Annotated in this window: 48 protein-coding genes (2 of these 48 running past the window's edge); 16 read left to right on the top strand and 32 right to left on the bottom strand. The window is 73.9% G+C overall.

The window, feature by feature from the left end; genetic code table 11:
• From A8711_RS30950 to A8711_RS32570, 3 genes are all read left to right on the top strand, one after another.
• Window positions 1-826 carry the 3' portion of a nitroreductase gene (locus A8711_RS30950; protein WP_069090147.1) on the top strand. 170 nt of this gene lie to the left of the window's left edge, so the window shows 826 of its 996 coding nt (coding positions 171-996); the start codon falls outside the window, past its left edge; the stop codon is at window positions 824-826.
• A 31-nt stretch (window positions 827-857) separates the two neighbouring features.
• The gene (locus tag A8711_RS30945; protein ID WP_233607700.1) at window positions 858-1,127 is read left to right on the top strand and encodes a hypothetical protein; all 270 of its coding nucleotides are present in this window, start codon (window positions 858-860) and stop codon (window positions 1,125-1,127) included.
• A gap of 449 nt (window positions 1,128-1,576) precedes the next feature.
• Window positions 1,577-1,747: a hypothetical protein gene (locus A8711_RS32570; RefSeq protein ID WP_013285860.1), complete on the top strand. Its 171-nt coding sequence runs from the start codon at window positions 1,577-1,579 to the stop codon at window positions 1,745-1,747.
• A 67-nt stretch (window positions 1,748-1,814) separates the two neighbouring features.
• Here the strand turns inward: A8711_RS32570 and A8711_RS30940 are convergent, their stop codons facing one another.
• Both A8711_RS30940 and A8711_RS30935 read right to left on the bottom strand, forming a co-directional pair.
• Entirely contained in the window at window positions 1,815-2,138 is a 324-nt protein-coding gene (locus tag A8711_RS30940; protein WP_233607701.1) for a hypothetical protein, read from the bottom strand.
• Window positions 2,111-3,895 carry an N-acetylglutaminylglutamine amidotransferase gene (locus A8711_RS30935; protein ID WP_069090146.1) on the bottom strand — a complete coding sequence of 595 codons (1,785 nt, stop codon included), beginning with the start codon at window positions 3,893-3,895 and terminating at the stop codon, window positions 2,111-2,113. The genes A8711_RS30940 and A8711_RS30935 overlap by 28 nt, the downstream gene beginning before the upstream one ends.
• A 234-nt stretch (window positions 3,896-4,129) precedes the next feature.
• Here A8711_RS30935 and glnA point away from each other — a divergent pair, with 234 nt between their 5' ends.
• Together glnA and A8711_RS30925 are read left to right on the top strand one after the other, a co-directional pair.
• Window positions 4,130-5,554 (top strand): type I glutamate--ammonia ligase, encoded by a 1,425-nt coding sequence (glnA, locus tag A8711_RS30930; protein WP_069090145.1) that lies wholly within the window; start codon window positions 4,130-4,132, stop codon window positions 5,552-5,554.
• A 155-nt stretch (window positions 5,555-5,709) separates the two neighbouring features.
• A complete protein-coding gene (locus A8711_RS30925) occupies window positions 5,710-6,855 on the top strand; it encodes a glutamate--cysteine ligase (RefSeq protein WP_069090201.1) in 1,146 nt (381 codons plus the stop codon).
• A gap of 34 nt (window positions 6,856-6,889) precedes the next feature.
• Here A8711_RS30925 and A8711_RS30920 read toward each other — a convergent pair whose 3' ends face one another.
• Window positions 6,890-7,717, bottom strand: a complete 828-nt coding sequence (locus tag A8711_RS30920) for a PIG-L family deacetylase (RefSeq protein ID WP_069090144.1) — start codon at window positions 7,715-7,717, stop codon at window positions 6,890-6,892.
• Between the two features lie 73 nt (window positions 7,718-7,790).
• Here A8711_RS30920 and A8711_RS30915 point away from each other — a divergent pair, with 73 nt between their 5' ends.
• Window positions 7,791-8,504, top strand: a complete 714-nt coding sequence (locus tag A8711_RS30915; protein ID WP_043324727.1) for a hypothetical protein — start codon at window positions 7,791-7,793, stop codon at window positions 8,502-8,504.
• A gap of 52 nt (window positions 8,505-8,556) precedes the next feature.
• Here A8711_RS30915 and A8711_RS30910 read toward each other — a convergent pair whose 3' ends face one another.
• The 5 genes from A8711_RS30910 to A8711_RS30890 form a co-directional block, all read right to left on the bottom strand.
• The gene (locus A8711_RS30910) at window positions 8,557-11,373 is read right to left on the bottom strand and encodes a glycoside hydrolase N-terminal domain-containing protein (RefSeq protein WP_069090143.1); all 2,817 of its coding nucleotides are present in this window, start codon (window positions 11,371-11,373) and stop codon (window positions 8,557-8,559) included.
• Between the two features lie 156 nt (window positions 11,374-11,529).
• Window positions 11,530-12,546 carry a nitroreductase gene (locus A8711_RS30905; protein ID WP_069090142.1) on the bottom strand — a complete coding sequence of 339 codons (1,017 nt, stop codon included), beginning with the start codon at window positions 12,544-12,546 and terminating at the stop codon, window positions 11,530-11,532.
• A gap of 2 nt (window positions 12,547-12,548) precedes the next feature.
• Window positions 12,549-13,631, bottom strand: a complete 1,083-nt coding sequence (locus A8711_RS30900) for a hypothetical protein (protein WP_069090141.1) — start codon at window positions 13,629-13,631, stop codon at window positions 12,549-12,551.
• Window positions 13,628-14,068, bottom strand: coding sequence for a hypothetical protein (locus A8711_RS30895; protein ID WP_043324733.1), 441 nt, complete (start codon window positions 14,066-14,068; stop codon window positions 13,628-13,630). The genes A8711_RS30900 and A8711_RS30895 overlap by 4 nt, the downstream gene beginning before the upstream one ends.
• Before the next feature lie 3 nt (window positions 14,069-14,071).
• Entirely contained in the window at window positions 14,072-15,634 is a 1,563-nt protein-coding gene (locus A8711_RS30890; RefSeq protein ID WP_069090140.1) for a phenylacetate--CoA ligase family protein, read from the bottom strand.
• Window positions 15,635-15,796: 162 nt separating this feature from the next.
• Here A8711_RS30890 and A8711_RS30885 point away from each other — a divergent pair, with 162 nt between their 5' ends.
• Together A8711_RS30885 and A8711_RS30880 are read left to right on the top strand one after the other, a co-directional pair.
• The gene (locus tag A8711_RS30885) at window positions 15,797-16,207 is read left to right on the top strand and encodes a hypothetical protein (protein ID WP_069090139.1); all 411 of its coding nucleotides are present in this window, start codon (window positions 15,797-15,799) and stop codon (window positions 16,205-16,207) included.
• Window positions 16,208-16,214: 7 nt separating this feature from the next.
• Complete coding sequence (locus tag A8711_RS30880; RefSeq protein ID WP_069090138.1) at window positions 16,215-17,258, top strand: polyprenyl synthetase family protein; 1,044 nt, start codon at window positions 16,215-16,217, stop codon at window positions 17,256-17,258.
• On the opposite strand, the gene A8711_RS30875 is transcribed toward A8711_RS30880, so the two are convergent.
• From A8711_RS30875 to A8711_RS30840, 8 genes are all read right to left on the bottom strand, one after another.
• A complete protein-coding gene (locus tag A8711_RS30875; RefSeq protein WP_069090137.1) occupies window positions 17,255-18,226 on the bottom strand; it encodes an acetylxylan esterase in 972 nt (323 codons plus the stop codon). The genes A8711_RS30880 and A8711_RS30875 overlap by 4 nt on opposite strands.
• Window positions 18,217-18,906, bottom strand: a complete 690-nt coding sequence (locus A8711_RS30870; RefSeq protein ID WP_043324740.1) for an N-acetylmannosamine-6-phosphate 2-epimerase — start codon at window positions 18,904-18,906, stop codon at window positions 18,217-18,219. The genes A8711_RS30875 and A8711_RS30870 overlap by 10 nt, the downstream gene beginning before the upstream one ends.
• Window positions 18,903-19,832, bottom strand: coding sequence for an ROK family protein (locus A8711_RS30865; RefSeq protein ID WP_069090136.1), 930 nt, complete (start codon window positions 19,830-19,832; stop codon window positions 18,903-18,905). The genes A8711_RS30870 and A8711_RS30865 overlap by 4 nt, the downstream gene beginning before the upstream one ends.
• A 2-nt stretch (window positions 19,833-19,834) precedes the next feature.
• On the bottom strand, window positions 19,835-20,773 hold the full coding sequence (locus A8711_RS30860; RefSeq protein WP_069090135.1) for a dihydrodipicolinate synthase family protein: 939 nt from the start codon (window positions 20,771-20,773) through the stop codon (window positions 19,835-19,837).
• Entirely contained in the window at window positions 20,770-21,837 is a 1,068-nt protein-coding gene (locus A8711_RS30855; RefSeq protein WP_069090134.1) for an ABC transporter ATP-binding protein, read from the bottom strand. Before A8711_RS30855 ends, A8711_RS30860 begins: the two co-directional genes overlap by 4 nt.
• Complete coding sequence (locus A8711_RS30850; RefSeq protein ID WP_069090133.1) at window positions 21,834-23,792, bottom strand: dipeptide/oligopeptide/nickel ABC transporter permease/ATP-binding protein; 1,959 nt, start codon at window positions 23,790-23,792, stop codon at window positions 21,834-21,836. Before A8711_RS30850 ends, A8711_RS30855 begins: the two co-directional genes overlap by 4 nt.
• The gene (locus A8711_RS30845; RefSeq protein ID WP_064446265.1) at window positions 23,792-24,748 is read right to left on the bottom strand and encodes an ABC transporter permease; all 957 of its coding nucleotides are present in this window, start codon (window positions 24,746-24,748) and stop codon (window positions 23,792-23,794) included. The genes A8711_RS30850 and A8711_RS30845 overlap by 1 nt, the downstream gene beginning before the upstream one ends.
• 101 nt (window positions 24,749-24,849) lie before the next feature.
• Entirely contained in the window at window positions 24,850-26,472 is a 1,623-nt protein-coding gene (locus A8711_RS30840) for an ABC transporter substrate-binding protein (protein WP_043324748.1), read from the bottom strand.
• A gap of 137 nt (window positions 26,473-26,609) precedes the next feature.
• Here A8711_RS30840 and A8711_RS30835 point away from each other — a divergent pair, with 137 nt between their 5' ends.
• Together A8711_RS30835 and A8711_RS30830 are read left to right on the top strand one after the other, a co-directional pair.
• Entirely contained in the window at window positions 26,610-27,341 is a 732-nt protein-coding gene (locus A8711_RS30835) for a FadR/GntR family transcriptional regulator (RefSeq protein WP_043324750.1), read from the top strand.
• A 187-nt stretch (window positions 27,342-27,528) separates the two neighbouring features.
• On the top strand, window positions 27,529-29,280 hold the full coding sequence (locus A8711_RS30830; RefSeq protein ID WP_141707698.1) for an exo-alpha-sialidase: 1,752 nt from the start codon (window positions 27,529-27,531) through the stop codon (window positions 29,278-29,280).
• A gap of 43 nt (window positions 29,281-29,323) precedes the next feature.
• On the opposite strand, the gene A8711_RS30825 is transcribed toward A8711_RS30830, so the two are convergent.
• Genes A8711_RS30825 through A8711_RS30795 form a run of 7 tightly spaced genes read right to left on the bottom strand, consistent with a single transcriptional unit; the run spans window position 29,324 to window position 37,068 of the window.
• On the bottom strand, window positions 29,324-30,916 hold the full coding sequence (locus A8711_RS30825; RefSeq protein WP_069090131.1) for an amidohydrolase: 1,593 nt from the start codon (window positions 30,914-30,916) through the stop codon (window positions 29,324-29,326).
• Window positions 30,917-30,947: 31 nt separating this feature from the next.
• Complete coding sequence (gene mnhG / locus A8711_RS30820; protein WP_069090130.1) at window positions 30,948-31,346, bottom strand: monovalent cation/H(+) antiporter subunit G; 399 nt, start codon at window positions 31,344-31,346, stop codon at window positions 30,948-30,950.
• The gene (locus tag A8711_RS30815; protein WP_043324755.1) at window positions 31,343-31,606 is read right to left on the bottom strand and encodes a monovalent cation/H+ antiporter complex subunit F; all 264 of its coding nucleotides are present in this window, start codon (window positions 31,604-31,606) and stop codon (window positions 31,343-31,345) included. The genes mnhG and A8711_RS30815 overlap by 4 nt, the downstream gene beginning before the upstream one ends.
• Window positions 31,603-32,205: a Na+/H+ antiporter subunit E gene (locus A8711_RS30810; protein WP_064446268.1), complete on the bottom strand. Its 603-nt coding sequence runs from the start codon at window positions 32,203-32,205 to the stop codon at window positions 31,603-31,605. Before A8711_RS30810 ends, A8711_RS30815 begins: the two co-directional genes overlap by 4 nt.
• A complete protein-coding gene (locus A8711_RS30805) occupies window positions 32,202-33,773 on the bottom strand; it encodes a Na+/H+ antiporter subunit D (RefSeq protein WP_069090129.1) in 1,572 nt (523 codons plus the stop codon). Before A8711_RS30805 ends, A8711_RS30810 begins: the two co-directional genes overlap by 4 nt.
• Window positions 33,770-34,237, bottom strand: a complete 468-nt coding sequence (locus A8711_RS30800) for a Na(+)/H(+) antiporter subunit C (protein WP_043324758.1) — start codon at window positions 34,235-34,237, stop codon at window positions 33,770-33,772. Before A8711_RS30800 ends, A8711_RS30805 begins: the two co-directional genes overlap by 4 nt.
• Window positions 34,234-37,068, bottom strand: a complete 2,835-nt coding sequence (locus A8711_RS30795; RefSeq protein WP_043324759.1) for a Na+/H+ antiporter subunit A — start codon at window positions 37,066-37,068, stop codon at window positions 34,234-34,236. The genes A8711_RS30800 and A8711_RS30795 overlap by 4 nt, the downstream gene beginning before the upstream one ends.
• Before the next feature lie 178 nt (window positions 37,069-37,246).
• Here A8711_RS30795 and A8711_RS30790 point away from each other — a divergent pair, with 178 nt between their 5' ends.
• Window positions 37,247-38,266: a SpoIIE family protein phosphatase gene (locus tag A8711_RS30790; RefSeq protein ID WP_069090200.1), complete on the top strand. Its 1,020-nt coding sequence runs from the start codon at window positions 37,247-37,249 to the stop codon at window positions 38,264-38,266.
• Between the two features lie 124 nt (window positions 38,267-38,390).
• Window positions 38,391-39,611 (top strand): CdaR family transcriptional regulator, encoded by a 1,221-nt coding sequence (locus A8711_RS33080; protein ID WP_064446529.1) that lies wholly within the window; start codon window positions 38,391-38,393, stop codon window positions 39,609-39,611.
• Window positions 39,612-39,637: 26 nt separating this feature from the next.
• Here the strand turns inward: A8711_RS33080 and A8711_RS30780 are convergent, their stop codons facing one another.
• Window positions 39,638-39,868 (bottom strand): hypothetical protein, encoded by a 231-nt coding sequence (locus tag A8711_RS30780; RefSeq protein ID WP_043324761.1) that lies wholly within the window; start codon window positions 39,866-39,868, stop codon window positions 39,638-39,640.
• A gap of 362 nt (window positions 39,869-40,230) precedes the next feature.
• On the opposite strand from A8711_RS30780, the gene A8711_RS30775 reads away from it, so the two are divergent.
• Genes A8711_RS30775 through A8711_RS30765 form a run of 3 tightly spaced genes read left to right on the top strand, consistent with a single transcriptional unit; the run spans window position 40,231 to window position 42,383 of the window.
• Window positions 40,231-41,070 (top strand): rod shape-determining protein, encoded by an 840-nt coding sequence (locus A8711_RS30775; RefSeq protein WP_043324762.1) that lies wholly within the window; start codon window positions 40,231-40,233, stop codon window positions 41,068-41,070.
• 2 nt (window positions 41,071-41,072) lie between these two features.
• Window positions 41,073-41,387: a TraR/DksA family transcriptional regulator gene (locus A8711_RS30770; protein WP_030501973.1), complete on the top strand. Its 315-nt coding sequence runs from the start codon at window positions 41,073-41,075 to the stop codon at window positions 41,385-41,387.
• Window positions 41,388-41,435: 48 nt separating this feature from the next.
• Entirely contained in the window at window positions 41,436-42,383 is a 948-nt protein-coding gene (locus tag A8711_RS30765) for an acyltransferase domain-containing protein (protein ID WP_069090128.1), read from the top strand.
• On the opposite strand, the gene A8711_RS30760 is transcribed toward A8711_RS30765, so the two are convergent.
• From A8711_RS30760 to A8711_RS30735, 6 genes are all read right to left on the bottom strand, one after another.
• A complete protein-coding gene (locus A8711_RS30760; protein ID WP_043324764.1) occupies window positions 42,384-42,932 on the bottom strand; it encodes an adenylate kinase in 549 nt (182 codons plus the stop codon). It lies immediately after the preceding gene.
• Between the two features lie 46 nt (window positions 42,933-42,978).
• A complete protein-coding gene (locus A8711_RS30755) occupies window positions 42,979-44,202 on the bottom strand; it encodes a multidrug effflux MFS transporter (RefSeq protein WP_069090127.1) in 1,224 nt (407 codons plus the stop codon).
• A 264-nt stretch (window positions 44,203-44,466) separates the two neighbouring features.
• Complete coding sequence (locus tag A8711_RS30750) at window positions 44,467-46,611, bottom strand: 2-oxo acid dehydrogenase subunit E2 (protein WP_069090126.1); 2,145 nt, start codon at window positions 46,609-46,611, stop codon at window positions 44,467-44,469.
• Complete coding sequence (locus A8711_RS30745) at window positions 46,608-47,510, bottom strand: thiamine pyrophosphate-dependent dehydrogenase E1 component subunit alpha (RefSeq protein ID WP_069090125.1); 903 nt, start codon at window positions 47,508-47,510, stop codon at window positions 46,608-46,610. The genes A8711_RS30750 and A8711_RS30745 overlap by 4 nt, the downstream gene beginning before the upstream one ends.
• A complete protein-coding gene (locus A8711_RS30740) occupies window positions 47,507-47,746 on the bottom strand; it encodes an acyl carrier protein (protein WP_223201113.1) in 240 nt (79 codons plus the stop codon). Before A8711_RS30740 ends, A8711_RS30745 begins: the two co-directional genes overlap by 4 nt.
• Window positions 47,743-48,753, bottom strand: a complete 1,011-nt coding sequence (locus A8711_RS30735; RefSeq protein ID WP_069090124.1) for a 3-oxoacyl-ACP synthase III family protein — start codon at window positions 48,751-48,753, stop codon at window positions 47,743-47,745. The genes A8711_RS30740 and A8711_RS30735 overlap by 4 nt, the downstream gene beginning before the upstream one ends.
• Before the next feature lie 45 nt (window positions 48,754-48,798).
• Between A8711_RS30735 and A8711_RS30730 the strand changes: the two genes are divergently transcribed.
• A complete protein-coding gene (locus A8711_RS30730; RefSeq protein ID WP_069090123.1) occupies window positions 48,799-51,114 on the top strand; it encodes a lantibiotic dehydratase in 2,316 nt (771 codons plus the stop codon).
• Here the strand turns inward: A8711_RS30730 and A8711_RS30725 are convergent.
• Window positions 51,082-56,388 carry a non-ribosomal peptide synthetase/MFS transporter gene (locus A8711_RS30725; protein WP_069090122.1) on the bottom strand — a complete coding sequence of 1,769 codons (5,307 nt, stop codon included), beginning with the start codon at window positions 56,386-56,388 and terminating at the stop codon, window positions 51,082-51,084. The genes A8711_RS30730 and A8711_RS30725 overlap by 33 nt on opposite strands.
• On the bottom strand, window positions 56,385-57,671 hold the 3' end of the coding sequence (locus A8711_RS30720) for an SDR family NAD(P)-dependent oxidoreductase (protein WP_069090121.1). Its footprint extends 3,063 nt past the window's final position; only the last 1,287 of its 4,350 coding nucleotides appear in the window; the start codon falls outside the window, past its right edge; it ends in the stop codon at window positions 56,385-56,387. Before A8711_RS30720 ends, A8711_RS30725 begins: the two co-directional genes overlap by 4 nt.

Below are 57,671 nucleotides of genomic sequence, written 5' to 3'. Positions count from 1 at the left end.
CACCGACCCGGACGGCCGGTTGCTGATGCTGAGCTGCGGCGCCGCCCTGCACCACGCGCGCGTGTCGCTGGCGGCGTTCGGCTGGGCGGCGGTGGTCGAGCGGCTGCCCGACCCGTCCGACCCGTCGTTGCTGGCCCGGATCCGCACGACCGGCCCGATCGACCTGGACGTGCCGGCGGGCCGGCTCGTCGACGCGATCCCGCGCCGCCGCACCGACCGGCGGGCGTACGGCGACCGGCCGGTGCCGGAGGCGGTGCTGGCCCGGCTCGGTGACGCCGTCGAGGCAGAGGGCGCCCACCTGCACGTGGTCCGGCCGGACCAGATGCCGATGCTCGCCGTGTCCACCGGCCGCGCCGCCGAGGCGGAGCTGGCCGACCCCGCGTACCGGGAGGAGCTGAACCGGTGGACCAACCGGCCGGCGGGCAGCGGCGACGGAGTGCCCGCAGCCACCGCCGTGCGGCCCTCCCCACGGCGGGTGCCGCTGCGCGACTACGCGCCCGGCGGGGCGGCCGGCCTCAGCGCGGGCACGGACTTCGACCGCGGCGCGGCGTACCTGATCCTGTTCGGTGAGGACGACGAGCCGGCCGCCTGGCTGCGCGGCGGCGAGGCGCTGTCGGCGCTGTTGCTCACCGCCACCGCCGAAGGGCTGGCCAGCGCGCCGCTCAGCGACGCCGTCGAGCTGGCCTGGCCGCGCCGGATGATGCGTGACCTGCTCGCCGGCATCGGCAGCCCGTACCTGATCGTGCGCGTCGGCTGGGGTCCGGAGGCCGAGCTGCCGCCGGCGCCCCGCCGCGCGCCGGGCGACGTCATCGAGGTGGTGGACTGACTCCGGCCTCTACGACTTCGATGCCCGCCGGATGTGGCTGATCGACCTGGACGAGTACCGGCGGGGACCGCTCGTGCTCGACCTCGGCCGGCTGCCCGGGTCCCGCCGCTACCTGCCGCCGGAGGAGCTGACCCGCGGCGCGACCGTCGACGACCGCCCCACGGTCCACGCGCTCGGTCGCACGCTTCACCACCCGCTCGACGGCCGTCCGGCTGGCGCGGCACCACCGCGGAACGCGCGGTCGTCGCCCGGGCCACCCGCGCCGATCCGGCCGCACGGCACGCCACCGTGGCCGCCCTGATCGGCCCCTTCGGCGACCCGAGCCCAGGCCAGGTGGTGACTGTCCGTCACCTCGATTCCGACGCAGCGCATCGTCACATTCAGTGATGGGCGGTTTCTGGGGCGAATGCACCGCCTTTCCGCACACACTGCGCCTGAGCAGCCAAAATGCTCAACTGGCCGTTGACGATGCTGTTGCCTCTCCGCCGACTTTGCTCTGCAGCCTCATACGCGGCGGTAGCCGTGAGTCACCGTCGCGTCGATGGCTGCAGAGCAAAGTGGCCCGAGGTGAACCATGCGGGCTCAGCTTCGGCGCTACCGTACGTGACGGCGAGGGGGTCGGCATGTCGGGACGACCAGGGCCGGGTGCGGGGCGGCCGTCGGGCGGAAACCCGCTCCCGGGGCCCGTCCGGCGCATAGCGTGAGGCGAGGTGGCCTGCCCGGGGCGCCGGTGAGCGGAGGGAGAACGCGGTGACTGAGCCGGAGGAGGAGCAGGAGAAGACCCGCAAGACCGATCGGGTGCTGTTCTCGCCCGACGGCGACCCGCACCACACGCTGGCCGAGGCGCCCCAGCCGGACGAGCACCTCCCGCCCACCGTCACCCGCGACGGCCACACGGACGTGCTCGACGACGAGCAGTGAGCGCACGAACCCGCACGGCCGACCGGGCGGGTTCCAGCCGCCCCGGAGGGCGGCCACGGAAGCAGCCTCAGACCGGCGGGATGCCGGAGCGGCCGATGTCCGACATGTCGTCGCCGATCTCGGTCCGGGTGCCGGCCACCGGCCCGGCGGTCGCCCCCGTCCGGTCCTCGATGCAGGCTTCACCCAGCCCGTGCATCAGCTCACCCACCGCGGCCAGCGCCGCACCCTTGTCCGGGCAGGGCTGCCCGGTGGCGAGCACCCGCCCGTCGCCGCCGACCACGGTGAACCCCACGGTGCCGTCGGCTTCGCTCTCGATGACGAACTTCACCATGCTCCTCTCGCCGCCCCGGGCCAGGCGGCCCTTCAGCTCACGCCGTGCGACTGCAGCCACAACTCCAGCAGGCCCAGTTGCCACAGCTTGTTGCTGCCGGCGGCGGCCTGCGCCCGGTCCGGCTCGGCCAGCAGCTCGTCGACGTACTCCCGGCGGAACAACCCGCGCCGGCGTGCCTCGGGCGCGCTGAGCGCCTCGACCACCAACTCTCGCACGGGCCCGTCGACGTTGCGCAGCGCCGGCACCGGGAAGTAGCCCTTGGGCCGGTCGATGACCTCGGCCGGCAGCACTTCCCGGGCCACCTCCTTGAGCACGCCCTTGCCGCCCTGGGCCAGCTTGTGCTCGGGCGGGCAGGCCGCGGCGAGCGCCACCAGGTCCTGGTCGAGGAAGGGCGTGCGCACCTCCAGTCCCCAGGCCATGCTCATGCTGTCGACCCGTTTGACCGGGTCGTCGGGCAGCATCAGGTGCGTGTCCAGGCGCAGCACCGCGTCCACGGCGGTCTGCGCGCCGGGCGCGGCCAGGTCCGCGGCGACCAGCTCGCCGCTGGCGTCGCGCTCACAGGTGTACGCGGGGTCGACCACCCGGTTCAGCTCGGCGTGATCGCGGTCGAAGAACGCGGCGGTGAACTCGGCCGCGGCGTTCTCCCGCGCCGCGTCGGCGAGCCGGTGGTGGTAGCCGTAGCCGGCGAACACCTCGTCGGCACCCTGGCCCGACTGCGCCACCTTCACGTGCCGGGCGACCTGCTCGGAGAGCAGGTGGAACGCCACCACGTCGTGGCTGCCCATCGGTTCGGTCATGGCCGCCACGGTGGCGCGTACGGCCGGGCCGAGATCGCCGTCGGAGAGCTGGATGCGGTGGTGGTCGGTGCCGAACGCGCGGGCGACCAGGTCGGAGTAGTGGAACTCGTCGCCGGCCTCGTCGCCGCGGCTGTCGAACCCGATGCTGAACGTCTGGAGGTGGTGCTGACCGGCGCCGTCGAGCAGCGCGACGATCATGCTGGAGTCGAGGCCGCCGGAGAGCAGCACCCCGACCGGCACGTCGGCGACCAGCCGGCGGCGTACGGCCGTGCGCAGCGCGTCCCCGACGGCGGCCCGCCAGTCGGCGGCGTCCATGCCGTCGTGGGCCCGGTCGCGCCGGTACTCGGGCCGCCAGTAGACGCGCTCGCGGCTGTGCCCGTCGGCGTCGATCACCCGCACGGTGGCCGGGGGCAGCTTGCGGATGCCGCGCAGGATCGTGCGGGGCGCCGGCACGATCGAGTGCCACGACAGGTAGTGGTGCAGCGCGACCCGGTCGATGCCGGTGTCGACGTCGCCCCCGGCCAGCAGCGCCGGCAGCGTGGAGGCGAACCGGAGCCGGCCCGGGGACTCGGCGAGGTAGAGCGGCTTGATGCCGAGCCGGTCGCGGGCCAGCACGAGCCGGCGGCGACGCCGGTCCAGCAGCGCCACGGCGAACATGCCGACCAGGTGGTCGACGAACCGCTCACCCCACTGCGCGTACGCCACCAGGATCACCTCGGTGTCGCTGGTGCTGTGGAACGTGTGCCCGGCGGAGATCAGTTCGTCGCGCAGCTGCGGGTAGTTGTAGACGCAGCCGTTGAACACGAGCGCCAGGCCGAGGTCGTCGCGGACCATCGGCTGCGCGCCGGCCTCGGACAGGTCGATGACTGTCAGTCGGCGGTGCCCCAGCGCGATCCAGCCGTCGTCCCACGCGCCCTCACCGTCGGGGCCGCGTGAGCGCATCGCCGCTGTCATCCGGTTCACCGCGTCGGTGTCGGGGGTGACCCCGTCGAACCTGGCCTCACCGCTGATCCCGCACATCTCAGCGCCCACCGGTCAGTCGCGGAGCACCCACCATGCCAACCTCCCGCCGCGTCGTCTCCCCGGGCGGTCCGCCGGGTACGGCGACTACCCGGCCTGTGGCGAAGGAAACCCGGATGGGCGGTTGGCGAGCCGGGCACGGCGCGCCGTCGTACGGTGGCGGTACGGGCCATGTCCCCGGGCGGTCCGGCCACGGGACGTGGCCAGGATCAACGACGCCTGCCAGGAGGACGTGTGTTCGCCAATTCCGAGGAACTCCTGCGATACCTCACCGACGAGGACGTGAAGTTCGTCGACGTACGTTTCTGTGACCTGCCCGGCGTGATGCAGCACTTCAACCTGCCGGTCGAGTCGTTCGACGACAGCGTGTTCACCGACGGCCTCGCCTTCGACGGCTCCTCGATCCGCGGCTTCCAGTCGATCCACGAATCGGACATGCTGCTGCTGCCGGACGTGGCGACCGCGTTCGTGGACCCGTTCCGCGCGCAGAAGACCGTCGCGTTGAACTTCTTCGTCCACGACCCGTTCACCAGGGAGGCGTACTCCCGGGATCCGCGCAACGTGGCGAAGAAGGCCGAGGCGTATCTGGCGGCGAGCGGCATCGCCGACACCGCGTACTTCGGCGCGGAGGCGGAGTTCTACATCTTCGACTCCATCCGCCACGAGACCTCGGCGCACCAGTCGTTCTACTACATCGACTCGATCGAGGGCGCCTGGAACACCGGGCGGATCGAGGAGGGCGGCAACCGCGGCTACAAGACCGCGTACAAGGGCGGCTACTTCCCGGTGCCTCCGGTGGACCACTACGCCGACCTGCGCGACAGCATGGTCCGCCGGATGGTGGACGCCGGTTTCACAGTGGAGCGTTCGCACCACGAGGTGGGCACCGGCGGGCAGTCGGAGATCAACTACAGGTTCTCGACGCTGCTGCACTCGGCCGACGACCTTCAGCTGTTCAAGTACCTGATCAAGAACGAGGCGTGGGCGCACGGCAAGACCGCGACGTTCATGCCCAAGCCGGTGTTCGGTGACAACGGCTCCGGTATGCACACCCACCAGAGCCTGTGGCGCGGCGGCGAGCCGCTGTTCTACGACGAGACCGGCTACGCCGGCCTGTCCGACACCGCCCGCTGGTACATCGGCGGCCTGCTGCACCACGCCCCGTCGCTGCTGGCCTTCACCAACCCGACCATCAACTCGTACCGCCGTCTCGTCCCCGGCTTCGAGGCGCCGGTCAACCTGGTCTACTCCCAGCGCAACCGCTCCGCCTGCACCCGCATCCCGGTGACCGGCAGCAACCCGAAGGCCAAGCGCGTCGAGTTCCGCGTGCCGGACCCGTCCAGCAACCCGTACCTGGCGTTCGCCGCCATGCTCATGGCCGGTCTCGACGGCATCAAGAACAAGATCGAGCCGCCGGCGCCGATCGACAAGGACCTGTACGACCTGCCCCCGGAGGAGTGGGGCGACGTCAAGCAGGTGCCCGGATCGCTGCCCGAGGCGCTGGCGGCGCTGGAGACCGACCACGACTACCTGCTCGACGGCAACGTCTTCACCGCCGACCTGATCTCCACCTGGGTCGACTGGAAGAACGCCAACGAGGTCGACCCGGTACGCCTGCGTCCGACCCCGCACGAGTTCGCCATGTACTACGACTGCTGAGCGACGTCCTGCTGAGCGACCCCACCGCCCCCGCGCCACCCGCGGGGGCGGTGGTCGGCGGAAACAGCCTCGGGACGGCCCCCGGCCTCGTACCGTCGAGACATGATCCCGCCTCACGACGAGCTGCCGACCGTTCCGTGCCGGTGGAGCCGTCGGTGAGGCCGCGGCCCACCACCACCGCCACCACCCCGACACCGGAGATCCCCACCGTCCTGACCCTCGGGGTGGAAGAGGAGTTCCTGCTGCTGGACCCCGTCACCGGCGAGAGCATGCCGGTCGCCGACCGGGTCCGCGACGCGCTCTCCGGGACCGCACGCGAGCAGAGCCGGCAGGAGTTCCGGCACAGCATGGTGGAGATGGTGACCCCGGTCAGCCCCGACCTCGGTCAGCTCCGCGAGCACCTGGTCACGTTGCGCCGGGCGGCCGCCGGGGCGGCCGAGGCGGCCGGGGCGCGACTGGTGGCGGTCGGTGCCACGCCGGTCTGCGAGGCCCACCGCACGGTACCCGACGAGCAGCGCTACCACGACATGTCCCGCCGGTTCGGCCCGGTGGCCCACGACCCCGCGGTCTGCGGCTGCCACGTGCACGTCGGCGTACCCGACCGGGAGCTGGCCGTGCAGGTGTGCAACCACCTGCGCCCGTGGCTGCCGGTGGTGCAGGCGCTCACCACCAACTCGCCGCTGCACGACGGGCGGGACACCGGGCACGCCAGCTGGCGCTCGATGCAGTTGGAACGGTGGCCGAGCATCGGGCCGACGCCGCACTTCCACTCGGCCGCCGACTACGACGCCACGGTCCGGGACCTGATCACCGCCGGCATCATGCTCGACGCCGCGATGGTCTACTGGTACGCCCGGCCGTCGGCGGCGTACCCCACAGTGGAGATCCGCGTCGGCGACGTCTGCCCCACGGTCGACGACACCGTCCTGATCGCCGGGCTGGTCCGGGCGCTGGTCGCCACCGCGATCGACGACATCCGCGACGGTGTGCCGGCCCAGCGCATCCGCGACTGCCTCGTCGCCGCCGCGCACTGGCGGGCCGCGCACGACGGCGTGGACGGTGACCTGGTCGACCTGCGCACCGGGCGGCCCCGGCCCGCCTGGGACCTCGTCGACGACATGCTCGGCATCGTCACGCCCGCGCTGACCCGCCACGGCGATCTGGACCTGGTCCGGCGCGAGATGGACCGGGTGCGCCGCGAGGGCACCGGCGCCACCCGGCAACGTCAGGTCATGGCCGACACCGGCGGTGACGTCCGTGTCGTGCTCGCGCACCTGGCCGCGCAGACCGTCTCGACGTGAGTCGATGACCTCCCCGGACCGGACCGGCGACCGGTCAGCGCAACCCGGCGAACAGGTCGTCCTCGGGGGTGGCGGCGCCGGTGGTGTCCCGCACGCGCACGAACGTCTCCATGCCCATCAGCTCGGTGAACCGCTCCTGCCCGAGGCGCAGGAAGAAGATGTTCTCCGCCTGGCTGGCGTGCGCGGCGAGCGACGCGAACTTCTGCCCGCCGTAGCCGCTGGTGTCGACCCAGGTGGTGATCTCGTCGTCCGGCAGGCCCAGCGCCGGCATCTCGTCGGTCGCCTCCGGCTCGGGGAACTCCACCCCGATCTCGCGCATGACGGTGCCGAACTGCTGGAACGCGCTGCGCGGCACGGTGGTCCAGTAGACCTTGGCCGGGATGCCGGTCTGCTCGACGGCGGCCATGGTGATGCGGTGGGCCTGGATGTGGTCCGGGTGGCCGTAGAAGCCGTTCTCGTCGTAGCTGACGACGACGTCGGGACGGTAGCGCCGGATCAGCTCGGCCAGCCGGCCGGCCGCCTCGGCCACCGGCGTGTTCCAGAACGCGCCGGGCGCGTCGTTCGTGGCCCAGCCCATCATCCCGGAGTCGCCGTAGTCGAGCGTCTCCAGGTGGGTCACCTTGAGCGCCTCGCAGCTCGCGGCCAGCTCGGCGCGGCGCATCTCGACCACGGCCTTCGGGTCGTGCCCGGGGTCGCCCGGCTTGATTCCGCCGGGGCCGTCGCCGCACCCCCCGTCGGTGCAGGTCACGAGCACAGTGGTCACGCCCTCGGCCGCGTAGCGCGCCAGGATGCCGCCGGTGCTCGTCGCCTCGTCGTCGGGGTGCGCGTGCACCGCCATCAGGGTCAGGGATCGATCGGTCACCCCGTCACCATACGAGCATCGGCCGACGAACTAGCATTGCCCGGTCCGCAGACGGCGACGGAAGCGAGGCGCGATGGGTTGGCTCCAGCGGTTGCTCGGTGGCGGACGGGTCGAACTGGACCCGACACGTCAGCAGGAGCTGCTGCGGGACGTGCGGCAGTCCTACGGGGCGCACGCCCGCCTCCGGTTCCCGGAGCAGGCCGACGCGATCACCCGGCTGCTGTCCGATGACGACGGTCTCGTGGTGGCCGCCGGGATCGTCTGCGAGGCCGCCGACCAGGCGCACGCCGACCTGCTGGGCCAGGCGCACGAGGTGTTCCGGCGTACCGGCCGGCGGCTGCTGGTGCATCGCCGCAACTACCGGCCTCTGTGGAAGGAGGCCGGGCCCGCGCTGCGCTGGCCGCTCGGCGCGCTGCCCAGCGGGCTGCACCCGTACGCGCAGGTGGCCGGCGCCGTGGCGGCGGTCGGCGGGCGGGCCGACCGGCTGGACAAGGTGACCGATCCGCAGCCGTTCGTGACGCGCCTGTTCGAGGTGCTCGACCTGACCACGGCCGGCTGGGAGTTCGGCCGGGTGCGTGTGGACACCGACAGCGCGTCGCTGGTGGAGCGGCTGATGGGCACCGGCGCGCGGGTGCTCGCGACGATGGACGACCCGCCCCGGCTGCCGCCGGCGGTGCGGGAGATGATGCGCCGCAACCACCGCATCGCCGTGTACGACCCGGCCGGTCCCCGGGTGGTCGGCGAGTTCAATCTGGGCGCGCGGCTGCGCGAGACGCTGCTGGCCTGACCGTCGGCACGCCCCGCCCCGGCCGGGTTGCCGCGGCGGGGCGCGTCAGCGGTCAGGTGGTGGTGCAGGTGAGGTTCGTCGGCGGGTTGTTGGTGCCGCCGGCCGTGCCGATGAAGCCGAACGTGGTGGAGCCGCCGGCCGGCACCGAGCCGTTGTAGTCGACGTTGCGCACCGTGACGTTCGCGCCGCTCTGGGTGTGCGTGCCACTCCAGATCTGGTTGATCACCTGACCGTTCGGGAACGTCCAGGAGACCGTCCAGCCGCGGATCGCGGTGGCGCCGGCGGTCACCGTGACCTCGGCCTGGAAGCCGCCCGACCAGGAGCCGGTGATCGCGTACGTGGCACGCGCGCCGGACGGCGCCGGGGAACTGGTGGTCGGGGTCGGGGTCGGGGTCGGTGACGGCGTGGACGTCGGCGTCGTTGTCACTGTCGGCGAGGGGGTCACGCCCGGCCGGACCGCGCGGTAGGTGTGGCCGGCGCGGACGGTGAGCGCCACGACGTCGGACTCCGGCCGGGTGGTGGCCGGTGTGCTGCCGTCGGTGACGTCGGTGAGGGTGAAGGCGCCGGTGAACAGCCGGGACCGCAGTCGCAGCGTGCCGTCGCGGTCGGCGCGGACGCTGATCTCGTCGGCCTGGCTGTTGCTCCAGGCCATCGCCACCGTGTAGCCGCCCCGGCCGCGCAGTCCCGCGACCTGCCCGGCGGGCCAGGCGCTGGGGAGCGCGGGCAGCAGGTGCAGCTCGCCGGTGTGGCTGTGCAGCAGCATCTCGGCGATGCCCGAGGTGGCGCCGAAGTTGCCGTCGATCTGGAACGGCGGGTGCAGGTCGAACATGTTCGGCGCGAGCCGGTCGGTGCGGACCAGGTCGCGCAGGAGCTTGTGGGCGCGGGCGCCGTCCTCCAGCCGGGCCCAGAAATTGATCTTCCAGGCGAGGGACCAGCCGGTCCCGTCGTCGCCGCGCAGCTCCAGCGTCTTGCGGGCGGCCTCGTACAGCGCCGGGGTGCCCCGCCTGGTGATCTGGTTGCCGGGATGCAGCCCGTACAGGTGGGAGACGTGCCGGTGGGTGCGCTCGGTCTCGACCCAGTCGGCGAGCCACTCCTGCACGTTGCCCCGCGAACCGACGCGGCTCGGTGGCAGCCGATCCTTGGCCGTACGCACCTGGGACCGGAACGTGGTGTCGACGCCGAGCACCTCGCTCGCCCGGGCCGCGGCGTCGAACAGGTCGCGCAGGATCTGGTTGTCCATCGTGGGTCCGGCGCAGACGCTGGCGTTGGCGTGGTGCGCCAGCTCCGGCGAGTTCGACGGGTTCGTCACCAGGTAGCCGAGCGTCGGGTGGGCGACCAGGGTGTCGAGGAAGAACTGGGCGGCGCCCTTGAGCGCCGGGTAGTTGGCCTGGAGGAAGCCGAGGTCGCCGGTGAACAGGTAGTGGTCCCAGATGAGCGTGCTCAGCCAGGCCCCGCCGGTCTGCCACATGCCCCAGAACGCGCCGTCCACCACCGACGCGCCCCGCCAGGCGTCGGTGTTGTGGTGGGTGACCCAGCCACCGGCGCTGTACTGTGCCTGGGCGACCCGCGCGCCGGTGACGGTGAGGTCCTTGACCATGTCGAAGACCGGCAGGAAGCACTCGGACAGGTTCGTGGTGTCAGCCGGCCAGTAGTTCATCGGCAGGTTGGCGTTGACCGTGTACTTCGAGTCCCAGGACGGCGTGAGCGAGTCGTTCCAGATGCCCTGCAGGTTCGCCGGCTGGGTGCCCGGCCGCGACGAGGAGATCAGCAGGTACCGCCCGAACTGGAACAGCAGCGCGGCGAACTGCGGGTCGTTCGTGCTTGCGTGCTGCGCGATCCGTACGTCGGTGGGCTGGTCGGCGGCGGCGGTGCGGCCCAGGTCGATCGTGACCCGGTCGAACAGCGCCTGGTAGTCGGCGCGGTGGCGGGTGCGGAGCTGGTCGACGTCGACGCTCTTGGCGGCGTTCAGCCGGTTGCGGGCGATGCCCTGGTAGTCGCCGTTGACGGTGCGGTAGTTGACGTAGCTGGTGCCGATCGAGATCAGGACCGTCACGCTGGTCGCGCCGGACACCCGCAGCGTGCCGCCGGAGCTGCTCACCGTGCCGCCGGTGACGGCGGCGTTGGCCAGCGCGAGGAACCGCACCGAGCCGTTGACCCCCTCCATCGAGCCGGAGATGCCGTCGAGCGCGACTGTCGCGCCGTCCGGGCTGGACACGGTGGTCCGCTGCGGGCTGTCGAACGCGGCGGAGAACGTGATCGCGTTCGCCCGGTCGGCGGTCAGCCGGAGCACTATCACCTGGTCGGGCGCGCTGGCGAACACCTCCCGCTGGTACCGGACACCGTTCAGCACGTACGTGGTGGTGACGGTGGCGGTGGTGAGGTCCAGCGTCCGGTTGTACTGCGTCGCCCCGCTCGCCGACCCGAAGGAGAGCCGCAGGTCGCCGACGGTCTGGTAGGCGAGCTGACCGCCGGGGCTGCCCATCATGGTCTGGTTGATCAGATCCTGGGCCGAGGTCCACTGGTCGGCGAAGACGCGACGCCGGATCTCGGCCAGGTTGGCCGCGCCCCGGGTGTTCGCCGAGTCGTACGGGCCGCCGGCCCAGACGGTGTCCTCGTTGAGCTGGAGCCGTTCGGTGTCCACGTTGCCGAACACCATCGCGCCGAGCCGCCCGTTGCCGATCGGCAGGGCGCGCAGCCAGTCGGTGCCGGCCGGTTCGTCGTACCAGAGCGCCAGGTCGTTCGCGGCGAGCACCTGCGCCGGCGCCGCCGAGCCGGCGCGGGCGGCGGCGCTCCAGGCGGCCGGCACCAGCGCGGCGCCGGCGCCGGCCGCTGCGGCCTTGATGACGTTGCGTCGTGTCACTTCAGACATGCTTTTCTCCCAACCGCGCGGATCAGAGGCGGGTCCGGATGCGCGGCGCTGCCCTGTTATCGCTAACAGATTGCGCCTCGCACACCCGGACGCCGCGTTCCTGCCACTCCGCGCCCAGGGCTCCCGACCGGGCGACACGTCGGCCAACATGGACTCTCATGGATGAAGTGACATCGCGTCAAGGGGTGTTACCGCTAACAGACGCGATCCGTGGCGCACTCGCCGGGCCGAGCGGGGCGCGGGCGCGGCCGGCCGGCCCACCCGGGCCACGTGCACGATCCGCTCCGGCGCCACGTCCAGCAGCGTGCCGAGCGCGCCACGGGTGGCTGCGACGTCGACGAGCTGACTGAGCGGGTGCGCGGCCAGCCCGGCCGTGTGCAGCGTCAGCCACATCCGCATCAGCACGCGTCCGAACTCGACCTGCCCGGCCGCGTCCAGACCGGGCGGCGCGATCAGCGCCAGCACCCCGCCGCCCTGCGCCAGCGGATCACCGCCCGCGGCGGCGAGCAGCCGGGGCAGCCCCAGCGGGCGCAACGCCGGGTACGCCGCGAGCGCCGCCCGCAGTCCGGTGGCCGCCGCCCGGCCCAGCCCGAGGCAGCTGTCACTGAGCCCGTCGCTCCGGTAGCGCGGGCACGCCCGGTCCAGGCGCAGCCAGCGGCGCAGCTCGGCGACCACCGACGGGTCGGCGTACACCTGCCGGTCCGCAGTGCGCAGCAGCGCGCGCAGCCGCCCGGCCGCCGGCACCACGCGGGCCGCGCCACCGGCCCGGCGGGCGACCGCGTCCACGGCCGCGACCACGTCGGCGTCCGGGCCGCCGGTGAACCGGCCCCGGTGGGTACGCCGGTCCCACACGTCGGCGGCGCGAAACGGCGTCCGGTACGGCTGCCGGGCCGGACGCAGCCGCCCCACCCGCCGGTCCGACTCGTCGTGGTCGGCGGCCCAGTCCAGCCGCAGCCCCGCGTCGGCGGCGACGATCAGGCAGGTCTCCACGAACGCGCCGAGCGACAGCCGCAGGTCCCGCCCGGTCGGGTCGCCGGCGGGCAGCGTGTCGGCCGGGTCCCAGCCGACGGTGATCGCCCAGCGCTCGTAGCGCAGCCGCCACGGCTGGGTGTTGTGCGCGCTCGGCGCCCGCCAGCACAGCGGCTCCAGCGCGCGGAACGCGGCGAGGTCCATGCTCACCGCTCCCTGGCGTAGAACGTGTAGCCGTGCAGCGGGCGTCCGCCGAGGCGCCGGTACTGGGCGGCCGACGCCGGGTTGTCCCGCCCGACGTACGTGCTGCGCAGCGCCGTGTATCCGCCCTCGTGCAGGTTGCGGTGCAGATGCTCGGACAGCAGCCGCTGGTAGCCGCGCCCCTGGAACCGCGGCACCACGCCCTTGACGATCAGCACCGCCTCCCGGCGGTACCGGCGGCGGGTGGCCAGCAGCCGCAGCTGGTTGACCGGGTTCAGGTCGCCGCGCACAGCGACCAGGAAGGCGCTGATGTCCGGTACGCAGAGCACGAACGCCACCGGGTGCCCGTCGCGGGTCAGGTAGAGCAGCAGCGAGTCATCCAGCAGGTACGCCAGCCCGTCGGTCTGCCGCCGCAACTGCGCCGCCGAGATCGGCGTGTAGTAGCCGAGCTGGGCGAAGGAGTCGTTGAGCATCCCGCGCAGCAGGTCCAGCTGTTCGTCGAGCCGCCGGCTGTTCCCCCGGTGCAGGTCCAGCCGGGAGCCGTCGGGCTGGACGCCCAGCGCGGGCGGCGGTCCGGTCGGCGGCGGCACCGGGCAGATCCAGGTGTCGGAGACGAACCGTCCGGTGAACCCGTTCTCCTCGTACGCGTCCGGGTAGTACGGCGGGTTCCACGCGCTGTCCACGAAACCCCGGTCGGCGTACCCGGAGGTGATCACGCCGCCGGCCTGGTTGGGCAGCAGCGCCACCGGCCCGAACAGCAGGTCCCGGCCGGGTGTGGCGTACGCGGCGATCGCGTCGAACAGCGGCCGGGCGGCGTGCGGGGTGAACTCGGTGAGCCCGAACAACTGGCACCGGCGGCCGAGCTTGGCGTCGAGGTCGGCGTCGGTGTGCAGCGTGGTCCGCCCGACCACCGCGCCGGTGGCGTCGCGCAGCACGTACATCGGCACGCCGTCGCGCCACCAGCGGCGGATCTGCTGCCGGGGCGTCGGCACGTAGCGGGACTCGTCCGCGTACAGCCGGTCGGTGAGCGCGAGGAAGTCGCGCAGGCCGCGCCGGCCGGTCACGCGCTCGAACCGGTGGCCGGTCACCGGCGCACCGCCGGTCCGGTCGTCTCCGCGCCCAGCGGCGTGAACCGCTCGATGTGGCCCATCGCGCCGTCCTCGGCCCGCCACGCGCCGTTTGAGTAGCCGTCCGGGGAGGCGGTGTAGAGCCGGATGAACCCGGCCGTGGCGTTGCGGTTGCCGCCGGTCAGCCACATCATCAGCTTGCGGTGGTGCCGGGTCCGGGCGAAGCGCAGCAGCGCGTCGCGGTCGGTGAAGAACGCGATGGTGCCGAGCGTCAGCGGGAACTGCCAGTAGACGGTGTGCCAGCAGTAGCCGGACATCCGGCGCATGTCGCGCACCATCCGGATCCAGTCGGGGGCCAGGCGCAGCAGCACCAGCGGGTTCGCGTACCGGGTGCCGCCGATGAACATGGCGCCGGCGCGGGCCTGGGCCGGGGCGCGGGAGAAGTCACGGGTACGCATCGCTCACCTCACCAGGTAGACGTTCTTGATCTTCTGCATGGCGGCGAACGGGCCGCAGTCCGGTTCGTGCAGTTCCACCCGCAGGTCACCGGCGGTCGGGTCCTCCACCAGGGACTGCGCGAAGTCCCGCGACACCGAGGTCAGGTGCGCGCGTACCCCGTCGCGGCAGGCGTCGGCGAGCGCTGCGCGGGCCGCGGCGTCCAGCGGGCGGCGCAGCTCCACGTGGATCACCGGCCGGGTCTCCAGCGCCGCGTCCTCGTGCAGCGTCAGGCAGAACCTGTTGATCTCGGCGGCGTACGGGTTGCCGGTGTAGAGGCCGTACTCGACGTCCTGCGGGTAGAGGTTCGCGCCCAGGTAGGACACGGTGGAGTCGCTGCGGCCGAACAACAGCAGCAACGGCAGCGTCATCCGCTCCTCGGCCACCGCGGTACGGAACTCGGCGCGACGCACCGGGTCGGCGTTGGCCAGTTCGACGATCCGCCGGTACGGCACCAGCAGCGCCTCGTCGCCGACGTTGTAGCGCAGCCGGGGCTGGAGCACGTGCGGGCCGGTGACAGTGCAGAGCAGCTCCCGCCGGTCGTTGGTCTCCAGGTAGGTGGCGAACGGGTTGTACTGGAACACCATTGGCAGCCGCTGCTCGCCGCGGCCCAGCAGTTCCGCGCGCAGTCCCGCGTCGGTGCGCAGCCGCCGCCGCAACCAGACCGTGAACCGGGTCTCCGCGCCGATGCCGATGGTCAGGTCCGACGCCCCGTACGCCGACCGCACCCGCACGAACCGCTGCTCCAGGTAGTCGCGCAACGCCTCGGTCATCCCCTCGCCGCCGCAACTGGCGAAGATCCGGTACCGCGACCACGGAAAGTCCTCGGCGTCGAGCCGGTCCCGCAGGTGCTTGAGGAACGGCGGGTACGCGGTCACCAGGTAGTCGTGGCCGGGACCGAACTCGCGCAGCGTGTCGACGATCTTCCCGAGGTCGGGGCCGGTGTTCTTCACGGTGGCGATCCGGGCCATCGCCGCGCCCGTGGTGGTGCCGGTCGCCCAGGCGCCCATCGAGTACGCGTTGATGACGAACGGGCGGCGCATCGGGAACGCCAGTCCGGTGTAGCCGGCGATGTCGCGGTGCACCGCCCGCAGCTCCCGCTCGCCGCGCGGCCAGTTGAACGGCCGCCCGGACGATCCGGCCGACTCGTCGACCACCACGCCCCGCTCCGGCATCCGCCCGCCGAGGCACCGGGCGGAGGAGTCGTACGCCATGACGTACCCGCGCTTGTCGGTCTCCGGGAAGTCCCGCAGCCGGCGGCGCAGCCCGCCCGGGCGGGCCCGCAGGAACGCCTGGTACGCGGGCACCCGCCGGGCGGCGCGGACGCAGGTGGACCGCGCGTTCGCGGCGGCGAGCCGGTCGAGGACCGGGTGGTGGCGCCGGGCCAGCCACCTCCAGCCGGCGGGGTGGTGGGCGATGAGCCGGGCCAGCGCGGCGACCGCGCGGCCGGCGGGGGCCAGCGCGGCCTCGGCGGGCAGCGGCGTGTCGACGGTACGCAAGGCGGCGTGTCGGTGCAGCGTCTCGGCCATGACAAGGATCCTGTCGACGCCGCGACGCGGACACATGAGCGACGGGACGGTACTGCGCTGAGTACCCGTACCCAGTCGCGAAAGCTGCCCGGGCTGGCCACGCTCAGTCACCATGGCGACACTCGCCTGGTGCGTCGTGCCTGGTCCGGTGACACTTCGCCCATGACAGACGGCAAGCGTGAGCGCACGAACGAGCGCTTCGAGAAGGTGGCCGAGGAGACCTCGGAGACCGTGACCCACGCGGCCACGGTGCTGGAGGAGGAACTCGCGGCGGGGCTGGCCGGCGCCCGGCGGCTCGAGGAGAAGCTGACCGAGAGCCGCCGGGTCGACCCGGAGGCGTTCGACGAACTCGTCGCGCGGGTCCGCACCGACGGGCACGCCCTGATCGACACCGTGGTCGGGCAGCTGAAGATGGCCGACGACCAGCGCGGTGAGGTGATCCGGCGGTACACGTCGGACGCGCACGACGCGCTGGACACCGTACTCAATCTGGCGCGGCTGGCCCCCGAGGTGGCAAATGGCCTCGCGGACCGGCTGGCGTCGCCGGCCCCGAAGCGGCCCACGGACCGGTAGCCGCGCGATGGCGCCGACCACCGGGGTGGCCGGCGGGCACGTGGAACGGATGCTGGAGCGCTATCGCGGGCTGGCCCTCGGCGCGCTGCTCGACGACGTGCCCGACGGCGGCCCGCGATACCTCTACGACCTGGTCGCGGAGTACCCGCGGCGCTGGGGCAAGGGGCTGCGCGCCGCGCTGTGCCTGGCCACGTGCCGGGCGTTCGGCGGCGGCGGCGCGGTGGGCCTCAACGCCGCAGTGACTGTAGAGCTGTTCCACAACGCCTTCCTCATCCACGACGACATCCAGGACGAAAGCGAGCAGCGGCGCGGCGGGCGGACGCTGCACGCCGAGTACGGCGTGGGCGTGGCGCTGAACGTCGGCAACATGACGAACCTGCTGGCGTTGCGGCGGCTGGCGGCGAACCGGGCGGCCCTCGGCTCCGGGATCGCCTGGCGGCTGTTCACCGAGACCGAGCTGATGATGCGCCACTCGCTGGAGGGGCAGGCGCTCGAGATCGGCTGGATCCGCGACAACGTGTGCGACCTGGACGCCGACGACTACTACCGGATGTGCCTGAAGAAGACCTCCTGGTACACGTGCATCTACCCGTGCCGCACCGGCGTCCTCGTGGCGACCGGCCGGGAGAACGCCGTCGACGTGCTGGACCGGTACGGCTGGTACCTGGGTGCGGCGTTCCAGATCCAGGACGACGCGCTCAACCTGACCGGCGACTACGCCCGGTACGGCAAGGAGATCGCCGGTGACCTGTGGGAGGGCAAGCGCACGCTGATCCTGATCGACTTCATGCGGCGGTGCACACCGGAGGAACGCGAACGGCTCGTGCGGCTGCTGAGCCGTACCCGCGCGGAGCGCACCGACGCCGAGGTGCGCTGGCTGCACGGGCGGCTGCTCGCGTACGACTGTGTGGAGTCGGCGCGGCGCAGCGCCCGGGATCTCGCGCTCGCGGCCCGGCGTGAGGGTGAGCGGGCGCTGGGCGCCGCCGCCGACACCGAGGACGGCCGTTTCCTGCTGGAGCTGACCGACTACGTGGTGGAACGGGCCCGCTAGCCGCCCAGGATCCCGCGCAGCCAGGTGAGCTGTTCGCGCTGGTGCGCGGCCTCGCCGCCCTCGTGGTCGTTGAACTCGTACACCCGCACGTCCTTGTCGCCGCCGTAGCGGTGGTAGGCGGCGAAGCAGGTCGACGGCGGGCAGACCTGATCACGCAGGGCGATGGAGAACAGCGCCGGCGCGGTGGCGCGCGGCGCGAGCACTGCGGCGTCCAGGTAGGACAGGGTGCGGAACACCTGGTCGGCGCGATCGCGGTGCAGCGCGAGGTACTCGACGACCTCGGCGTACGGGCTGTCCGGGCCGGCGACGCGCACGCCCCGGCGGATGTCGCACAGGAACGGCACGTCCGGCATGACGGCGGTGACGTCCGGGCACAACGCGCCGACGGCCAGGGCGAGGCCGCCGCCCTGGCTGAAGCCGGTCACCGCCACCCGCGCCGGGTCGACGGCCGGGTGCCGCCGGGCGGCCTCGGCGAAGCGGACCGCGTCGGTGATGAGCCGCCGGTAGTAGTGCTCCGCCGGGTCGGCGACGCCCCGGGTGAGGAAGCCGGGCACGGTGCCGGCCGGGTAGGGGTGCGGGTCGGGCGTGCCGCCGGTGGCGGCGCTCCACCCCTGGCCGCGGCTGTCCATGATCAGGTGCGCGAAGCCGGCCGCCGCCCAGAACAGCTTCTCGTGCGGCAGGCCGCGGCCCCGGCCGTAGCCGAGGTACTCGACCACGCAGGGCAGCGGCCTGTCGGCATTGGCGGGCAGGTGCAGCCATCCGCGTACCGGCTCGCCGCCGAAACCGGGGATCGTGGCCGCGTACGTCCGGATCTGGGTCAGCCCGGTGTCGACCGGCTCGTAGACCGCCGCCGCCGGGTCGCCGCCGCCGTCGAGCGTGCGCGCCCAGAATCCGTCCAGGTCCGCCGGCACGTCCAGCTCCGGCCGGTACGCGAGGCAGCCGGCCAGGTCGAGGTCGGTCAGCGGCACGACGCGGCCTCCCGCACGGCGGACGCGAACCAGCCGGTGATGGTGCTCGGGTGGGTGATGGCGGTGCCGACCACCACCGTCCACGCGCCCGCCCGCAGCGCCTGCGCGGCCTGCTCCGGGGTGTGGATGCGTCCCTCGGCGACCACCGGGACGTCGACCGCGGCGGCGAGCCGGGCGACCAGGTCCAGGTCCGGCCCGTCGCCCTTGGTGGTGTACGCGGTGTACCCGGAGAGCGTGGTGCCGACCAGGTCGGCGCCGGCAGCGGCGGCGGCGATGCCCTCGTCCAGCGTGGAGCAGTCGGCCATCACCAGCGCGCCGGTGCGCTCGTGCACGGCGGCGATCGTCTCGGCGAGCGTACGGCCGTCGGGGCGGGGCCGGGACGTGCCGTCGAGCGCGACGACGTGCGCCCCGGCGTCGGCGACGGCGAGCGCGTGTTCGAGCGTCGGGGTGATGAAGACGTCGTCGTCGCCGTCCTTCCAGAGCCCGATCAGCGGCAGGTCCACCGCCGCGCGGATGGCCGCGATGTCCGCCAGGCCCTGGGCGCGGATGCCGGCGGCGCCGCCGCGGGCGGTGGCGAGCGCGACCCGGCGCATGGTGTCCGGGTCGCGCATGGGCTCACCCGGGTACGCCTGGCAGGAGACCACCAGGCGGTGGCGGAGCTGGTCGACGAGGGAGTTCATGAGACCTTCCAGGCGAGCGAGGCGGCGCCGAGCAGCGGCGCGTCGGGGCCGAGGGTGGAGGCGAGGACCGGCACGCCGGCCAGGCCGGGCAGCGTCTCGGCGGGCACCGCGTCACGCAGCGCCCGCCACCACGGCTCGCCGAGGCCGGTGACGCCGCCGCCGATCACCACGGCGGCGGGGTCGAGCACGTTGACCAGGCCGCCGACGGCGGACCCGACGGCCGTGCCGCCGAGCCGGACGACGTCGCGGGCCGTCTCGTCGCCGCCCGCCGCGAGCGCGGCGACGGCCCGCAGGTCGGCCACCGGACGGCCGGTACGCCGGACGTACTCGGCGGTGAGCGCGGGCCCGGCGGCGATCGCCTCCAGGTGCCCGCGCCCGCCGCAGGTGCAGGGCAGCGTTCCGGCGTACGCCGACGGCTGGTGCCCGGCGTGCCCGGCCGCGCTGTGCGCACCGGCGAGCACTGTGTCGCCGAGGACGAACGACGCGCCGACGCCGGTGCCCACGGCGACGTAGAGCACCGTGTCGTACCCGGCCGCGACGCCGTGACGCGCCTCGCCCAGCGCGTGGGCGTGCACGTCGTTGACCACGGTGACCGGCACGCCCAGGCGCCGGCCCAGGTCGCCGCGCAGGTCCGTGCCGGTCCACCCGGTCAGCACGTCGGTGGCGGACAGCACCAGGCCGGAACCGCTGTCGATGACGCCGGCGCTGCCGACGCCGAGCGCCCGTACGACACCCGGCGCGTCCGCCCGCAGCTTCTCGACCAGGCCGGCGGCGGTGTCGAGCACCGCGGCGGCGCCGGAGCGGCCCGGTGTCGGCGCGCTGTGCCGGCCGACGACCTCGCCGGAGGCGGTGACCAGCGCGGCTATGGTCTTGGTGCCGCCGATGTCGAGCGCGGCGACCAGACCGGTCGTGCTCACCTCGGGCATGGTCAGAGCAGCCCGGCCAGTTCCAGCTGGGTACGCACGCGGCCCGTCTCGGCGTCGTCCAGCGGCCGCAGCGGCAGCGACACCGCGTTGCCGGCGATGACGCCGAGCAGGGACAGCGCGGTCTTGAACGCGCCGACGCCCCGGGTGGCGCCCGCCGAGGTGGCCGGGTCGGCCGCGTCGACGATGCGGAACAGCCGGGTCAGGCGGTCCTGTTCCCGGCGGGCCGCGGCCCAGTCGCCGGCCACGCAGGCGCGGTGCAGTCGCACGTATCCGGCCGGGTCCACGTTGCCCAGTCCGGGCACCGAGCCGGAGCCACCGGCGAGCATCATCGCGTCGACCACGACCTCGTGGCCGGTGAGCAGGCTGAAGTCGCGCTCCGGCGCGTGCTCGGCGATGGCGAGCGCCAGCTGGCGGAACGCGACGTCGTCGCCGCTGGAGTCCTTGACGCCGGCCAGCACGCCCTCGGCGGCGAGGCGGGTCAGCAGGTCGACGGAGAGCTTGCTGTGCACGCAGACCGGGATGTCGTACGCCAGCAGCGGAAGCTCGACCGCCGCGGCGACGGCGCGGAAGTGCCGCTCGATCTCGTGCGGGCCGACGATGGCGTAGAACGGGGCGGTCACGACGAGGCCGTCCGCGCCCAGACGGGTGGACGCCTCGGCCCGCTCCACGACCCGGCGGGTGGTGGGTTCGATGCATCCGGCGAGGACCGGCACGGCGCCGCCGGCGGTCTTGACGATGGTCTCCAGCGCGAGGTCCCGCTGCCGGTCGGTGAGGAAGACCGTCTCGCCGGAGCTGCCGAGCGCGAAGATGCCGTCGACGCCGGCGTCGAGCAGCCACTCGACCAGCCGTTCCAGGGAGTGGACGTCGACCTCGCCCTCTTCGGTCAGGGGGGTGACGGCCGGCGGCACGACTCCGGCGAACCGCGGGGCTGGGGTGGTCACAGGTTCTCCTCGACAGACTCAGTTGTGGTGCGGCCGGTCGCCGAGGTGGCGAGCGCGACCAGTTCGGTGTTGGCGGTGCCGGCGGGCACCGGGTGGTGGCAGCGGAACTCGTGGCCCGCGCCCTCGGCGGGGCGCGGCGCGGGCATGTCCACGGCGCAGCCGTCGGTCGCGGCCCAGCAGCGGGTCCGGAACGGGCAGCCGCTCGGCGGGCGGGTCGCCGACGGGACCGGGCCGACCAGTGGAATGGGCTCGATCGGTGAGAGCAGGCCCGGCGTGGCCGAGAACAAGGCCCGGGTGTACGGGTGCCGGCCGCCCTCGGGCAGCAGGTCGGCGGGGGTCTGCTCGACGATGCGGCCCAGGTACATGGTGACGACCCGGTCGCTGACCCGCTTGACGGTCTGGATGTCGTGCGACACCAGCACCATGGCCAGGCCGAGCCGGTCCTTGAGGTCCAGCAGCAGGTTGAGGATCTGCGCGCGGACCGACACGTCGAGCGCGCTGGTCGGCTCGTCGGCGATGACCAGCCCCGGTTCCAGGGCCAGCGCGCGGGCGATGGAGACCCGCTGGCGCTGGCCGCCGGAGAGCTGGCTGGGCAGCACGTCGGCGACCGAGCGGGGCAGGCCGACCAGGGCCATCAGCTCGGTCACCCGCTGCTCGCGCTGCTGCCGGGTGCCCCGGCGGTGCACGTCGAGCGGGTCGCGCAGGATGTCGCGTACCGGCATCCGGCGGTTCAGTGAGGTGGCCGGGTCCTGGAAGATCATGCCGACGCCGGCGCCGATGTGCTCGCGCCGCTCGGTGGCGGTCATCGACCACACGTCCTTGCCGGCGAAGGACACCGTGCCGGCGGTCGGCCGTTGCAGGCCGACGAGCACCTTGACGAGGGTGGACTTGCCGCAGCCGGACTCGCCGACGATGCCGACCGTCTCGCCGGCCCGGATGACCAGGTCGGCGCCGGTGAGCGCGTAGACCTTCTCCCGGCTGAACATGCCGCCGCCGCGCGCGGCGTGCACCACGTGCACGTCGCTCAGCTCGGCGATCGGCCGGTGCTCGGCGGTGGCGCTCATCGGGCCGGCTCCTTCTCGCTGACGGTGACGGCGGGGTGGTGGCAGGCGTACCCGTGGCCGTCCGTGCCCGCCATGGTGGGCGCGGTGTCCCGGCAGATCTCGGTCGCCATCGGGCAGCGGTCGGAGAACCGGCAACCCTTCGGGAAGTCGGCCGGTGAGGGCACCACGCCGCGGATCTGGGTGAGCCGTTCCGCGCCGGTCTCCAGGGACAGGACGGAACCGAGCAGCCCGCGGGCGTAGTGGTGGGCGGGCGCCTCCATCACGTCGGCGGTCACGCCGGTCTCCACGATCTGCCCGCCGTACATCACCACGACCCGGTCGCAGACGTCGCTGACCAGGGCGAGGTCGTGGCTGACCAGGATGAGGGCGAAGCCGAGCCGCTCGCGCAGCTCCAGCAGCAGCGCCATCACCTGGGCCTGCACGGTGACGTCTAGCGCTGTGGTCGGCTCGTCCGCGATGATCATCTTCGGGTCGCGGGACAGCGCCATGGCGATCACGACGCGCTGCCGCTGCCCGCCGGACAGCTCGTGCGGGTACGCGGCGAGCGTGCGCCGCGGGTCCAGCCCGACCAGCCGCATCAGTTCCTCGGCCGAGCGGGTGCCGCCGCGGCGGATCATCTGGGCGAGTTGGGCGCCGACGCGCAGCGCCGGGTTCAGCGCCGACAGCGCGTCCTGGTAGACCATGGCGATCTCGCGGCCCATCAGGGCGCGGCGGCCCTTGGCGTTGAGTTTCAGCAGGTCCGTGTCCTGGAAGCGGATCTCGCCGCGTACCCGGGCGCCCTGCGGCAGCAGACCCATGACGGCGAGGACGCTCAGCGACTTGCCGGAGCCGGACTCCCCCACCAGGCCGACGACCTCGCCGGGGCGTACGTCGAAGGTGAGCCCGTCGACGATGTCGACGCCGCGGTGGCGGCCCTCGAAGCCGATGGACAGGTCGCTGACCTGAAGGACCGGCTTGCCCTGCGGCAGCGGGCGGGCGCGCTCACGCAGCCGCTGCGCCGCCTCGGCGAGGCCGGGCAGCTCGACCACCTCGCCGGTGCCGGGCTGCGCCTGCTCCAGCGCGTCACCGCTGGTGGTGGACGTGGCGCGGCGCGCTGCCGGGGCGGCCCAGGCGTCGGACATGCCCTCGGAGAGCACGTTGAGCGCCAGCACGGTGAGCAGGATCAGCAGGCCGGGGAAGAACGTGGCCCACCAGCCGCCGATCTGCACCATCTCCTTGCCGAAGGCGATGACCGAGCCCCACGAGGAGGCCGCCTCCTGCGGGGCGAGGCCGCCGCCGATGAAGGACAGGGACGCCTCGAAGACGATCGCGTCGGCCACCATGACGGTGACGAAGACGAGGATCGGGGCGGCGCAGTTGCGCAGGACGTGCCGCCAGAGGATGTGCGGGCGGCGGGCGCCGATGATGCGCTCGGCGGCCACGTAGTCCTCGCCGTACTGGGACAGCACGTTGGCGCGGACGATGCGCGCGACCGACGGGGTGAACACGAACCCGATCGCGATGACGAGGACCAGCAGGCTGTTCTTGCCGAACGAGATGATCAGCAGCGCGGAGAGCACGATCGTGGGGAAGGCCATGACCACGTCGAGGCAGCGCATGATGATCTCGTCGACGACGGTGCGGCTGCTGCCGGCGAGCGCGCCGAGGATCGCGCCGAGCACCAGCGCGATGCCGGCCGCGCCGAAACCGACGATCAGGGAGCGCCGGGTGCCGGCGACCAGCCGGGAGAAGACGTCGCGGCCGAGTTTGTCCAGGCCGAACCAGAAGTCGCCGTTCGGGCCGGTCAGCGCCGGTCCGAGGCCGGTCTGGGTGGGGTCGTGGCGCAGCAGCAGCGGGGCGAGCACGCCGACCACGACGATGAGCGCGACGAAGCCGAGCGCGAACCGGGCCGCGAGACCGAGCCGGGCGAAGGCCATGCCGGGGCGGGACAGCCGCGTGGTGAGGGACCGGCGCATCAGTGGCCTCCGCGCAGTCGGGGGTTGGCGAAGAGGTAGAGGATGTCGACGACCAGGTTCACCAGGACGAAGCACAGCGCGATGGTGAGCACGGTGCCCTGGGCGAGCGCGGTGTCGTTCTGCTGGACGGCGCTCATGATCTGGGTGCCCATGCCGGGCAGCGAGAAGATGGCCTCGATGACGACGGTGCCGCCGATGAGGTAGCCGATCCGCAGGCCGAGCGCGGTGAGCGGGTTGACCAGCGCGTTGCGCAGCACGTTGCGGCCGATCACCACGCGCGGTGGCAGTCCGGCGCCGACGGCGGTGCGGACGTAGTCCTTGTCGAGTTCCTCGACCATCGACGTGCGGACGATGCGGGCCAGCGAGCAGCCGACCGGTACGGCCAGCGCCAGCGCGGGCAGCGCGAGGGACTGCAGCCAGAGGCCGACCGAGTCGGCGGGGTTGACGTATCCACCGGTCGGGAAGATCGGGCGGCGGACCGAGAACTCCTGGATGAACAGCAGGGCCAGCCAGAACGACGGCGTGGCGATGCCGGCCATGGAGACGATCCGGATGACCTGGTCGGGCCAGCGGTCCCGGTACAGGGCGGCCGGGATGCCGAGGGCCAGCGCGATGACCAGCGCGCCGACGACGCCGAGCGCGGTGAGCTGGATGGTCAGCGGCAGCGCCATGGCGATCTTCTCGGCGACCGGGACCGACGGCGGGAACGTCATGCCGAGGTCGCCGCGGACGAGGTCGCCGAGGAAGTGCAGGTAGCGCAGCGGCAGCGGGTCGTTCAGCCCGTTCGCGGCGCGGAACGCCTCGACCTGCGCCGGCGTGGCCTGGTCGCCGAGGACGGACAGCGCCGGGTCGATCGGGGAGAACTGCATGATCACGAAGACGAAGAGCGTGATGCCCAGCACCAGGGGGATCAGCGTCAGGAATCGTCGTGCGACCAGGTTCAGGACGGTCAGCATGGATTCTCTTTCTCGTGGCGGGGCGCCGGGGCGTCCCGTCCGGCCGCACGGGTCACGTGCGGCCGGACGGGACGGAGGCGGGGGCGGAGCCCCGAGTGGGCTCAGCCGGTCCGGCCGGTGCCCAGGAAGTACAGGCCGGTGGTCGAGGCGCCCGAGAAGCCGTCGAGCTTGGCCGGGTCGTACGCGGTGACGACCTTGGTGTGCAGGATCGGGTAGAGCGGGGCGTCGTCCGCCACCATGTCCAGGGCCTGCTTCCACAGCGCCTTGCGGGCCGCCTCGTCGGAGGTCTGCGCGGCCTTGTCCAGCAGGTCGCCCATGGCCTTGCGGTTGGCGTCGCTCCAGCGGTAACGCTGGCCCGGCCAGGTCTCGCCGAAGTAGTACCAGCGCATCAGCAGGTCGGTGTCGACGCCGAAGACGCTCGGGTCACCGGTGGCCATGAGCACCCGGAACGTGTCCTTGGGGACGATGTCGCCGTAGATGGCCGAGGACGGCACGGTGTTGAGCGTGGCGTTGACGCCGATCTTCTTCCACTGCTCGATGACCAGCGGGGCGACGTCCTTGACCACCGAGTTGTCGGTGGTGTCGAGCCGGAACGACAGGTTGGTGACGCCGGCCTCCTGGAGCAGGGCCTTGGCCTTGTCCGGGTTGTAGTCGTAGACGGTGGCGGCCTTCTGGTACGCCTTGTTGCCCTCGTCGAGGTAGCTGGTCGCCGGGCTGCCGTAGCCGTTGAGCGCGGTCTTGATGACCGCGTCCTTGTCGATGGCGTAGTGCAGGGCCTGGCGGACGCGCTTGTCGCTGAACGGCGCGGCGGCGTTGTTGAACATGAGGAAGACCTGGTTGAAGGCCTGCTTCACGTCGATCGTGTACTTGTCCTTGAGCGAGTCGACGTTCAGGTACGGCACGGCCTCGATGGCCTGCACGCGGCCGCCCTGCAGGTCCGACACCCGGGCCGACGCCTCGGTGGTGGTGTTCCACGTCATCGTCTCGACCTTGGCCGGGCGCGGGCCGTTGTAGGTCTCGTTCTTGCTCAGCTTGATGCCGGATTCCTTGGACGCGCTGTCCACCTTGAACGGGCCGGACCCGATCGGCGCGGTGTCGAACGCCTTGGCCGCTGCCGCGTCACCGGTCTTGGCCTTGGGCACGACCTTGATGACCGAGATCCGCTCGCTGAACAGGGCGAACGGGTACTTCAGCTTGAACTCGACGGTGGCCGCGTCCTTGGCGGTGACGCTGTCGAGGAACGAGACGAAGCCCTGCATCAGCGGCGGCGCCTTCGGGTCCGCCGGCTTCAGCACGCGGGTGAACGACCAGGCGACGTCCTCGGCGGTGACGGGGGTGCCGTCGGAGAACTTCGCGCCGTCGCGCAGCGTCACGGTGTACGTGAGGCCGTCGGCGCCGGGCGTCGGGTCGCTCTTGGCCAGCGCGTTGTAGGGTTCCCGCGTGATCGGGTCGAGGTCCACGAGACCCTCGAAGACGTGCTGGTTGACGGCGGTCGCCACGGCGGAGGAGGCGTTGCCCGGGTCGAAACCGCTGGAGAGCGTGAACGCCAGGGTGGCCTCGATCGACGTGCCCGCCTTCCCGCCGCTGACCGCGTTGGTCGAGGCGGGACCGCCGCTGCAGGCCACCAGCCCGAGGGCGAGGGTCGCTCCGAGGGAGGCGACGGCCAGGGGGCGGACGCGGCGGCGCGGCACGCGCCAGCTCCGCGACTTACCGGTGGTGCTCACGTAGATGCCTCCATAGGCTCTTCATGCGCTCGCGTCGCCGCTCGCGCCGGGGATGTGAAGTGTAAGGTGTATGACGTCTGACGTCTGATGCCGGTAGGGTGAGGGTGTCAGATTCGGGAACGAAGGGCAAGGGGCAGATGACGACCATTGACGCCAGTCCGCTACGCGGCGCCGAGCGGCCGAGCCCTCGCCGGCAGGAGGTCGCCACCAGGATCAAGGAGTACATCCTGCACAACCGCCTCAAGCCGGGCAATCTCCTGCCCACCGAGACGGAGCTGTGCGAGGCGGTCGGCGCCAGCCGCTCCAGCGTCCGCGAGGCCGTCAAGATCCTCTCCGCGCTCGACATCGTCGAGGTGCGCCACGGCCACGGCACGTTCGTCGGCCGGATGTCCCTCAACGCCCTGGTGGAGAGCCTGACGTTCCGGGGCCTGCTCAGCGGCGAGGACGACCACCACGTACTGGCCCAGGTCGTCGACATCCGGCAGACGCTGGAGCAGGGGCTGGCGGCCACCGTCATCGACGCCCTGGACGAGGAGCACCGGTCGGAGCTGTCCGCGCTCGCCGACGAGATGCGCAGCCGGGCGGCACAGGGCGAGGACTTCCTCGACGTCGACCGGGCCTTCCACCTGAAGCTGATGGAGCCGCTCGGCAACGACCTGCTGGTCCAGCTGACCGAGGCGTTCTGGCAGGTGCAGGCCATCGTCGCGCCGACCCTGCGCACCGAGCCGGAGGACCGGGTCATCACCGCCCAGCGGCACCAGGCCATCGTGGCCGCCCTCACCGCCGGGGACGCGGCGGCGCTGCGCTCGGCCATCGCCGAGCACTACGCGCCCATCCGGGCGAGCATCGCCCGCGCCGCCCAGGCCTGAGCCGGCGACCGGACACCGGCAGGCCGGCCGCGGACCGGCCGGCCTGCGCGCGCCCTTTGTGCACGGTCCACATCGTCCGATTCCTTGACGGGTCCCATCGATCGGCTTAGCGTACGTACCCAACATCGGACGTCCGACGTCAGATGCCATCGCTTCCGATCCCCCACCCGTCCGGAAGGAATCCCCCGTGCCCCCTGTCCGTGCGATACCACGCCGGGTGACCGCCGTCCTGGCCGTCCTCCTCGGCCTGCTCACGGTGCTCCCCGCCACCCCGGCCCACGCCGCCCCCGCCGGCGTGAGCGCCACCGTCGGCGCCGACTGCACCACCGGCCGGCTGCTCCTGCTTCTGGACAACCGCAGCACCACGGCACAGACGTACACAGTCACCTGGCCCGGCCGGTCCGGCTCGCCCTGGACCCGCACCGTCGCGGCCGGCAGCGGCGCCGAGCTGTACTGGACGCTGGCCCCCGGCACGCCGTACACGCTGCGCACGACGACCCCGACCGGCCTGGACGACACCACCGCCGGCATCTTCCACTGCGGCACCGGCATGTCCGCGCTCACCAGCTTCGACTGCACCAACGGCCGCCTCCAGCTCGCGCTGGAGAACCGCACCACGACCGCCCGGGACTTCACCGTCACGTGGCCCGGACGCACCGGCTCGCCGTGGACCCGCACCATCGCCGCCGGCGGCAACTACCTGCACTACTGGACCGTCGGCGCCGGCGCCCCGTACACGCTGCGGGTCACCGCCCCCGGCTTCGACACCACGCTGCGCGGCACCACCTCCTGCGACCTGGCCACCGGCAACCCGCAGATGACCAGCACCACGCTGCTCACCACGCAGACCGTGATCCGCGACCTCAACGGCCCGGGCGGCCGGTACGACGGCACCGTCGCCTCGGTCCGCATCCCCGGCCTGGCGGTCACCAACAACGGCACCGTCATCGCCGTCGCCGACGCCCGCGTGAACGGCTCGTACGACCTCGGCGGCGGCACCAACAACATCCAGATCGTGATGATCCGCAGCACCGACGGCGGCCGCACCTTCGAGCAGCCCCGGGTCATCCACGCCCCGCCCACCACCAGCGAGGGCGTCGGCGACCCCAGCCTGCTCGTGGACCGCGCCACCGGCGTCGTCTACTGCTTCTTCACCTACTCCCCCCGGCCCGGCATCAGCTTCTGGTCCGGCGGCTCCGGCCTGAACACCGCCGACGACCCGAACAGCATGCACCTGCGCTACATCACCAGCCGGGACAACGGCGCCACCTGGAGCGCGCCCGTCGAGCTGAACCCGGCCGTCAAGGACCCCACCTGGCGGCAGGTGTTCTTCTCCTCCGGTCACGGCATCCAGACCAGCACCGGCCGTCTGATCCAGCCGATCGCCTACCGGGACTCGGCCGGCACCAGCCACGCCGCGAACATCTACAGCGACGACAACGGCGCGACCTGGCGCCGTGGCGGATCCGCCGGCGGGAACATCAACGAGAGCAAGGCGATCGAGCGCGGCACCGGCGCGATCGTGCAGAACATGCGGCACAACTCGACCCGCAGCCGCTTCTACGCCACCTCCACCGACGGCGCCGCGACGTTCGGCGCGGCCACGGCCAGCACGCTGCTGACCGACCCGCTGTGCAACGCCGACGAGATGTCCTACCTGCGGCCGTCCGAGGTCGGCGCGAACCGGGCGCCGGTGCGGACCCGCACGGCCTTGTTCAGCAACAACGCGCACCCGAGCGCGCGCAACGACCTCACCGTACGGCTGTCCACCGACGACGGCGCGAGCTGGCCGGCGCGGGCACTGGTCAAGCCCGGCGGCGCCGGCTACTCGACGATGGCGGTGCTGGCCGACGGCACGGTCGGCAACCTGTACGAGGTGGGCGACACCGGCGGCATCTACTTCGCCCGGTTCAGCCTCGGCTGGGTGAAGGGCGCCTGAGAGCCGTGTCCCGCCCGGACAGCGGCGTCCGGGCGGGACACGGTCAGCGCTGCCAGCGCACCACGCCGCCGACCACGGTCAGCGCCACTGTCAGGTCCCGCAGTCGCGCCGGCTCCACCCGGTACGGGTCGGTGGGCAGCGCGATGAAGTCGGCGAGCATGCCGGGGCGCAGCCGCCCCTTCAGGTGCTCCTCGTAGGAGGCGTACGCGCCGGCCCCGGTGAAGCAGCGCAGCGCCGTGTCCAGGTCGAGCCGCTCGTGCGGGTCGACGCCGCCGGGCGGGGTCCCGTCGGGCTGCTGCCGGGTCACCGCGGCGTGCACGCCGAAGAACGGGTCGGGGTCCTCCACCGGGGCGTCCGACCCGAACGCCACGACGGCCCCGGCGTCGAGCAGGCTGCGCCAGGCGTACGAGGCGAGGTCCCGGCCGGCGAGCATCCGGCTGGTCAGCGGAATGTCGCTGGTGCAGTGGGTGGGCTGCATCGAGGCGATCACGCCGGAGCGGGCGAGCAACGGCACGTCCTCGGGCAGCAGGTGCTGCGTGTGCTCGATCCGGTGCCGCAGCCGCGCCGCCGGGCCGGGCCCGGCCGAATCGCGCCAGCGCGCGTACGCCCGCAGCACCATCCGGTTCGCCGCGTCGCCGATGGCGTGCGCCGCCACCGCGATGCCGGCCCCGGCGGCGGTGGCCAGCAGCCGCTCGAACTCCTCGGCCGGGGTGACGGCGATGCCGTGGTTGCCGGGCTCGCCGTCGTACGGCTCGCTCATCAGGCAGGTGTGCGAGCCGAGCGCGCCGTCGGTGAAGATCTTCACCGGGCCGGTGCTCAGCCACCGGTCCCCGTCGCCGGTGGCCCAGCCGCTGTCGATCGCCTCGTCCAGCGCCGTGGCCGGGATCGTCTTGTGCACCCGCAGCGGCAGCTCGCCCCGGGCGTACAGCGTCTCGTAGGCGGCGCGGGCGTCCTGCCCGTCCAGGTCGTGGATGCCGGTCAGGCCGGCGGCGAGCAGCCGGGGCAGGTGGGCGCGCAACTGCGCGACCAGGTCACCGGCGTGCGGGGAGCGCACCACCGCGTACGCCGCGTCGGCCGCCGCCTCGCGCAGGACGCCGGTCGGCTCACCGTGCTCGTCGCGTGCGATCTGCCCGCCGGGCGGGTCGGGGGTGGCGGCGTCGATGCCGAGGCGGGCCAGCGCGGCGCTGTTCACCCAGATGGTGTGGCCGTCGACGCTGGGCAGCGCAGCCGGGCGGTCCGGGCAGACCCGGTCCAGGTCGGTGCGGGTCGGCTGCGCCGGCCGGGTCCACCTGTTGCTGTCCCACCCGCCACCGAACAGCCAGGCGTCCGGCGGCAGCGTGGCGGCGTGCCGCGCGATCCGGGTCAGCGCCTCGTCCAGGCTCGCCGTGCCGCGCAGGTCCACCTGGTCCAGCCCTCGTACGTAGGACGCGGCGTGGATGTGACTGTCGATCAGCCCGGGCAGCACGGCCATCCCGCCGAGGTCGATCCGGCGTGCGCCGCCGCCGGCCCGGTCCCGGCACTCGGCGAGGTCGCCGACGGCGACGATCCGCTCGCCGCGAACCAGCATCGCCTCGGCGCGCGGGCGGGCCGGGTCGAGCGTGTGGATGCGGGCGTTCTCGTAGACCGTGCCGCTCATGGGCTCCCTGCCTCGACGCTGGGGCGGAGTCTCAGGACGTGCGGGCCGGCGACGTGTCCTGCGGCTCGCCGGCCCGGTCCGCCCGGATCCGGTCGATGTCGCCGGCCAACTCGTCGGTGATCAGCAGGTCCCGCCGGATGTCGTCGTGCGGATACGCGGTCCGCCCGACCATGTGCGCGGCGACCGGGGCGGTGGCGAGCTGGAACAGGCCCACCAGGACCAGCGTGGTGATGTCCACCCCGGTACGCAGCCGCAACGCGCAGCCGAGCAGCACCAGCAGCAGCCCGAGCACCTGCGGCTTGGCCGCCGCGTGCATCCGCGACAGCACGTCCGGGAAGCGGATCAGCGCGATGCCGGCGGCCAGGCAGAGCAGGGCGCCCGCGACCAGGCAGACGCCGGCGACGGTGTCCAGGATCGTGTCGAGCGTCATTTCGGGTTTCTCCGAGCCGCGAAGCGGGCGACGCTCACCGAGCCGACGAACCCGACCAGGGCGAGGACCACGAGCACCGGCAGCGCGGTGGCGTCCCGGCTGTACGCGGCCTCGGTGGCGATGGCCGCGACCGCGACGGCGAGCAGCACGTCGGTGGCGACGGCCCGGTCGAGGATCGACGGCCCACGGATGATGCGGACGAGGGTGAGCCCACCGGCCGCGACGAGCAGCGCGGTGACGATCACGGCGACGACGGTCACGTCGGTGCTCCTTCCAGCTCGACCGACCCGGACGGGCCGGTGGGTGCGGATCGACGGATCAGGTCCAGTTCCTCGGCCGAGCCGACGGCGGCGACGATGCGCCCCTCCAGTTCCAGCACGCTCTGCCGGAAGCGCTCCACCTCGTCGAGGCTGCGGATGCCGATGACGTGCACGTAGAGGGTGCCGGTACGCCGGTCGGCCTCCAGGATCAGGCTGCCCGGCACCAGCGACAGGGCTTCGGCGTTGAGGGTGAGGTTGAGGTCGGTGTTCACCCGCAGCGGCACCGCGATGATCGCCGAGTGCGGGTGTCTGGACCGGACGGCCAGCCAGGCGATCTGGACCGACGCGACCACCAGGTCGCGCAGGAAGCGGGCCAGGAATCTCAGCAGCGGCACCGGCCGGATCCGGCCGGCGAAGGTCACCGGGGGCAGCGGGAAGACCACGAGCAACACGGCGGCGACCACCAGTCCGCTTATCACGTTCGCCCAGCTGAAGGTGCCCCACAGCAGCACCCAGACGGTGACCAGGCCGGTCACGGCGATCGCGCGGTTGCGCCAGCGGTCACGGGGGGTCAGCGGCGCTTTCGGCTGACTGGTCACGGCGGTCCCTCCGGGAACACGGCCTCCACGTACGGGGCACGGCGCAGCAGGTCGTCGGCGGCGTCGGTGCTGATCTCGAACAGCGGCCCGGCCACCACTGTCAGCGCCAGACCGAGCACCACCAGGGCGGCGGTCGGCACCGTCATCAGCCGTGGCAGCACGGCCCCGGCCGGCGAGGCGCCCTCGTGCGGCTGCTCGGCGCCACCGGTGCGGGCCGCCCGGTCGGCGTCGCCGGGTTCCGGCATGTCCGGGTGCGGCGCCCGCCAGAACGCCAGGTTCCACACCCGGGCGATGGCGTAGAGGGTGAGCAGGCTGGTCAGCAGCCCGCCCGCGACGAGCGCCCAGGCCAGGAACCCGCCGTCGTCCACCCCGGCCTGCACGAGGCCGAGCTTGCCCAGGAACCCGGAGAACGGTGGGATGCCGGCCAGGTTGAGCGCCGGTACGAAGAACAGCAGCGCCAGCAGCGGTGACAGCCGGGCCAGCCCGCCGAGCCGGTCCAGCGCGGTGCTGCCGCCGCGTCGTTCGACCAGGCCGGCGGCGAGGAACAGCGTGGTCTGGATGGTGATGTGGTGCACCACGTAGAAGATCGCCGCGGACAGGCCGAGCGGGGTGGTCAGGCCGACCCCGAACAGCATGTAGCCGATGTGGCTGACCAGCGTGAACGACAGCAGTCGTTTGATGTCCGACTGGGCCACCGCGCCGAGGATGCCGACCACCATGGTCAACGCCGCTATCACCATGAGCAGGTCGGCGGTGCGTCCGCCGGGGAACAGCAGCGTCTCGGTGCGGATGATCGCGTACACGCCGACCTTGGTGAGCAGGCCGGCGAAGACGGCGGTCACCGGCGCGGGCGCGGTCGGGTAGCTGTCCGGCAACCACGCCGACAGCGGGAACACCGCCGCCTTGATCCCGAACGCGAGCAGCAGCATGCCCTGCAGGACCAGGCGCATGTCGTCGGGCAGCGCGTCCAGGCGGTCGGCGAGCTGGGCCAGGTTCAGCGTGCCGGTGGCGGAGTAGACCAGGCCGATCGCCACCAGGAAGATCAGCGACGAGAGCAGGCTGACCACGACGTACGTGGTGCCGGCCCGGATCCGCGTCTCGGTGCTGCCGAGCGTCAGCAGCACGTAGCTGGCGACCAGCAGGATCTCGAAGCCGACGTAGAGGTTGAACAGGTCGCCGGAGAGGAAGGCGTTGCACACGCCGGCGGTCAGCACCAGGTAGGTCGGGTGGTAGACCGACAGCGGCGTCTCCTCGTTGCCGTCGGCCATGCCCTGCCCGATGGAGTAGACGAGCACGCAGAGGGTGACCGAGGCGGAGACCACGAGCATCAACGCGGCGAGCTGGTCGGCGACGAGCACGATGCCCATCGGCGCGACCCAGCCGCCCACCTCGACCACGAGCGGGCCGTCCAGCGACGACTGGACCAGGAGCAGTGCCGCCACGGCGACGGTGGCGGCGAGCACGATGATGCTGACCCAGCGCTGGGCGCGGGCGCGTCGGGCGAGCAGCAGCGTGAGGGCCGCGCCGAGCAGCGGCATCACCACCGGCAGCGGGACGAGCCAGGTCATCGGCCGCCCTCCGCCTCGGCCAGGACCCGAGCCTCGGGGCTGCCGTCCGCGGGGCCGCCGTCCGCGGTGTCGGCGTCGGCGGTGCCGGGGCCCTCGTCCCGGTCGGCCAGTTCCATGATCCGGCGGTCCTCGACGTCGTCCTGCACCTCGTCGTGGCCGTTGAGGTGCCAGCTGCGGTAGGCCAGGGCCAGCAGGAAGGCGGTCATGCCGAGCGTGATCACGATCGCGGTCAGCACCATGGCCTGCGGCAGCGGGTCGGCCATGTCCTCCTGGGCGGAGGTGCCGACGATCGGCGGGCCGCCGGCCCGGCCGCCGGTGAGCAGCAGCAGGTTCGCGCCGTTGCCGAGCAGGATGACCCCCATCAGGACGCGGGTGAGGCTGCGTTCCAGCAGCAGCGTGACCCCGGTGGCGAACAGGACGCCGATCACCAGGATGTAGACCAGGTTGGGAATGTTCGGGCTCATACCAGCTCCTCTTCCCGTACGCCGGCCGGCTCGGTCTCCTGCTCGTCGTCCTCCTCCTGGCGGTCCATCTCGGCGCCCAGGCTGCGCAGGATGTCCAGCACCAGGCCGACCACGATGAGGTAGACGCCCACGTCGAAGAAGACGGACGTGACGAAGTGGACGTGGCCCAGCAGCGGCAGGTGGAAGTCGAGCGTCGCGCTCTGCAGGAACTCGCCGCCCAGCAGCATCGCGGCGACGCCGGTGCCGACCGCGACGAACAGTCCCGCGCCGAGCACGAAGCCGGCGTCCACCGGTGCGGCGCCGTTGAGTTCGGTACGCCCGCCCGCCAGATACCGCACCGCGAGCCCGAGACCGGCGACCAGCCCGGCGGCGAACCCGCCACCCGGCGCGTTGTGGCCGGAGAAGAGCAGGTAGATGGAGAACAGCAGGATGGCGTGGAAGAGCAGCCGGGTGACGACCTGGAGGATCACCGACTGCTGCCGGGACGTCGCGCCGCTGGTGAGCCAGCGTGGGCGCGACGACTGCTGCCGGCCGACGCCGGGGATGCCGCTGCGCAGGTCCAGGGCGCGGGTGCCGCGGAAAATCAGGCTGGCCACACCGGTGGCGGCCACCACCAGCACCGCGATCTCGCCCATCGTGTCCCAGGCCCGGATGTCGACGAGCGTCACGTTGACGACGTTCTTGCCGCCGCCGTAGGAGACCGCCTCGTCCGGGAAGCCGACCGAGATCGGCGTGGCGACCCGGCTGCCCGCCGCGACGTACGCCATGCCGGCGGTGACCACGCCGACGGCCACGCCGAGCGCCACGCGGAACTGCCGGGTGGCACGGATCGGGCGGGCCGAGAACCGGCGCGGCAGGCGGCGCAGCACCAGCACGAACATCACGATCGTGACGGTCTCCACCAGGAACTGGGTGAGCGCCAGGTCCGGCGCCCCGTGCAGGATGAACAGCAGCGCCGTGCCGTAGCCGGTCACCCCGACCAGGATCATGGCGGTCAGCCGGCGGCGGGCGCGTGCGGCGACCAGCGCGGCGACCACGACGACCGCTCCCGCGACGGCCTGCAGCGGGGTGTCCCAGAGCTGGAACCGCTGCGCCCAGGGCAGGCCGGCCAGCACCGCCCCGCCCGGCAGGATCACCAGCACCAGCAGGATGACGCCGAGGTAGAACGGCAGGGATCCGCGCTGGGTGGCGCCGGTGAGCTCCACCGCCGCGCGGTCGACCGCGCTCGCCAGCCGCTCGTAGCCGGTGGCGCCGTCGAAGGGCAGCCGCAGCAGGCGCGGGCGGCGGCGCTGCAGCAGCAGGAACAGCCCGACGCCGCCGGTGACGGCCAGCGCCGACAGGCCGAGCGCCGGCGTCAGGCCGTGCCACAGCGCGAGGTGGTAGCCGGGGTCGGCGGTCGGGAACTGGTCGGCGTACGGGGCGAGCACCCGGTCCACCGCCGGAGCGGCGATCCCGACCACGAGGCCGGCGAGGGCGAGCACCGCCGCCGGGCCGAGGAAGGCCGGCTCGATCCGTTCGACAGGGGTGTCGGGCACGTCGGGCTTGGCGGCGAACGCGCCCCAGAGGAAACGCAACGTGTACGCGACGGTGAGCGCCGAACCGGCCACCACCCCGGCGAGTACCAGCAGCTCGACCGGGCCGCCGTGCAGGAACGCCTCCAGCGCTGCCTCTTTGGCCACGAATCCGAACAGCGGCGGCAGCCCGGCCATGGAGGCGGCGGCGAGCCCGGCGACCGCCGCGAGCACCGGCGCACGGCGGCCCAGCCCACTCAGCTCGCGCAGGTCCCGGGTGCCGGTGACGTGGTCGACGACGCCGACGACGAGGAAGAGGGTGGCTTTGAACAGGGCGTGCGCCAGCAGCATCGCGGCGCCGGCCAGCGCGGTGTCGCGGGTGCCCGCGCCGAGGATCACCATGAGCAGGCCGAGCTGGCTGACCGTGCCGTACGCCAGCAGCAGCTTGAGGTCGACCTGCCGCAGCGCCGTCCAGCCGCCGAGGAACAGCGTGATCAGGCCGCCGCCGAGCAGGATGGCGCGCCACACGGTGGCCTGGCCGACCGCCGGGCCCATCAGCGCGGCCAGGAACACGCCCGCCTTGACCATGGCAGCGGCGTGCAGGTAGGCGCTGACCGGCGTGGGCGCGGCCATCGCGCGCGGCAGCCAGAAGCTGAACGGGAAGATCGCCGACTTGCTCGTCACGCCGAGCAGGACGAGCACCAGCGCGGCGGTGAGGTATCCGCCCTCCGGCAGGTTCCCGGCGATCTCGGACCACCGGTACGAGCCGGCGTGCTGGCCGAGCATGACGAACCCGGCGAGCATCGCCAGGCCGCCCAGCGTGGTCACGAGCAGCGCCTGCATCGCGGCGCGCCGGCTGGCCCGCTTGGTGGGGTCGCTGCCGATCAGCAGGTACGAGAAGACCGTGGTCAGTTCCCAGAACACGTACAGCAGCAGCAGGTCGTCGGAGACCACCAGGCCGAGCATCGCGCCGGCGAACGCGACGAACACCGCGGCGAACCGGCCGAGGCTCGGGTCGTCGGAGTGGAAGTAGCGCGCGCTGTAGACGAGCACGAGGGCGCCGACGCCGCCGACGAGCAGCACCAGCAGCCAGGACAGCGTGCCCATCCGCAGTGCCAGGTCGAGGCCGAGCTGCGGCACCCAGGTGACCGTCTCGACGACCGGCCGGCCCGCGCGGACCTCCTCGGTGCGGGTCAGGGCCCAGACTCCCGCCGCGGCGGGAACGGCGGCGAGGACGTAGAGAGCGCGTCGACCGAGTAGGCGTACCAGCACGGGGGCGATCACGGCTGCGAGCGCATGGACCGCCACCAGAACCAGCACACACACTCCTCAAGATCGACGCTCGGTACGTCAACCCTAACTGGCCAGGCGGCACGACGGTATGTCGAGAGAATCACGCGCTCGTGTCGTGTCGTCCGGGTCCCGCACAGGGTAAGGAGTGAGGTTGGGTCCCGGCCGGTACGGCGGGGGCCCGGATAGGGTGGTGGGCGTGCTGCCGATGCGAGCCGCCCTGGCGGGCACCACCGGGAACGCGGTGCTGATGGGCGTCGCCGAGGTCGGCACCCCGATCGGCTGGGTGCTGCTGCCCGGCCTGCTCGGCGTCTCGGCCCGGCCCCGGGTGGCGGCACTGGTGTCGGCGTGGGCGGGCGTGCTGGTGGTGGCGTCGGTCCTCGTACCGGTGATCCCCGGCCACCGCAGCGACCCGCAGGCGCTGCTCGCCTCCACGCTCAGCCTGACCGCGGTGCCCCTGCTGGCGTGGGCCCGCCGACGGACCCGGACCGCGTCGGTGACGCGCGCCGCCGGGCCCACGGACGTCGCGGTCTTCACCGTGCCGGCCGGCCCGGGAAGCGCCGCGCTGGCGGTCTGCGGCTCGCCCGGCGAGATCGGCGCCGCCGTCCCGCTGCGCGGCGGCGGGCTTCTCGCCCTGGTCGGCACCGTCACCGGCGCCGCGCTGGACACGCCCGCCGGGCGGCGGGCGATCGAGCAGACGTTCCGCTGGCACGCCCGGCCGGCAGCGTCGCCGCAGCGCCTCGCCGGGGTGCTCGACCAGGCGGTACGCGACCTCGCCCCGGCGGGTCACCTGCGCGCCACGATCGTGCGTGTGGACCGGTCCGGCGCGGTGGAGGCGGCGCGCTGCGGCTCGCCCGACCTGATCACCGTCGCCGCAGACCGGGCCGCCCTCGCCGGAGTGCCGGCCGGTCCGGCGCTCGGGTCCACTCGACCGGCCGGGTCCACTGCCCGGGCCGGGTCCACTGCCCGGGCCGGGTCCACTGCCCGGGCCGGGTCCGCGTCACCGGGCGGGGGCGCGACGCCGTCGCCGGTCACCGGCCGGCGGGTCGCCGTGGTCGCCGCCGCGTTCGCCGACGCGCACGGCGAGCGCTGGGTGCGCGTACTCGATCAGGTGGCGGCCGACGACGACCCGGCGGGGGCGGCGCGGCGCCTGACCCGCGGTCCCCGGGGTGGGCGGCGGACCGGTCCGGCGCTCGTGGTCGACCCGGGCCCGCCGTCGCGGGCATGACAACGGGCGCGCCCGCTCCCGGACGGACCGCGCGGGCCGGTCGCGCCCGACGGCGCCGGACCCCCGGCCTACGCTGGGCGCAGTGGGCCGGCATCGGGTGCCGGCCCGGCACGGGGAGACCGCGATGACCGACAACGTCCGCCGGCCGGCGCCGGCCGCGGGCGGCGAGGACGAGCAGTGGCTGGCCGAGGTGGCCCGGGCGGCGAGCGCCGACGCCGGTGGCGTACCTGTGGAACTGCTCGGCGACTACCTGCGGCTACTGACCGACGCGGCGGTGACCGGCCGCCGTCCGCGCCGCGCCGAACTCGACGCGGTGGGCGCCCTCGGCCGGCGCGCGGCCGAGCAGGGGGTGTCCGCCGGACGCGCGGTACGCCTCTACCTGTCCGCGGCGCGGCGGGTGTGGCGGCAGTTTCCGCACCTGGACCGCTCCGACGACAGCGAGGCGGTGCGCGCCGCCGCCGACGCCGTGCTGCAGGTGGTCGACACCGCCGTCGCCACGCTCGCCGAGGGCTACGCCGTGGCCCGGCGGGAACTGGTCCGGCGGGAGGAGTCGCTGCGCCGGGAACTCGTCGACGACCTGCTGCGCGGCGACTCCGACCTGGGCGGGCTGGTGGAACGGGCCGAGCCGTTCGGGCTTGACCTCGCCCGCGTACACCAGGTGGCGCTCGCCGCGCCCGGTCGCCGCCTGCCGGACACGGAGGCGGCGATCAGCGCGCTGGAACGGGCCGTGTTCGACCGGCTGGGCGACCGGGACGTGCTGGTGGCCACGAAGGAGGGGCTGCTCGTGGTGATCGCCCCGGCCGACCCGGTGGCCACCGACCGGGGCCGCGGGCCGGCCGGCAACCTGGGCACGCTGATGCACGGCGAGCTGGACCGCCTGGTGCGGGGCCGGCCGTGGCAGGTGGCGGTGGGCCGCCCGCACCCCGGCGTGTACGGCATCGCCCGCTCCTACGAGGAGGCGCGGGAGGCGCTGACCACGGCGCGGCGGCTGCACTCCGAGACGTCCGTGATCGACGCGCACGATCTGCTCATCTACCGCGTGCTGCTGCGCGACCAGCCGGCCATGGTGGACCTCGTCCGGGCGGTGCTGACGCCGCTGGCCCAGGCGCGCGGCGGCGCCGAGCCGCTGCTGGACACGCTGAACGAGTACTTCGCCTGCGGCGAGGTGAGCACCGAGGCGGCCCGGCGGCTGCACGTCTCCGTCCGCACCGTCACCTACCGGCTGGCCCGCGTCCGGGCACTGAGCGGGTACGACCCCGCCGACGCGCGGGACCGGTTCACGTTGCACGCCGCCGTCCTCGGCGCGCGGGCGCTGGACTGGCCGCGCAAGCCGCTGCCGGCGTGACGCTCAGGCCGCTGCCGGCGTGACGCTCAGGCGGGAACGGCCACCAGTTCCGGGAAGCCGAGCAGGTTCGCCAGGGCCGACGCCTCGTCGCGGGTGAGGCTGAGAGCCACCATCCGGTCCGGGTCGTCCGGGTCGTCGTGGACGATGTCGCGCCGGCCGCCGGTCTGGTAGTCGATCACTCCGATGCGGCGGCCCTCGTCGGTGGTCAGCGTGTGCCGGACCCCGATGCCGGGGAGGATCGTGCGTTCGATGATCACGTCAACCTCCTCGGGTCAACCATAGCTCCGGGGGGTGCCCGGACCGGTTGTCCAGTGACCGGCAATCATTCGGCCCTTTGTTGGCCGGTCGTGCGCAATGCCGGGCGCGGTTTTCCGGGCGACGCTGGAGGTCCGAGGCGGTACCCGAGTAGCGAGGAGGTGGTGACCATGACCCGCACGTCGATGGCCTCACCACCGGTGTTCGCCGGTTTCGTCGCGTCCCGGTCCGCGAGCGGCGACCCGCGGCGCGCCTGAGCCCCGGCCGCCGGCGCCGTCGAGCGAATCCGGCCCCGGCCCCCGGCCACGCCCCTCCCCCGCACCGTCCACCGCCCGGTTGGGCACCTGATCCGAAAGAGGTCGGTATGCCGCATCCCGTCACCGTCGTCCGTTCTCCGGCGCGTACCGGTCTGCTGATCGGCCGCTCCCACACCACCCGCCCGCCGGTGGGCGCCGACGCGGCGCCGATCGCCGTGGACCTCGGCAGCAGCCTGCTGCGGATCTGGCTGGGTCCGGGCCGGACGCTGAGCGTCCCGCTCGGTCACGGCCTGCGCAGCCCGGTCGTGCGGCGCGGACGGATCGTGGACGGTCCGGCCTGCGTCACCGAACTGCGACGCATCCTGCGTGACCACCGCGCGTCGGTGCCGGTCGGCGCGCTCGTGGTCGCCTGCCGGCCGGTGCTGGCCGCGCCGGCCGAGCAGGAGGCGACGCGCCGCGTGCTCGCCGCCGTCCTCGCGCCGTCCCGGCTGCTGTTCCTCGACAGCGTCCGGGCGGGCGCCATCGGCGCCGGCGCCGCCGCCGGCACCCTGCTGCTCGCCGACATCGGCGCGCAGCTCACCGAGGTGGCGCTGCTGGAGGACGGCCGGGTCGTCGCCGCCCGCCGCGCCGAGGTCGGCACCCGCGACCTGAACCACGCGACGACCGCCGGCATGCTCGCCGACGCCGCCGCCCGGCTGGTCCGTGAGCTGCGGCAGGACCCGGCGCTGCGGCCCCTGGTCCGCACCGCCCTGGCCCGCGGCGCGATCGTCATCGGCGACGGCGCGACCCGGCCGGACGTGACCGCGCGCCTGGTCGCGAGGCTCGGCGCCGCCGTCCACCGCGCCGCCTCACCCCGGACCGCCGCCCTGACCGGCGCCGGCATGGCCGCTGTCTCGGCCCTGCGCCACCCGCACGACACCCAGCGCCGCCCGGAAAGGAGCGCCTGATCATGACGCACGCCCTGAACGACCGCACGGACACCCTGCGGGAACTGCTGGACCGGCAGTTCAACGAGTACACCGACCAGCTCACCGAGCTGACGCTGCACACGCGGCAGCCCGACCACGGCGGTCACGACCCGGACACCCTGCGCCGGCTGATCGAGGCCGCGCGCCAGGGCGTCGCGGACACCGCCCAGGCGCTCAAGCGCATGTCCGACGGCACGTACGGCGTCTGCGAGCGCTGTGGCCAGGACATCCCGACCGCCCGCCTGGAGATCCGCCCCGCGGCCCGCTTCTGCGTGCCGTGCCAGCAACGGCGCTGACGCCGCACGGGGCTGTCGGCGCGCGCGCCGGCCGGTAGCGTCGTCCCCATGGACGTGGACGACGTCGCCGGCCGGCTCGGCGTGCCCGCCGAGGAGATCGACCGCGTGCGCCGGCTCGCCGGCGACCGGCCTTCCGCGCCGCTGCCCGCCCGGGCGGACGCGCCCGCGCTGCTGCGGCGGCTCGCGGTGCGCCCCGACGACGCCGCCGAGATCATGGCGGGCTGGCCGGACCCGGAGTCCCCACTGTGGACCCCGGAGCTGCGCTGGCTGCTCGACCGCTCGATCGCCCTGGTCCGGGCCGACCTCGGCGGCTTCGCCTGGCTGCCGCCGGGCCCGGCGCTGCCCCGCGACCGGGGACCGGCCTGGCGGCACCTCTACGCCTACGCGTACCTGGCACTGGTCGACGTCGTCCGGGCGTACCACGCCGACCACGGCGTGCCCGACGAGGTTTCCTGGGCGACGCTCGCCGACCTGGGCAACAACCTCGCCGTCGACCGGCGGATGCACGGTGAGGGCTGGCCGGTCATGCAGGCATGGCTGACGCTGCACGCGCGCGGCGGCCTCTACGAGCTGGGCCGCCTGCAGCACCAGCGCGGCGACACCGGCGCCCTCGACCTGCACATCCCCGACTCGGGGCCGCTGACCCCGGAGGCGGTCGACGCGTCGCTGGAGCGGGCCCGGGCGTTCTTCCCGCGCCACTTCCCCGACGAGAGCTACACCGCCTTCTCCTGCGGCTCCTGGCTGCTCGACCCGCAACTGAGCGAATACCTGCCGGAGGACTCCAACATCGTCCGGTTCCAGCGGCGGTTCACGCTGGAGCCCTACCAGCAGATGGACGGGCTGGACGGCGACGTCGAGGTGCTGCGCTTCGTCTTCCGCAGCCTGAACACGCCGCTGGACCGGCTGCCCCGCCGCACCGTCCTCCAGCGCGCGGTCATCGACCACCTGCGGGCCGGCCGCCACTGGCAGTGGCGTCGCGGCCGTTTTCCGATGTAGTCACGTCCCGCGCCGGTCCGGCACCCGGCTGCCGCGCGCCAGCCAGTCGTCGAGGGCCGCCGGGTCGGTGAACAGCAGCACCGGCGGTCCGGCCGGGTCGGCCGCCCAGGCCCGCAGGCGCCGGCGCGCCCGGCCGAACCCGGTCACGTGCCACACCAGCACCGAGTCGAGGGACAGCACGCTTCCCCACGACTCCCGGTTGCCGTTGCAGATCTCCTCGCCGCTGGCCAGCCGCTGCCGCGTACGCCGCAGCAGCCGCCGGAACGAGACCCCGCGCGGGTAGTCCAGGCCGATCACCAGGTCGGCGCGGCCGAGCACCACGTCCCGCCAGCCGTGGTAGGCGCCGTCGAGGATCCAGCGGTCACGTCGGCAGATCTCCGCGATCCGCCGTCGCTGCTCGGCGACCGGCACCTCCACCCAGCCCGGCTCCCAGAGCAGATCGTCCACCGGATACCAGGGCAGGCGGTAGCGCTGCGCCAGCAGCGCGGCCAGCGTCGACTTGCCGGACCCGTGGATCCCCTCGACCAGGATGCGGGCCGGGGCGGTCATGGCAGCAGCGTAGGCGCTGCCCGCACCCCGCGCGCCGGACGGTCCGTCAGTGCGCGACCGCGACCGCCGGATCCGCCTCCAGGCCGGCGAGCTGCGACGGCCGCACCACGACCAGCAGCACCGCCAGCGCCGCCACCATCCCGCCGGCCACCACCAGCGCCATCGCCACCGCGCCGGTGCCGAGCACGCCCACCAGCGGCGCCGCCACCGCGCCCACGCCGAACTGCACCGCGCCCAGCAGGGCGGACGCGGTGCCGGCCGCCTCGCCGTGGCGGGACAGGGCCAGCGCCGGGGCGTTCGGCATGGCCAGACCCGCCGCCGCCAGCACCAACCACAGCGACACCAGCAGCGCGGGCAGCCCGCCGAAGCCGGTCGTGGCGAACACCAGCAGCGCCAGCCCGGCCACCGTGCCCCCCGCCAGCGAGGCCACCAGGATCCACTGGGACGAGTAGCGGCGCAGCAGCCGCACGTTGTACTGCGTCGCGCCGATCAGGCCCACCGCGCCCGCCCCGAACGCCAGCCCGAACTCCTGCTCGTTGAGGCCGTACCCGTCCTGGAGGACGAACGACGAGCCGGCCACGTACGCGAACAGCGCCGCCATGGCCAGGCCGGCCACCAGGACCAGGCCGACGAAGACGCGGTCCCGCAGCAGCCCGCCGTAGTTCATCACTGTCGCCACCACTCCGCCGCGCTGGCGGCGCGCGGGCGGCAGCGTCTCCGGCAGCGCGAGCGTGGCCAGCACGACGAGCAGCACCCCGAAGACGGCCAGGACCACGAACACGCCACGCCAGTCCGTCCACCGCAGCACACCGCCGCCGAGCGTCGGGGCGAGGACCGGCGCCGCGCCCATCACCAGCAGCAGCCGGGACAGCATGGTGGCGAACGCCGACCCGCTGAACAGGTCGCGCACCACCGCCATCGCGACCACTGCGGTCGCGGCGACGCCGAGGCCCTGCACGACCCGCAGGACGCCCAGGACGGCGACGTTCGGGGCGACCACGCACAGCGCCGAGGCCACGATGTGCAGCAGCAGACCGGCGATCAGCGGACGGCGCCGCCCGACCGCGTCCGACAGCGGCCCGATCAGCAACTGGCCGACGGCGAGCCCGGCGAGCGTCCCGGTGAGCGTCAACTGCACCGCCGCCGACGTGGTCGCGAAGTCCGCCACGATCGCGGGCAGCGCGGGCAGGTACATGTCGATGGTCAGCGGACCCACGGCGATCAGCGAGCCGAGGACGAGCACGAGCCTCAGGCGCTGGCTGCGGCTCATCAGGTCACCCGGGGTGGGCGTCGGGGTGGCATCGGTCGTCTGGGGCGTCCCGGCCCGGTCGTGCGACCGGGCGCGGGAGGGTGCGGCACTCACACAGTGAGTCAAATGCGCCCCCGGTGATCACATTCCCGTCTCGGCGAGAGGTAACGCAGGTCACGCGCCTGCCCACCGGTGCGGCACGCCGCCGGGGCCGACGTCGCTGCCGGCGCCGGACGGGGACGAGGCGGCTGCGACGACCGCACGGCGGCCGATCCGGGGTGCCGGTCAGCGTTGCAGCACCTCGCCGAGCGCAGCCAGGTACGCCCCGGCCTGCGCCCCGTTCACGAGCCGGTGGTCGTACGCCAGCCCCAGGTCCGCCACCGCCCGCTCGCGTACCCCGCCGTCGCCGTCGAGCACGACCTCGCGGTGCACGTCCGGCACCGAGAGGGCGCAGGTGACGCCGGGCGGGATGATCGGCCGGGACACCGTGACGCCGGGTGTGTCGTTGAGCGCGACCAGGAAGTTCATGCCGGCCATGTCCTCCTCGCGGAGCCGGCCGCGCAGCGCCTTCATCCGCAGCGCGACCACGGCGTCAGCGAGGTCGCCGAGGTCCAGTCCGGCCGCGTCGCGGATCACCGGCAGGAACAGTCCGGTGCCGACGTCCACGGTGAGCCCGATCGACGGCGCTTCCGCGTCGACCACCAGCCCGTCGCCGGTGAGCCGGGCGTAGAGGGCGCCGAACCGCTCGTGCAGCGCGGCCACGGCGGCGATGACGACCTCGGTCAGGCCGACCGTGGCGCCGGTCTCGTCGGCGGCGCGGCGGGCGTGTGCGAGCGCTGCCGTCACGTCGACGCGCACGGCGGTGAAGGCCACCGGGATCTCCCGGTGCGAGGTGGACACCACGTCGGCGATGCGGCGCTGCGCCGGTGGCAGCGGCCGTCCCGGCGTCGCTGTCCGCGTCCCCACGGCCTCCACCTGCTCCGGGTACGCCGCAGCGGGCGAGCCCAGCGGCTCTGGCGGGGCGGGCACGGCCGACTCGGGCAGGATCCGGCCGATGGGAGCGCCCGGGGCGCAGTCGGCGCCGGCTGCCACGTCCTGACGCAGCACGCCGGCCCGCGTCGCCGCGAGTTCCTCGATCGCCTTGGACGTCTCGACCGCCGCGACCGGCTCGCCGGCCTCCACCGTGGCGCCGTCCGCGACCAGCCATTCCAGCAGCACGTAGCTGTCGTCGTTGGGGTTGAGCCGCGGTACGTCCACCGGGACGCCCGCCTGCGCCGCCGTCGTCGGAGCGGAGGGCGGCGGATCGACGGGTGACGGATCGGTGCGCGGAACCGGAACCGCGCCGGGCACGCCCGGAGACACGCCGGCCGGAGTCGCCGGGGCGTCAGTCGGTCCGCCCCGGTCGCCGGTCGCCACCGGCGCGGCGGGCAGGCGCATGATCCGGTCCAGGATCGCGTCGGTGCCGAGCAGCACCGCCTGTTCCAGGTGCGGCGCGGACGGGATGACCCGGTCGGCGGAGCTGACCAGCTCGACCGGGCCGCGCAGCAGCGGCCACGCCTCGGCGTGCAGGCGGGCCGCGACCTCGCTCCCCCACGTGCCGCCCGCGGTGCTCTCCTCGGCGACGATCACGCCGTGCGCGCCGTCGAGCAGGTCGCGCAGGCCGTCCACGTCCACCGGGTAGAGCCGCGCCGGGACCAGCACCTCGACCGTACGTCCCCGCTCGGCGGCCCGCGTGGCGGCGGCGATCGCCCGGTTGGCGACCCCGCCCGGCGCGATGACGAGCGTCGGCGCGCCGGTGGCGTCCGGGTCGTGGACGCGGGCCCAGTTGCCGTCCGCGCCGCGCGACTCGAAGGCGAGGCGGTCGTCGACGCGGCCGTCCACGTACCGCCGCTGGGTGTAGAGGATCTTGTCCTCGAACAGCATCGCCGGTTCGTCGCGGCGCAGCGCGGCGGCCAGCACGTCGGCCGCGTCGTGCAGCGGGGACAGCTCGTACAGCGCGAGGTGCGGGATGCCGATGAAGTGCTTCTGCGGGCTCTGGCTGTGCGTCGCGCCGTAGCCGCGCCCGCCGCCGACCGGGCAGCGGATCACCACCCGCATCGGGGTGCGCTCGCCGTACATGGCGACGGACTTGGTGATCAGGTTGAGGATCGGGTCGAAGGCGAGACCGGCGAAGTCCCCGAACATGATCTCGACGATCACTGTGTCGCCGCACAGCGCCAGGCCACCCGCGACGCCGGTGATGCCGTTCTCGCTCAGCGGCGTCGACAGCACCCGGTCGGGGTAGGCGGTGGAGAGGCCCTGGGCCACCTTGAACGCCCCGCCGTACGGGTCGGCGACGTCCTCCCCCAGCAGCCAGGCCCGCTCGTCGGCGGCGAACAGCGCGTGCAGGGCACGGTTGAGGTTGCGGCTGACCCGTTCCGCGCGCGTCACGCCGCCGCTCCGCGCGCGAGCGGCCGGGCCAGCACCTCGGCCGAGACCTCCGCGACCCGCTGCCGGGCCCGCGCGTCGGCGGCCGCGAACCGCTCCGGGTACGCCTCGGCGTACCGCTGGAGCCAGTCGAGGCGGCGCAGCCGGTCGAGTTCGTCGGCGGGCCGGGTGTCGTCGCCCTTGCTGTGCGGGCCGAGCCGGACCGTGTGCTGCACGAGCACGTGCGGCGTCCGGGTGGCGCGGACCCGCTCGACGTGCGGCGCGGCGGCGGCGCGTACCTCGGTGAGGTCGAACGAGCCGGACTCGCTGACGGTGATGCCGAACCCGGCCACCCGGCCGGCGATGGTGCCGGCGAGCTGCGCGGTGGTCGGGGTGGACTGGGCGATCCGGTTGTGCTCGACCACGACGAGCAGCGGCACCCGCCACAGCGCGGCCATGTTCAGCGCCTCGTAGACAGCACCCTCGCCCCAGGTCCCGTCGCCGATGTACGCCACCACGATCGTGTCCTGCCCGGTGCGGTTGAGGTGCAGTCCCACGCCGACAGCGGCGGGCAGGCTCTCCCCCTGCACGCCGGTGGACAGGAACCGGTCCCGGCGCAGGTGCTGGCTGCCGCCGTACCCGTGGCACACCCCGCCGTCGCGGCCGAGCAGTTCCGCCAGCAGGCCCTCCGGGTCGCCGCAGTGCGCCAGGTAGTGCCCGTGTCCGCGGTGGTTGCTGAACACGAAGTCCCCGGTCAGCAGTGGGGCCAGCGCTACCGGGACGTACTCCTGGCCGAGGCAGGTGTGCGTGGTGCCGGCGAGGTGACCGTCGGCGTACAGGCGCAGCAGGTGCTCCTCGAAGCGGCGGATGAGCAGCCCCGCGTCGAGGTCGGCGTCGTCGAGCGGGGCCGGCGCGGCGCTCACTCCGGCACGCCCCGCTGGGCGAGCAGCGCGCGCAGGTCGCCCACCGACCGCACGGTCCGGATCTCCCGGGGCGTCAGCGAGATCCGGTACGCGTCCTCGACGGCCACGACGATCTGGAGGTGACGCAGGCTCACCCACGCGGCGGTGGTCGCGGGGCCGGTCTGCGCGTCGACCTGGTCGACGGGCAGTTCCAGCACGTCGGCGACGAGCCGCACCAGCCGGCTGGACATGCTCATACCTCGATGATCGTACAGGCCCAGTGGGTGCCCCGGCCCAACGAGATCAACGCGACCCGGTCGCCGTCGTGCAGCTCACCGGCGTCGAGCAGGCGGCTCAGCCCGAACAGTTGGTCCGCCGCGCCGAGATGCCCGTACTCGGCGGCCAGTGCCCGGTTGGTCCGCTCCGGCGGCACCTTGTGGGCCTCGGCGAGCGACGTCATGGCGCGTTCGTTGTCGGCGACCAGGATCAGCCGCGCCAGGTCGGCGACGGTGACGCCGGCCCGCTCGCAGGCGCGTTCGGTGACCCGCACCATCCGCTCGTCGAGGTGGCGGGCGTACTGCGCGAACTGCTCGGGGTCGTAGTCGAAGAACTCCATCACGTGCCACACGTCGCGGGCGGCCGGCGGCTCGGCGCCGGGTGCGAACGGCGCCGCGGCGCCACCGCCGTCGAGCCGGTAGAACCCGGCGTAGCGGCCGTCGGTGGCGGCCTCGGTGACCTGCCACCGCAGCCGGGGGTGCCCGCGCCGGGCCACTGTGGCCACCGCGCCGTCGGAGAACACCATCGGCTGGGTCTCCATCCGGTTCCAGTACACCTCGCAGGTCCGGTTGGCCGCGATCACGAGCGCGGTGTCGTACTCCGGGTGGGTGGCGAACTTGCCGGCGACGGTGTCGAGGCTGAGCACGCCGGTGGTGCACGCCTGGGTGAGCAGCACCGCTTCGGCGCCGGCCGCGCCGAGCCGGTACGCCAGGTCGGCGGCGGCGTCCCAGTAGAGGTGTTCGGTGAGGTCGGTGACGGCGAGCACCAGCAGGTCCACCCGCGCGGCGGGCAGCGTGGCGGCGTCCAGGGCGCGGCGGGCGGCCCGCTCGGCGAGGTCGGTCAGGCCGACGTCCGGCGCGGCGCGGTGCACCCGCCGGTAGCCGTAGCCGAGGACGCGGTTGACGTCGTCGGTGTACTGCGCCACCACGTCGGCGACGGGCGCCGGGTCGCCGAGCGCCTCACCGAAGGACACCAGCCCGAAGCTCATGCTCGACCGTCCCGCCGCAGATCCGCCGCTGCTTACCATTCCCCCATGCCCCGAGAGCATCTCACGTCCCTGCCCGGAACCCGTTGGCACGTATGGCGTTCCGCGTTGCTCCGGTCGGCCGGTTTTCCGGCCGGCGGGATGAGCCGGTTCGCCGCTCCGGCGCTCGCGGAGGCGGCCGACCGGCACCTGCGCGGGGACGGCGACGCCGCGGAGTTCGCTGCGGCGTTCGACGCCGCCGCTGCCGACCTCGGGCAGGCGGTCTACGGCATCGCCTGCGACGACGCCTTCCGTACGGCGCTGACCTGGCAGAACCCTGCGGTCCTGCTCGCCGTCGACGCGATCCGGCGCGACGGCCCGCACGCCCCGCGCAACCTGCGCCGGCGGCACCGGGAGGAGGTCGTCGCGAAGTACTGGCAGCGGTACTGCCTGAAGAACGACACGGTGGGCTTCTTCGGCCCGATCTGCTGGACCGAGCTGGGCGGCAGCGGTCCGATCGCGACGGTGCGTCCCGGCGCGGCGTTGACGCGTACCCGGAAGGTGTTCCTGGAGCGGTGGGGCCTGGACGCGCTCGCGGAGGCCTTCGCCCGCGGGCCAGGCGTGCGGGACTGGCTGCCGGTGCGGCTGGCCCCGCACCTGAGCCTGCGCGACCGGGTGCTGCGGCGCCCGCACCATCCACCGCAGACGCTCCCGGCGGCGACCGCCGCACTGCTCACGCTGGCGCGGCGCGGACCGCGCGTGGCCGACCTGGTCGCCGCGCTGCTCGCGGACCCGGCGAGCGGCTTCCGCCGGGCCGCTGACGTGCACGCGCAGCTCGACGACCTGGCCGGGCGCGGCGTGCTGCGGATCGGCTTCGACCTGCCGGTCGACCTCACCGCCGAGGACGCGTTGCGCGAGCAGCTCGCCGCGATCGGCGACGACACGGTCCGCGAGCGGGTGCTCGGCGACCTGGCCACGGTGAGCGACCTGCGCGACGCGGTGGCCGCCGCCGACGGCCCGGACGCGCTGGCCGCGGCGATGTCCGCGCTGGACCGGCGGTTCGTGGAACTGACCGGCCGGGATGCGCGGCAGCAGCCCGGCGAGGTGTACGCCGGGCGCACGCTGTGCCACCTGGAGACGGTCCGCGACCTGGACGTCCGCTTCGGTGACGCGCTGCTGGCACGGCTCGCGCCGCTGGAACCGCTGCTGCTGTCGGCGCGGTGGCTGACCGCGGCGATCGGGCAGGCGTACGCCGACGCGCTGGCCGCCCTGTACCGCGACCTGGCGGCGGAGTCGGCCACCGCGGACGTGCCGGTGGCCGACCTGTGGTTCCTGGCGCAGGCGGTGGTGTTCGGGGCGGACCCGCCCGCCGCCGCCGTCACCGCCGAGTTCCTGGCCCGGTGGTCGACGGTGCTCGGCCTGGCCGACGCCGACACCGACGCCCGGGAGCTGCGGTTCGACGCCGCCGCGCTGACCGAGCGGGTCGCCGCCGCGTTCCCCGCCGACGCGCCCGGCTGGGCCGCCGCCCGCATCCACAGCCCGGACGTGCACGTGTGCGCGCCGGACGAGGCGGCGCTGCTGCGCGGCGACTTCACAGTCGTGCTCGGCGAGCTGCACGTGGCGCTGGCCGCGTTCGACACGCACTTCTTCGCGTACGGGCACCCGGACCCGCAGCGGCTGCGCGACGGGATGCGCGCCGACCTGCCCGGCGGCCGGGTCCGGCTGCTGCCGCCGGTGGACTGGCCCCGGCACACCGCCCGGATCGCGGAGTGGCTGCACGGGCCCGCCGACGCCCAGCTCGGGTTCGTCGACGCGCCCGGCGCCGACCCGGACCGCCTCGTGCCGATCACGACCCTGACCGTGCGGCCGGACGACGACGGCACTCTTTCCGCGCACGCCGACGACGGGCGGCGGTGGCCGCTGCTGGAGGTGTTCGCGCCGCTGTTCGACTACCAGGTGTTCGACACGTGGAAGCTGGCCGGCAACGCCGGGCGCACGCCACGCGTCACCGTTGACGACCTGGTGCTGGTCCGCGAGACGTGGCGCACCACTGTGGGCGAGACCGGCCTGCACACGGTCAAGGGCGAGCGGGAACGCTACCTCGCGGTACGGCGCTGGCGGCTCGCGCTCGGCCTGCCCGAGCGGATCTTCGTGCGGGTCGACACCGAACTCAAACCCAGCTATGTGGACCTGACCAGCGGCGTCTACACCCGGCTGCTGTGCACGCTCCTGCGCGGCGCGCACGCCAAGGGCGGCGACGGCGTCGGGCTCACCGTCACCGAGCTGCTGCCCGGCCCGGACGACGCCTGGCTGACCGACGGGGCCGGCCGGGCGTACGCCTCGGAACTGCGGCTACAGATCGTCGACCCGGCGCAGGTGCGGTAGCCACTCGGTGGCGTCCGCCGGCGCGTCGGGGGTCTCGGTGTCGAACCGGCGCAGCCGGCGTACGCCGTAGGCGCCGAGCGCCACCACGGCCAGGGCCAGCCCGGACACCACGAACGCGAACCCGAGTCCCCGGCCGGGGCCGGTGCCGATCAGCGCGCCGACGCTGCCGGCCAGCGCGCCGCCGGGGGCGAACATCGGTTCCAGCAGCGACCCGCTCAGCGGCACCAGCACGGCGAAGCCCAGCGGCAGCGTCGCCCAGGTCAGCGTCTGGATGATCGCCAGCACCCGGCCGTGGAACCGCTGCGGCACCTTCACCTGGATGATCGACAGGTAGATGCCGTTGTGCAGGCCCAGGCCCAGCCCCACGCCGAAACTGCCGAGCGCCACCAGCAGCAGGCTCGGCCGGACGCCGCTGAGCACCAGGCTGACCGCCACGCCGAACGCGATGGCGATCAGCGCGGGCATCCGGCGCCGGGTCGGGCCGCCCCACACCGCGATGGCGAGTCCGCCGAGGACGGCGCCGAGCGCCTCGGCGAACGCCACGGTGCCGACCTGGCCCATCGTGCCGAACGCGAGCACCATCGGCGGCACCAGCAGCAGGCTCGCCAGGCACAGGTTGTAGAGCGAGAAGAAGCCCAGCATGGCCCGGAAGCCCGGCTCGGCCCACGTCATCCGCGCGCCGCCGATCAGCTCCGCCAGGAACGGCTCCTTGCGCCGCCGGCCGAGCAGGTCGGGGAACCGCACGGCGGCCAGCACACCGATCGCCACCACGTAGCTGACGATGTCGATGACCAGGACGCCGGCCAGGCCGATCGCGGCCAGCAGACCCGCAGCCAGCAGCGGCACCGCGAGCGAGCTGAGCCCGACCGCGAGCTGCGCGATGCCGTTGGCGTGCCCCAGATAGCGCTTCGGCACCACCTGTGGGATCGCGGCCAGGTAGGTGATGCGTTGGAACACCGACGCCGCGCCGAGCACGCACACGAGCGTGTAGACGGCCGCCAGCCCCAGCCGGTCGGTCCAGAGCAGCAGCGCCAGCAGCGCCTCCGCTGTCACCGCCGTCGCGCACGCGGCCAGCAGCACCCGGCGCCTGTCGAACCGGTCCGCGACCGCGCCGGCGACCGGCAGCGTCAGCAGCGCCGGCAGGTACGCGATCACCCCGGACAGGCCGAACCACAGCATCGAGCCGGTCTCCAGGTAGACCCAGACCGGCACCGCCCACTGGGTCAGCGCCGAGCCGGTCGACGAGATGAGCTGGCTGGCGGTGATGGCCAGGAACCGGCGTACGCCCGGTTGCACGCCGGTCTCGGCGGTGACCGGATCGGTGCTGGTGGCCGCCAGTGCCCAGCCGTCACCGGCGAGCTGTCGTGGCGCGGCGGACGGCTCGGCGAGCCGGGGATGGGTGCGGGTGAGCACCTCGGCGAGCGCCTCGGCCCGCTGCTTGACGAAGTAGTGCCCGGCCTCGTCCAGCACCACGAGCGCTGTGGACTCGCCGAGGAAGCTCCACTCGCGGTACCGCTCCTCGTAGTACTCGGTGAGCACGTCGTGGGTGCCGACGACGGAGATCACCGGTGCGGGCACCCGGACCGGTTCGCCGTCCAGCCACTCGGTGAACCGCTCCTGCGCCTCGGCGGCCTCCCGCCGTACGTGGTGGACGAACCGGTCGACCTGCGCCGGGTCCAGGTCGGCCAGTTCCGCGCCGATCGAGCGCAGGAACGTCTCGTACCGCCGGTCCGCGCCCCGGGAGTCGGCCCAGTCGACGAGCCGGCCGAGCATGTTGTCCGGGCGGGCGGTCGGGAACACGCCCCCGGCGTAGATCGCCTCGATGGGACGTCCGCGCTCGTGCAGCCGCCGGGCGATGCCGGTCAACAGCGCGCCGCCGACGCAGTGGCCGTACAGGACCAGCGGGCCGTCCACCCGCTCCTGGATCTCGGCCACGCACCGCTCGACCAGCTCGTCGAAGGGCAGCTCGGTGTCACGGACGCCGACGTCGTGGCCGGGGATCGCCACGGAGAACAGCGTGTGCCCGGCCGGCAGCGCGTCCGCGAGCGGCTGGTAGATGCTGGCGAGCCCGCCGCCGTAGGGCACGCACACGTACGAGCGCACCAGCTGGTCCGCCGGGACCGGCCGGGTCAGCTCGTACAGCAGCGGGCGCTGCCGCTCCCCGTCCGCCGGGGCGTCGATCAGCGCGGCCAGCCCCTGCACCGTCGGGTGCGCGAACACGTCCATCACGCCGACGTCGACCTGCCCGTACGCCTCGCGCAGCAGCGCCAGCATCCGGATCGCCAGCAGCGAGTGACCGCCCAGCTCGAAGAAGTCGTCGTCCAGGCCGACCTCGGGCACGCCGAGCACGTCGCGCCAGGTGGCGGCAACCGTCTGCTCGACCGGGGTCACCGGGGGACGGCGCTGCGCGGGGGCGACGCCGGACGAGGGTGCGGGCAGCGCGGCGGTGTCGAGTTTGCCGTTGGCGGACAGCGGCAGCGCGTCGAGCGTCACGAACGCCGACGGCACCATGTACTCGGGCAGCCGCCGTTTCAGCGCCGCCCGCAGCTCCGCCGGGTCCGGGGCCTCGCCCGTCAGGTACGCCACGAGACGCTGCTCGGCGGGCGTGGCGCCGCGCACGACGACGGCCGCGGAGCCGACGCCGGGCTGTTCGCGCAGCACCGCGGCGATCTCCCCCAGCTCGATCCGCAGGCCCCGCAGTTTCACCTGGTCGTCGATGCGGCCGAGGAACTCCAGCGTCCCGTCGGTACGCCAGCGGGCCAGGTCGCCGGTGGCGTACAGCCGGCCGCCGGGCTCGCCGAACGGGTCGGGGACGAACGCGCCCGCGGTGAGTCCGGGGCGGTTCAGGTAGCCGCGGGCCACCTGCACGCCGCCGAGGTGCAGCTGCCCGGCCACGCCGACCGGCACCGGGCGCATCGCCTCGTCGAGCACGTAGGTCCGCACGTTGCGGATCGGCCCGCCGATCGGCACCCGGGTCACGCCGGTCAGCGCGTCGGGGGTGGCCGCCCAGGCGGTGACGTCGATCGCCGCCTCGGTCGGTCCGTACAGGTTGTGCAGCGCCGCCGACGGAATCGCGGCCACCGCGCGGCGGGCCAGGTCGGCGGGCAGTTCCTCGCCGCTGCACACGATCCGCCGCAGCGACCCGCAGCGGGCCGGGCCGGCCGGGTCGGCCGTGGACAGGAACGCGTCGAGCATCGACGGCACGAAGTGGACGGTGGTGACCCGCTCCCGTTCGATCAGCTCCCGCAGGTACGCCGGGTCGCGGTGCCCGCCCGGCGCGGCGAGCACCAGCCGCGCGCCCACGAGCAGCGGCCAGAACACCTCCCACACCGACACGTCGAACCCGATCGGCGTCTTGTGCAGCACCGCGTCGTCCGGTCCGAGCGCGAAGGCGTCCTGCATCCAGTCCAGCCGGTTGACGATTGCGGCGTGCTCGTTGACCACGCCCTTCGGCCGCCCGGTGGAGCCCGACGTGTAGATCACGTACGCCGCGTTCCCCGGCCCGGCGGCAGTGCCGGCGGCGGTGGGCGGCCGGTCCGGCGCGGTCAGCGGCAGCACGGTGCCCGGGACGGTCAGCCCGTCCGGCAGCTCGTCGGCCAGCAGCACCCCGGCGCCGGCGTCGGCGAGCATGAAGGCCAGCCGCTGCGGCGGGTGGTCCGGGTCCAGCGGCAGGTACGCCGCGCCGGCCCGGTGGATGCCGAGCAGCCCGGCGATCAGGCGGCGGGAGCGGGGCTCGTGGATCGCGACCACCGACTCCGGTCCCACGCCGTGCGCTACCAGCCGCGACGCCACCTGCTCGGCGGCGTCGGACAACTGCGCGTACGTCATCCGGGTGTCGCCGTCGACCAGCGCGACCGCGTCCGGCGTGCGCCGGGCCTGGGCGTCGAACAGCTCCGCCAGCGTGGTCCGGCGAACCGGGGCGGCGGTGGCGTTCCAGCCGGTCACGACCGCCGCGTGCTCGGTGTCCGGCATGACCGGCAGCGCGCTCACCCGGGTCCGGGGCGCCGCCACCGCGGCGGCGAACAGCAGCAGGTAGCGGTCCGCGAACGCCTCCATCGCGGCGCGCTCGAACAGCGCGGTGCGGTACTCCAGCCGCAGCTCGTCCCCGGCGATCTCCAGCGACAGGTCGTCCATGGCGCCGCCGAACGCCTCGCCCCGGCCGGTCGGCAGGTGGTGGAACGTGAGCTGGTAGAGCGGCGGCACACCGGGGTCGCGCCGTACCGCCAGCTCCTCGACGAGCTTCTGGAACGGCATGTCCTGGTGGTCCCAGGCGTCGAGCACGACCCGGCGGACCCGGCGCACGAGCGTCAGGAACGGTGGATCGCCAGACACGTCGACGCGCAGCACCAGCATGTTCATGAACATGCCGAGCAGCGGTTCCAGCTCGGCCCGGTCCCGGCCGGCCACCGGCATGCCGACCACCACGTCGTCGCTCCCGGACAGCCGGTGCAGCAGCGCCACGTAGGCGGCCAGCTGCACCATGAACGGGGTCGCGGCGGCCTGCTGGGACAGCTCGGGCAGCGCCGCCGTCACGTCGCCGGGCAGCGTGCGGCGGACGTCGGCGCCGTCGAACGTGAGCGTCGCCGGGCGCGGCCGGTCGGTGGTCAGCGCGTGCACTGCCGGCAGCCCGGTCAGCTTCTCCCGCCAGTGGTCGCGCAGCTCGTCCCAGCGGGGGCCGTCGAGGCGGTCGCGTTCCCAGGCCGCGTAGTCGGCGTACTGGATCGGCAGCTCGGGCAGGTCCGGCGCGCGGCCGGCGACGGCGGCGGCGCACAGCTCGGTCAGCTCGGCGCGCAGGTGGAGCAGGGACGTGCCGTCGAGGACGACGTGGTGCCCGGCGAACAGCAGCCACCAGGTGTCCGGGTCGAGCCGCAGCAGCCGGCCCCGCCACAGCGGGGCGGCGTCCATCGGCAGGTCGAGACCTGCGTACTCGGCGACGATCCGGGCGCGGGCGGCGTCCCGCTCCGGCTCGGGCAGCGCGGACAGGTCGGTGACCGGCAGCTCCACCGGGACCGTGGAGTGGATGTCCTGGTAGAGCCGCCCGTCGTGCAGGCGCAGCGTGGTGCGCATGGCCTCGTGCCGGTCGGTGACCGTCCGCAGCGCGGCGAGCGCCTGCTCCGGCCCGGCGCCCGCCGGCAGGGTGACCGCGTCGGTCATGGTGAACAGCGGCTGCCCGGGGCTGAGCTGGGCGGTGAACCAGACCCGCTCCTGGGCGTACGAGGCGGGAACGGTGTAGACGTCGTCCACAGGCGTGACGTCGTGGCGCGACTCGGTCATCCCGGCCGTCCCGGTCGGTGCAGACGCGGGATGGGCGCCTCGGCAGATGCGGAGGCGGACGGGGCGGCGCGCAGCGACTCGATCCGGGCGGCCATCGCCGCGACGGTGGGCGCGTCGAACAGCACCCGCATGGACAGCCGGGCGCCCACCGCCTGCCGGATCCGCAGCACCAGCTGCGCGGCCACGAGCGAGGTGCCGCCGAGCCGGAAGAAGTCGTCGTGCGGGCCGACCTCGGCCACGCCCAGCACGTCACGCCAGATCCGGGCGACGGTGTCCTGCAGGTCGCCGTCGGCGGCGGTCACCGTCGAGGCGGTGGCCGCCGTGGTCGCGGCGAGCCGCCGCTCGTGCCCGGCGACCGCCCCCACCGTGTAGGCGCCGATCGCCACCGAGCCGGTCCGCCCCTCGGCGAGGACCCGCAGCGCCGCCCGCACCGCCGCTTCCGGGGCCAGCCCGTCGTGGTCGGGTACGCCCTCCTCCCGCCACGCGCCCCAGGCCACCGACAGCACCGGCGACCGCCAGCCGTGCGGGCTGCGCGCGTACGCGTCGAGGAACGCGTTGGCGGCCGTGTCGTCGGCGCGGCCCAGGCCACCGGCGAGCGCGGTCACCGAGGAGCTGAGCAGCACGAAGTCGAGCGGCATGTCGCCGAAGACCGCACGCAGCGCCAGCGCGCCGGTGACCTTCGGCAGCAGTTCGGCTGTCGCCTCGGCCGGCCGCGACCCGGTGGACAGTCCGGTGTCGGGCAGCCGTGCGGCGTGCACGATGCCGTCGAGTCCGCCGAGGTCGTCCTCGATGTCGGCGCGTACCGCCCGCAGCGCGTCCACGTCTGTCACGTCGGCGCGCACGTGGCGGACCTGCGCCCCGGCCCGTTCCAGCGCCTCGACCAGGTCCGGCCGGGCGGTCCGGCCGACCAGCACCAGCCGCGCGCCCCGGCGGGCCAGTTCGGCGACGAACGCCCCGCCGATCCGGCCCGGTCCGCCGGTGATCAGGTAGCGCCCGCCGTCGCGCAGTGCCGGCCCGGTACGCCGGCGCGCCGGCGCGGCCGTGAACCCGCGTGTCCAGCGGCGCCCGCCCAGCCGCAGCGCGACCGCGTCGGCCCGCTCGGCGCCGAGCAGTTCGTCCGCCAGCGCGTCCGCGCCCGGGTCGGCCGGGTCGGCGTCGACCCAGTGGCAACGCAGTCCCTGACGTTCCAGCGGCACCGAGCGCACCACCCCGGCGACTGTGGCATGTTCCGGGCGCAGCAGGTCGGATCCGGTCACGTCGGCCGTCCCGGCGGTCACCACGTC

It is taken from the genome of Micromonospora sp. II, from assembly GCF_001709195.1.
Lineage (GTDB): Bacteria > Actinomycetota > Actinomycetes > Mycobacteriales > Micromonosporaceae > Micromonospora > Micromonospora chalcea.
Note: the sequence above shows the minus strand (reverse complement) of the source record. Positions and strands in the feature narration are given on the sequence as shown.

Excerpts from the sequence above, each read along its gene's own strand:
- A8711_RS30945 (WP_233607700.1), top strand. The coding sequence starts at position 858 with ATGTGGCTGATCGACCTGGACGAGTACCGGCGGGGACCGCTCGTGCTC.
- A8711_RS30935 (WP_069090146.1), bottom strand. The coding sequence starts at position 3,895 with ATGTGCGGGATCAGCGGTGAGGCCAGGTTCGACGGGGTCACCCCCGAC.
- A8711_RS30915 (WP_043324727.1), top strand. The coding sequence starts at position 7,791 with ATGGGTTGGCTCCAGCGGTTGCTCGGTGGCGGACGGGTCGAACTGGAC.
- A8711_RS30910 (WP_069090143.1), bottom strand. The coding sequence starts at position 11,373 with ATGTCTGAAGTGACACGACGCAACGTCATCAAGGCCGCAGCGGCCGGC.
- A8711_RS30905 (WP_069090142.1), bottom strand. The coding sequence starts at position 12,546 with ATGGACCTCGCCGCGTTCCGCGCGCTGGAGCCGCTGTGCTGGCGGGCG.
- A8711_RS30895 (WP_043324733.1), bottom strand. The coding sequence starts at position 14,068 with ATGCGTACCCGTGACTTCTCCCGCGCCCCGGCCCAGGCCCGCGCCGGC.
- A8711_RS30890 (WP_069090140.1), bottom strand. The coding sequence starts at position 15,634 with ATGGCCGAGACGCTGCACCGACACGCCGCCTTGCGTACCGTCGACACG.
- A8711_RS30885 (WP_069090139.1), top strand. The coding sequence starts at position 15,797 with ATGACAGACGGCAAGCGTGAGCGCACGAACGAGCGCTTCGAGAAGGTG.
- A8711_RS30880 (WP_069090138.1), top strand. The coding sequence starts at position 16,215 with ATGGCGCCGACCACCGGGGTGGCCGGCGGGCACGTGGAACGGATGCTG.
- A8711_RS30870 (WP_043324740.1), bottom strand. The coding sequence starts at position 18,906 with ATGAACTCCCTCGTCGACCAGCTCCGCCACCGCCTGGTGGTCTCCTGC.
- A8711_RS30865 (WP_069090136.1), bottom strand. The coding sequence starts at position 19,832 with ATGCCCGAGGTGAGCACGACCGGTCTGGTCGCCGCGCTCGACATCGGC.
- A8711_RS30855 (WP_069090134.1), bottom strand. The coding sequence starts at position 21,837 with ATGAGCGCCACCGCCGAGCACCGGCCGATCGCCGAGCTGAGCGACGTG.
- A8711_RS30850 (WP_069090133.1), bottom strand. The coding sequence starts at position 23,792 with ATGCGCCGGTCCCTCACCACGCGGCTGTCCCGCCCCGGCATGGCCTTC.
- A8711_RS30845 (WP_064446265.1), bottom strand. The coding sequence starts at position 24,748 with ATGCTGACCGTCCTGAACCTGGTCGCACGACGATTCCTGACGCTGATC.
- A8711_RS30835 (WP_043324750.1), top strand. The coding sequence starts at position 26,610 with ATGACGACCATTGACGCCAGTCCGCTACGCGGCGCCGAGCGGCCGAGC.
- A8711_RS30825 (WP_069090131.1), bottom strand. The coding sequence starts at position 30,916 with ATGAGCGGCACGGTCTACGAGAACGCCCGCATCCACACGCTCGACCCG.
- mnhG (WP_069090130.1), bottom strand. The coding sequence starts at position 31,346 with ATGACGCTCGACACGATCCTGGACACCGTCGCCGGCGTCTGCCTGGTC.
- A8711_RS30805 (WP_069090129.1), bottom strand. The coding sequence starts at position 33,773 with ATGACCTGGCTCGTCCCGCTGCCGGTGGTGATGCCGCTGCTCGGCGCG.
- A8711_RS30800 (WP_043324758.1), bottom strand. The coding sequence starts at position 34,237 with ATGAGCCCGAACATTCCCAACCTGGTCTACATCCTGGTGATCGGCGTC.
- A8711_RS30790 (WP_069090200.1), top strand. The coding sequence starts at position 37,247 with ATGCGAGCCGCCCTGGCGGGCACCACCGGGAACGCGGTGCTGATGGGC.
- A8711_RS33080 (WP_064446529.1), top strand. The coding sequence starts at position 38,391 with ATGACCGACAACGTCCGCCGGCCGGCGCCGGCCGCGGGCGGCGAGGAC.
- A8711_RS30775 (WP_043324762.1), top strand. The coding sequence starts at position 40,231 with ATGCCGCATCCCGTCACCGTCGTCCGTTCTCCGGCGCGTACCGGTCTG.
- A8711_RS30770 (WP_030501973.1), top strand. The coding sequence starts at position 41,073 with ATGACGCACGCCCTGAACGACCGCACGGACACCCTGCGGGAACTGCTG.
- A8711_RS30765 (WP_069090128.1), top strand. The coding sequence starts at position 41,436 with ATGGACGTGGACGACGTCGCCGGCCGGCTCGGCGTGCCCGCCGAGGAG.
- A8711_RS30760 (WP_043324764.1), bottom strand. The coding sequence starts at position 42,932 with ATGACCGCCCCGGCCCGCATCCTGGTCGAGGGGATCCACGGGTCCGGC.
- A8711_RS30755 (WP_069090127.1), bottom strand. The coding sequence starts at position 44,202 with ATGAGCCGCAGCCAGCGCCTGAGGCTCGTGCTCGTCCTCGGCTCGCTG.
- A8711_RS30740 (WP_223201113.1), bottom strand. The coding sequence starts at position 47,746 with ATGAGCATGTCCAGCCGGCTGGTGCGGCTCGTCGCCGACGTGCTGGAA.
- A8711_RS30735 (WP_069090124.1), bottom strand. The coding sequence starts at position 48,753 with ATGAGCTTCGGGCTGGTGTCCTTCGGTGAGGCGCTCGGCGACCCGGCG.
- A8711_RS30730 (WP_069090123.1), top strand. The coding sequence starts at position 48,799 with ATGCCCCGAGAGCATCTCACGTCCCTGCCCGGAACCCGTTGGCACGTA.
- A8711_RS30725 (WP_069090122.1), bottom strand. The coding sequence starts at position 56,388 with ATGACCGAGTCGCGCCACGACGTCACGCCTGTGGACGACGTCTACACC.